This window comes from Duganella sp. S19_KUP01_CR8, from assembly GCF_036688705.1.
Classification (GTDB): Bacteria; Pseudomonadota; Gammaproteobacteria; order Burkholderiales; family Burkholderiaceae_D; genus Rugamonas.
Map to the genome: position 1 here is coordinate 57,672 of NZ_JAQQPR010000012.1, position 55,547 is coordinate 113,218.

At 64.4% G+C, this 55,547-nt stretch carries 60 protein-coding genes (2 of these 60 cut by a window edge); 26 read left to right on the top strand and 34 right to left on the bottom strand.

The window, feature by feature from the left end; genetic code table 11:
* Positions 1–387 carry the 5' portion of a sensor histidine kinase gene (locus tag V6M89_RS13770; RefSeq protein ID WP_332853698.1) on the bottom strand. It extends 891 nt beyond the left edge of the window, so only the first 387 of its 1,278 coding nucleotides appear in the window; its start codon is at positions 385–387; its stop codon lies beyond the left edge, outside the window.
* Between the two features lie 16 nt (positions 388–403).
* Complete coding sequence (locus V6M89_RS13775) at positions 404–1,042, bottom strand: response regulator transcription factor (protein WP_332853699.1); 639 nt, start codon at positions 1,040–1,042, stop codon at positions 404–406.
* Between the two features lie 151 nt (positions 1,043–1,193).
* On the opposite strand from V6M89_RS13775, the gene V6M89_RS13780 reads away from it, so the two are divergent.
* The 3 genes from V6M89_RS13780 (at position 1,194) to V6M89_RS13790 (ending at position 3,495) form a co-directional block, all read left to right on the top strand.
* Entirely contained in the window at positions 1,194–1,826 is a 633-nt protein-coding gene (locus tag V6M89_RS13780) for an energy transducer TonB (RefSeq protein WP_332853700.1), read from the top strand.
* Positions 1,827–1,950: 124 nt separating this feature from the next.
* Positions 1,951–2,508, top strand: coding sequence for an outer membrane beta-barrel protein (locus tag V6M89_RS13785; RefSeq protein ID WP_332853701.1), 558 nt, complete (start codon positions 1,951–1,953; stop codon positions 2,506–2,508).
* Between the two features lie 129 nt (positions 2,509–2,637).
* Positions 2,638–3,495 (top strand): polysaccharide deacetylase family protein, encoded by an 858-nt coding sequence (locus V6M89_RS13790; protein WP_332853702.1) that lies wholly within the window; start codon positions 2,638–2,640, stop codon positions 3,493–3,495.
* Here the strand turns inward: V6M89_RS13790 and V6M89_RS13795 are convergent.
* From V6M89_RS13795 to V6M89_RS13910, 24 genes are all read right to left on the bottom strand, one after another.
* Positions 3,472–4,107 carry a 4'-phosphopantetheinyl transferase family protein gene (locus V6M89_RS13795; protein WP_332853703.1) on the bottom strand — a complete coding sequence of 212 codons (636 nt, stop codon included), beginning with the start codon at positions 4,105–4,107 and terminating at the stop codon, positions 3,472–3,474. The two genes, V6M89_RS13790 and V6M89_RS13795, sit on opposite strands and share 24 nt — an antisense overlap.
* 1 nt (position 4,108) lies before the next feature.
* Entirely contained in the window at positions 4,109–5,341 is a 1,233-nt protein-coding gene (locus tag V6M89_RS13800; protein ID WP_332853704.1) for a beta-ketoacyl-ACP synthase, read from the bottom strand.
* On the bottom strand, positions 5,338–6,075 hold the full coding sequence (gene fabG, locus V6M89_RS13805) for a 3-oxoacyl-ACP reductase FabG (protein ID WP_332853705.1): 738 nt from the start codon (positions 6,073–6,075) through the stop codon (positions 5,338–5,340). Before fabG ends, V6M89_RS13800 begins: the two co-directional genes overlap by 4 nt.
* The gene (locus V6M89_RS13810) at positions 6,072–6,533 is read right to left on the bottom strand and encodes a hotdog family protein (protein WP_332853706.1); all 462 of its coding nucleotides are present in this window, start codon (positions 6,531–6,533) and stop codon (positions 6,072–6,074) included. The genes fabG and V6M89_RS13810 overlap by 4 nt, the downstream gene beginning before the upstream one ends.
* Entirely contained in the window at positions 6,530–7,723 is a 1,194-nt protein-coding gene (locus tag V6M89_RS13815) for a beta-ketoacyl-ACP synthase (protein WP_332853707.1), read from the bottom strand. Before V6M89_RS13815 ends, V6M89_RS13810 begins: the two co-directional genes overlap by 4 nt.
* A 9-nt stretch (positions 7,724–7,732) precedes the next feature.
* Entirely contained in the window at positions 7,733–8,290 is a 558-nt protein-coding gene (locus V6M89_RS13820; RefSeq protein WP_332853708.1) for a DUF3261 domain-containing protein, read from the bottom strand.
* The gene (locus V6M89_RS13825) at positions 8,275–9,513 is read right to left on the bottom strand and encodes an NAD(P)/FAD-dependent oxidoreductase (protein ID WP_442881975.1); all 1,239 of its coding nucleotides are present in this window, start codon (positions 9,511–9,513) and stop codon (positions 8,275–8,277) included. Before V6M89_RS13825 ends, V6M89_RS13820 begins: the two co-directional genes overlap by 16 nt.
* Before the next feature lie 4 nt (positions 9,514–9,517).
* A complete protein-coding gene (locus tag V6M89_RS13830; protein WP_332853710.1) occupies positions 9,518–11,869 on the bottom strand; it encodes an MMPL family transporter in 2,352 nt (783 codons plus the stop codon).
* Positions 11,866–12,465 carry an outer membrane lipoprotein carrier protein LolA gene (locus tag V6M89_RS13835; RefSeq protein ID WP_332853711.1) on the bottom strand — a complete coding sequence of 200 codons (600 nt, stop codon included), beginning with the start codon at positions 12,463–12,465 and terminating at the stop codon, positions 11,866–11,868. Before V6M89_RS13835 ends, V6M89_RS13830 begins: the two co-directional genes overlap by 4 nt.
* A gap of 20 nt (positions 12,466–12,485) precedes the next feature.
* A complete protein-coding gene (locus V6M89_RS13840) occupies positions 12,486–12,920 on the bottom strand; it encodes an acyl-CoA thioesterase (protein ID WP_332853712.1) in 435 nt (144 codons plus the stop codon).
* Positions 12,907–14,478 carry an HAL/PAL/TAL family ammonia-lyase gene (locus tag V6M89_RS13845; RefSeq protein WP_332853713.1) on the bottom strand — a complete coding sequence of 524 codons (1,572 nt, stop codon included), beginning with the start codon at positions 14,476–14,478 and terminating at the stop codon, positions 12,907–12,909. The genes V6M89_RS13840 and V6M89_RS13845 overlap by 14 nt, the downstream gene beginning before the upstream one ends.
* The gene (locus tag V6M89_RS13850; protein ID WP_332853714.1) at positions 14,465–15,406 is read right to left on the bottom strand and encodes an LpxL/LpxP family acyltransferase; all 942 of its coding nucleotides are present in this window, start codon (positions 15,404–15,406) and stop codon (positions 14,465–14,467) included. Before V6M89_RS13850 ends, V6M89_RS13845 begins: the two co-directional genes overlap by 14 nt.
* Positions 15,403–16,152, bottom strand: a complete 750-nt coding sequence (locus V6M89_RS13855; RefSeq protein WP_332853715.1) for a glycosyltransferase family 2 protein — start codon at positions 16,150–16,152, stop codon at positions 15,403–15,405. Before V6M89_RS13855 ends, V6M89_RS13850 begins: the two co-directional genes overlap by 4 nt.
* Complete coding sequence (locus V6M89_RS13860) at positions 16,145–17,905, bottom strand: AMP-binding protein (protein WP_332853716.1); 1,761 nt, start codon at positions 17,903–17,905, stop codon at positions 16,145–16,147. Before V6M89_RS13860 ends, V6M89_RS13855 begins: the two co-directional genes overlap by 8 nt.
* On the bottom strand, positions 17,898–18,443 hold the full coding sequence (locus tag V6M89_RS13865) for a hypothetical protein (RefSeq protein ID WP_332853717.1): 546 nt from the start codon (positions 18,441–18,443) through the stop codon (positions 17,898–17,900). The genes V6M89_RS13860 and V6M89_RS13865 overlap by 8 nt, the downstream gene beginning before the upstream one ends.
* 5 nt (positions 18,444–18,448) lie before the next feature.
* Complete coding sequence (locus V6M89_RS13870) at positions 18,449–18,718, bottom strand: acyl carrier protein (protein ID WP_332853718.1); 270 nt, start codon at positions 18,716–18,718, stop codon at positions 18,449–18,451.
* An 11-nt stretch (positions 18,719–18,729) separates the two neighbouring features.
* Entirely contained in the window at positions 18,730–18,984 is a 255-nt protein-coding gene (locus tag V6M89_RS13875; protein ID WP_332853719.1) for a phosphopantetheine-binding protein, read from the bottom strand.
* Positions 18,977–19,762, bottom strand: coding sequence for a lysophospholipid acyltransferase family protein (locus V6M89_RS13880; protein WP_332853720.1), 786 nt, complete (start codon positions 19,760–19,762; stop codon positions 18,977–18,979). Before V6M89_RS13880 ends, V6M89_RS13875 begins: the two co-directional genes overlap by 8 nt.
* A complete protein-coding gene (locus V6M89_RS13885) occupies positions 19,755–20,486 on the bottom strand; it encodes a beta-ketoacyl synthase chain length factor (RefSeq protein WP_332853721.1) in 732 nt (243 codons plus the stop codon). Before V6M89_RS13885 ends, V6M89_RS13880 begins: the two co-directional genes overlap by 8 nt.
* A gap of 339 nt (positions 20,487–20,825) precedes the next feature.
* Complete coding sequence (locus V6M89_RS13890; RefSeq protein WP_332853722.1) at positions 20,826–21,896, bottom strand: ABC transporter ATP-binding protein; 1,071 nt, start codon at positions 21,894–21,896, stop codon at positions 20,826–20,828.
* A gap of 27 nt (positions 21,897–21,923) precedes the next feature.
* On the bottom strand, positions 21,924–23,699 hold the full coding sequence (locus V6M89_RS13895; RefSeq protein ID WP_332853723.1) for an ABC transporter permease: 1,776 nt from the start codon (positions 23,697–23,699) through the stop codon (positions 21,924–21,926).
* A gap of 118 nt (positions 23,700–23,817) precedes the next feature.
* A complete protein-coding gene (locus V6M89_RS13900; protein ID WP_332853724.1) occupies positions 23,818–24,906 on the bottom strand; it encodes an ABC transporter substrate-binding protein in 1,089 nt (362 codons plus the stop codon).
* A gap of 32 nt (positions 24,907–24,938) precedes the next feature.
* The gene (locus V6M89_RS13905; RefSeq protein ID WP_332853725.1) at positions 24,939–25,910 is read right to left on the bottom strand and encodes a Bug family tripartite tricarboxylate transporter substrate binding protein; all 972 of its coding nucleotides are present in this window, start codon (positions 25,908–25,910) and stop codon (positions 24,939–24,941) included.
* An 87-nt stretch (positions 25,911–25,997) separates the two neighbouring features.
* Entirely contained in the window at positions 25,998–27,065 is a 1,068-nt protein-coding gene (locus V6M89_RS13910; protein WP_332853726.1) for a porin, read from the bottom strand.
* A 219-nt stretch (positions 27,066–27,284) separates the two neighbouring features.
* On the opposite strand from V6M89_RS13910, the gene V6M89_RS13915 reads away from it, so the two are divergent.
* The 3 genes from V6M89_RS13915 (at position 27,285) to V6M89_RS13925 (ending at position 29,941) form a co-directional block, all read left to right on the top strand.
* On the top strand, positions 27,285–28,016 hold the full coding sequence (locus tag V6M89_RS13915; protein ID WP_332853727.1) for a response regulator: 732 nt from the start codon (positions 27,285–27,287) through the stop codon (positions 28,014–28,016).
* Positions 28,017–28,039: 23 nt separating this feature from the next.
* Entirely contained in the window at positions 28,040–29,524 is a 1,485-nt protein-coding gene (locus V6M89_RS13920; protein WP_332853728.1) for a sensor histidine kinase, read from the top strand.
* A 75-nt stretch (positions 29,525–29,599) separates the two neighbouring features.
* Entirely contained in the window at positions 29,600–29,941 is a 342-nt protein-coding gene (locus V6M89_RS13925) for a ribonuclease E inhibitor RraB (RefSeq protein ID WP_332853729.1), read from the top strand.
* Here the strand turns inward: V6M89_RS13925 and V6M89_RS13930 are convergent, their stop codons facing one another.
* Positions 29,942–30,229, bottom strand: coding sequence for a YciI family protein (locus tag V6M89_RS13930; protein WP_332853730.1), 288 nt, complete (start codon positions 30,227–30,229; stop codon positions 29,942–29,944).
* Positions 30,230–30,267: 38 nt separating this feature from the next.
* Positions 30,268–31,521 (bottom strand): alpha/beta fold hydrolase, encoded by a 1,254-nt coding sequence (locus V6M89_RS13935; protein WP_332853731.1) that lies wholly within the window; start codon positions 31,519–31,521, stop codon positions 30,268–30,270.
* 91 nt (positions 31,522–31,612) lie between these two features.
* On the opposite strand from V6M89_RS13935, the gene V6M89_RS13940 reads away from it, so the two are divergent.
* Positions 31,613–32,029, top strand: coding sequence for a DUF6713 family protein (locus V6M89_RS13940; protein ID WP_332853732.1), 417 nt, complete (start codon positions 31,613–31,615; stop codon positions 32,027–32,029).
* A 26-nt stretch (positions 32,030–32,055) separates the two neighbouring features.
* On the opposite strand, the gene V6M89_RS13945 is transcribed toward V6M89_RS13940, so the two are convergent.
* Positions 32,056–32,730, bottom strand: coding sequence for a sigma-70 family RNA polymerase sigma factor (locus V6M89_RS13945; RefSeq protein ID WP_332853733.1), 675 nt, complete (start codon positions 32,728–32,730; stop codon positions 32,056–32,058).
* Between the two features lie 143 nt (positions 32,731–32,873).
* Between V6M89_RS13945 and clpP the strand changes: the two genes are divergently transcribed.
* On the top strand, positions 32,874–33,500 hold the full coding sequence (clpP, locus tag V6M89_RS13950) for an ATP-dependent Clp endopeptidase proteolytic subunit ClpP (protein ID WP_332853734.1): 627 nt from the start codon (positions 32,874–32,876) through the stop codon (positions 33,498–33,500).
* Here the strand turns inward: clpP and V6M89_RS13955 are convergent.
* A complete protein-coding gene (locus V6M89_RS13955) occupies positions 33,497–35,407 on the bottom strand; it encodes a methyl-accepting chemotaxis protein (protein ID WP_332853735.1) in 1,911 nt (636 codons plus the stop codon). The genes clpP and V6M89_RS13955 overlap by 4 nt on opposite strands.
* Positions 35,408–35,585: 178 nt before the next feature.
* On the opposite strand from V6M89_RS13955, the gene V6M89_RS13960 reads away from it, so the two are divergent.
* The 4 genes from V6M89_RS13960 (at position 35,586) to V6M89_RS13975 (ending at position 39,598) form a co-directional block, all read left to right on the top strand.
* On the top strand, positions 35,586–37,010 hold the full coding sequence (locus V6M89_RS13960; protein WP_332853736.1) for a HAMP domain-containing sensor histidine kinase: 1,425 nt from the start codon (positions 35,586–35,588) through the stop codon (positions 37,008–37,010).
* Positions 37,000–37,581, top strand: coding sequence for a hypothetical protein (locus V6M89_RS13965; RefSeq protein WP_332853737.1), 582 nt, complete (start codon positions 37,000–37,002; stop codon positions 37,579–37,581). The genes V6M89_RS13960 and V6M89_RS13965 overlap by 11 nt, the downstream gene beginning before the upstream one ends.
* Complete coding sequence (locus V6M89_RS13970) at positions 37,578–39,038, top strand: sigma 54-interacting transcriptional regulator (RefSeq protein ID WP_332853738.1); 1,461 nt, start codon at positions 37,578–37,580, stop codon at positions 39,036–39,038. Before V6M89_RS13965 ends, V6M89_RS13970 begins: the two co-directional genes overlap by 4 nt.
* A gap of 227 nt (positions 39,039–39,265) precedes the next feature.
* Positions 39,266–39,598, top strand: coding sequence for a BON domain-containing protein (locus tag V6M89_RS13975; protein WP_332853739.1), 333 nt, complete (start codon positions 39,266–39,268; stop codon positions 39,596–39,598).
* A gap of 156 nt (positions 39,599–39,754) precedes the next feature.
* Here V6M89_RS13975 and V6M89_RS13980 read toward each other — a convergent pair whose 3' ends face one another.
* Both V6M89_RS13980 and V6M89_RS13985 read right to left on the bottom strand, forming a co-directional pair.
* On the bottom strand, positions 39,755–41,077 hold the full coding sequence (locus V6M89_RS13980) for a homoserine dehydrogenase (RefSeq protein ID WP_332853740.1): 1,323 nt from the start codon (positions 41,075–41,077) through the stop codon (positions 39,755–39,757).
* Positions 41,078–41,188: 111 nt separating this feature from the next.
* Positions 41,189–42,421 carry a pyridoxal phosphate-dependent aminotransferase gene (locus V6M89_RS13985; protein ID WP_116990124.1) on the bottom strand — a complete coding sequence of 411 codons (1,233 nt, stop codon included), beginning with the start codon at positions 42,419–42,421 and terminating at the stop codon, positions 41,189–41,191.
* A 196-nt stretch (positions 42,422–42,617) separates the two neighbouring features.
* On the opposite strand from V6M89_RS13985, the gene V6M89_RS13990 reads away from it, so the two are divergent.
* The 10 genes from V6M89_RS13990 to V6M89_RS14035 all read left to right on the top strand — a co-directional run bounded on the left by V6M89_RS13990 (position 42,618) and on the right by V6M89_RS14035 (position 52,837).
* Positions 42,618–43,010 (top strand): Mth938-like domain-containing protein, encoded by a 393-nt coding sequence (locus V6M89_RS13990; protein WP_332853741.1) that lies wholly within the window; start codon positions 42,618–42,620, stop codon positions 43,008–43,010.
* Entirely contained in the window at positions 43,010–44,671 is a 1,662-nt protein-coding gene (locus V6M89_RS13995) for a glycosyltransferase family 39 protein (RefSeq protein WP_332853742.1), read from the top strand. Before V6M89_RS13990 ends, V6M89_RS13995 begins: the two co-directional genes overlap by 1 nt.
* 15 nt (positions 44,672–44,686) lie before the next feature.
* Positions 44,687–45,058 carry an SMR family transporter gene (locus V6M89_RS14000; RefSeq protein WP_332853743.1) on the top strand — a complete coding sequence of 124 codons (372 nt, stop codon included), beginning with the start codon at positions 44,687–44,689 and terminating at the stop codon, positions 45,056–45,058.
* A gap of 53 nt (positions 45,059–45,111) precedes the next feature.
* Complete coding sequence (locus tag V6M89_RS14005; RefSeq protein WP_332853744.1) at positions 45,112–46,251, top strand: DegT/DnrJ/EryC1/StrS family aminotransferase; 1,140 nt, start codon at positions 45,112–45,114, stop codon at positions 46,249–46,251.
* A gap of 11 nt (positions 46,252–46,262) precedes the next feature.
* Positions 46,263–47,258, top strand: coding sequence for a glycosyltransferase (locus tag V6M89_RS14010; protein ID WP_332853745.1), 996 nt, complete (start codon positions 46,263–46,265; stop codon positions 47,256–47,258).
* Entirely contained in the window at positions 47,251–48,195 is a 945-nt protein-coding gene (locus tag V6M89_RS14015; RefSeq protein ID WP_332853746.1) for a formyltransferase, read from the top strand. The genes V6M89_RS14010 and V6M89_RS14015 overlap by 8 nt, the downstream gene beginning before the upstream one ends.
* Positions 48,196–48,217: 22 nt before the next feature.
* Positions 48,218–49,270: a bifunctional UDP-4-keto-pentose/UDP-xylose synthase gene (locus tag V6M89_RS14020; RefSeq protein WP_332853747.1), complete on the top strand. Its 1,053-nt coding sequence runs from the start codon at positions 48,218–48,220 to the stop codon at positions 49,268–49,270.
* A 36-nt stretch (positions 49,271–49,306) separates the two neighbouring features.
* Positions 49,307–50,251 (top strand): polysaccharide deacetylase family protein, encoded by a 945-nt coding sequence (locus V6M89_RS14025; protein ID WP_332853807.1) that lies wholly within the window; start codon positions 49,307–49,309, stop codon positions 50,249–50,251.
* Between the two features lie 24 nt (positions 50,252–50,275).
* On the top strand, positions 50,276–50,740 hold the full coding sequence (locus tag V6M89_RS14030) for a peroxiredoxin (RefSeq protein ID WP_332853748.1): 465 nt from the start codon (positions 50,276–50,278) through the stop codon (positions 50,738–50,740).
* 273 nt (positions 50,741–51,013) lie between these two features.
* Positions 51,014–52,837, top strand: a complete 1,824-nt coding sequence (locus V6M89_RS14035; RefSeq protein WP_332853749.1) for a PhoH family protein — start codon at positions 51,014–51,016, stop codon at positions 52,835–52,837.
* A gap of 68 nt (positions 52,838–52,905) precedes the next feature.
* Here the strand turns inward: V6M89_RS14035 and V6M89_RS14040 are convergent, their stop codons facing one another.
* On the bottom strand, positions 52,906–53,538 hold the full coding sequence (locus V6M89_RS14040; RefSeq protein ID WP_332853750.1) for a CCXG family PEP-CTERM protein: 633 nt from the start codon (positions 53,536–53,538) through the stop codon (positions 52,906–52,908).
* A 277-nt stretch (positions 53,539–53,815) separates the two neighbouring features.
* On the opposite strand from V6M89_RS14040, the gene V6M89_RS14045 reads away from it, so the two are divergent.
* The 4 genes from V6M89_RS14045 to V6M89_RS14060 all read left to right on the top strand — a co-directional run bounded on the left by V6M89_RS14045 (position 53,816) and on the right by V6M89_RS14060 (position 55,103).
* Positions 53,816–54,100 carry a type II toxin-antitoxin system HicB family antitoxin gene (locus tag V6M89_RS14045; protein ID WP_332853751.1) on the top strand — a complete coding sequence of 95 codons (285 nt, stop codon included), beginning with the start codon at positions 53,816–53,818 and terminating at the stop codon, positions 54,098–54,100.
* 173 nt (positions 54,101–54,273) lie between these two features.
* On the top strand, positions 54,274–54,537 hold the full coding sequence (locus tag V6M89_RS14050; RefSeq protein WP_332853808.1) for a toxin-antitoxin system TumE family protein: 264 nt from the start codon (positions 54,274–54,276) through the stop codon (positions 54,535–54,537).
* Positions 54,518–54,874, top strand: coding sequence for an HVO_A0114 family putative DNA-binding protein (locus V6M89_RS14055; protein WP_332853752.1), 357 nt, complete (start codon positions 54,518–54,520; stop codon positions 54,872–54,874). Before V6M89_RS14050 ends, V6M89_RS14055 begins: the two co-directional genes overlap by 20 nt.
* Before the next feature lie 28 nt (positions 54,875–54,902).
* Positions 54,903–55,103 (top strand): heavy-metal-associated domain-containing protein, encoded by a 201-nt coding sequence (locus V6M89_RS14060; protein WP_332853753.1) that lies wholly within the window; start codon positions 54,903–54,905, stop codon positions 55,101–55,103.
* Here V6M89_RS14060 and V6M89_RS14065 read toward each other — a convergent pair whose 3' ends face one another.
* Positions 55,104–55,547 carry the 3' portion of a glutathione S-transferase gene (locus V6M89_RS14065; RefSeq protein ID WP_332853754.1) on the bottom strand. Its footprint extends 279 nt past the window's final position, so only the last 444 of its 723 coding nucleotides appear in the window; its start codon lies off the right edge, out of view; its stop codon occupies positions 55,104–55,106.

Sequence of the window (55,547 nt, forward strand, 5' to 3'; positions counted from 1 at the left end):
CATGGTCACAAACATCAGCCGCTTGAGCACCGGCGCCTCGTAGTAGCGGGCGTCCGGCTGGCCCGGCGCGTGCGCGGAGGCCTGCACCAGCTCATGCCGTTGCGCGTCCAGCACTTCGATGCGGTAGATGCTGGCATCCGAGCGCAGCAGGCCGTTGATGGTCAGCCGCAGGTCATCATAGCGGCCCGACAGCAGGCTGAATTCGCTGCTCTCGGCCAGCACCTTGGCCACCAGCGGGCCGCGCTCGGCCATCTCCTCGCGCACTTCGGACAGCCGCGAATGGTAGGCGTACCAGACGAAGGTGCTGAACATATAGGCCAGCGGGATGACGGTAACGCACAGCAGCCGCGCGCGCACGCTCCAGTGGCGCCAGAAATCGAGCCTCATCGCAAGGCGCATCCGCCTACGGCTCGATCAGGCCGTGCTTGACGGCCAGCCGCGTGATGTAGGCCGGCCGGTGCACGCCCAGCTTTTCCTTCACCGCCTGGCTGATGTTGCTGATGGTTTTGGTGGAGACGTCGAGCTTCTCGGCGATCTCCGCGTTGGTCAGGCCTTCGGCCATCAGCGTGAAGATCTCCAGCGCGCGCTCGTCCAGCTGCGACTGCGGCGAAGCGTCGCCGCGCACCGACAGGTTGGCCAGCCGCTCGGCGATCTGCGGCAGGAAGTACAACTCGCCGTCATGCGCGCGCCGCACCGCCGCCGCCAGGTCGGCCGGATCGCAGTCCTTGGTCATGAAGGCGCGGCCGCCGAGACGGTAGGTTTCCTTGATCAGGCTGTCCTGGTCGAACTGGCTGAGGAAGACGATGGCGGCGTCCGGCGCCTGCGCCAGGATCTGCTTGGCCACGTCCAGTCCGGTCAACTGCTCGCCGAAGCGGATATCCAGCACCGCCACATCCGGCTTGAGCTGCCGGTACTGCTCCAGCGCCTCTTCCGGCGTGCGCGCCTGTCCCACCACGTGCAACCCCTGCCCTTCGAGCGACATCGCGAAGCCTGTCATCACGATGGGATGATCGTCCGCCAGCAAGACCTGTATCTTCTTCACTACCACCTCCTGGAATATTTGCTACCCGATGATGGAAGCATACCACACCACGACAACGCAAAATATTCCGCAAATTTCCTTTTATTTTGCTATTACATGGAATAGTATACTTCCAACACATAGCAAAACCCACCACCACCAAGGAGCAACTATGCATCAGAAAAAGAATCTCACCGGTCTCACCGTCGTGGCCCTGTTGCACGTGGCGCTGCTGGCGGCCTTTCTGCACGGCTCCAAGCTGACGGTGTTCAGGGTGAAGGAATCGGTGATCGACCTGACGCCGGCCGCGCCCGTGCCGCCGCCACCGAAAGTGATGCCGCCCGACGTGCCGCTGCCCAAGCTGGCGCCGCCGGACATCTTCGTGCCGCAGGTGGAAACGCCGGTGCTGCCGTCCAACCCGCCGCCGGTGACGGCGCGGCCGCTGACGGACCAGCCGCCGTCCCAGCCGGCCCAGCCGGGGATCGCCGAACCGGGCGCGAAGACGGTGGTGAAAGCGGCGCCGCAGCTGGTGGCGGCGGTGGTGGACGCCAAGGCCTGCGCCAAGCCGGACTATCCCAAGTCCGCGCTGCGCAACGGCGATACCGGCATCGTCACGCTGGCACTGCTGATCGGCACAGACGGCCGGGTGGCCGATTCGAAGGTGGAGAAATCCAGCGGCTTCCGGGAACTGGACCGCGCGGCCCAGACCGGCCTGGGCCTGTGCAAATTCAAGCCCGGCACCGTGGACGGCGTGCCGCAGCAATCCTGGACCAGAATGCAGTACGTGTGGAGCCTGGATGAGTAAGCTGGTTTAAGACAACTTGCTTAAATAAGTATCAAAGCGTATAATATTGCTCCCGCGAAACGGAACATCTGGCAAGGGCCGATGGTTCCGTTTCGCGCTTTTAGTCACTTCAGGAATAAAAACAATGAAACAAATCACCATCTTTGCAATGATCGCAGCGCTGGCCGCTCCACTGGCAGTTCAGGCTGAAGGCTACTACGTCGGCGGCAACATCGGCCGTGCAGAACAAAAAGCAGACGTCGGCTCGGCATCGTTCAAAGAAAGCACGACCGCTTACAAACTGGTTGGCGGCTACAACTACAACAAAAACGTCGGCGCCGAAATCGGCTACGCGGACCTGCGCGAAGTGTCGGTATCCGGCAATGGCGCAAAGGTCAGCTCGAAGCCATCGGCTTTCTACGTCGCCGCCACCGGCACCCTGCCGCTGAACGAGCAGTTCTCGGTATTCGGCAAACTGGGCGTTGCACGCGCCCACGAAAAACTGAGCGCCACCTACACCAAGGTCAGCGAGTCCGCCACCGAAAACCGCACCACCCCATACATCAGCGTTGGCGCAGCGTTCTTGCTGAACCAGCAGGTGAGCTTCGTTGCTGAATACGAAAACTTCGGCAAGATCGCCAAAGACGGTTCGGCCAACATCAAGGCTGACATGTTCTCGGTCGGCGTGCGCTACAGCTTCTAAACCAACGCCCTGTACCAAGCAGAAAAGCCGGCTGATGCCGGCTTTTTTTATTGCCTTCTCCAGAGTGCGACCACCCCGGAAGAACCACGTACAATAACGGTCCCGCTCCACGCGCCATGCCGACTACCCGTGTCCAACCATTTTTCCCGCCTGCTGCTGGTCCTCTGCCTGATGCTGCCGGGTCCTTGCGCCGCGGCCCAGGATGCACCGCCTGCCCCGATACGCTTCCTGCTGACCTTCGACGATGGCCCGGCCGCCGCCGACAGCAACAATCCGACCGTGCATATCCTCGAAACGCTGGCCAGCAACCCGCTGCAGGACAACATCAAGGCGGTCTTCTTCACCCAGACCCGCGCCTGGCATGGCGGTGGCACGGCGGTCGGCCGCACCCTGATACGGCGCGAATACGACGAAGGCCATGTGGTCGCGCTGCACAGCGCCACCACCTTCCATTCGAACCACCGCCTCATGAACCGCGCGGCGCTGGACGAATCGATGCAGCGCGGCGTCGACGACCTGATCGCCACCACCGGCGTCGCGCCCAAGCTGGTGCGGCCGCCGTTCTGGGCCTACGATGCGGGTACGCTGGAGTCCTACCACCAGCACGGCATGCGCATGCTGCTGACCGACCTGAGTGCCAACGACGGCAAGATCTACGGAGTCAACTTCAGCTGGCACAAACGCTCCAATATGCTCACGCATCTGGCCGAAACCCGCAAACGCTGGGCCGCCGGCGCCATGCCCTCGGTCGACGGCAGCACGCCGGTGGTGGTCACCTTCCACGACGTGAACACCTACACCTCGCGCCACATCCAGGAGTATCTGGAGATCCTGCTCGACGTCGCCCGTGAACTCGACGTGCCGCTGGCCGCCAAGCCGTTCTACGACGAGCGCGCGGAGCTGGAACGCGCGGCGCTGGCCCGCACCGTCGACGATGCCGGCACAGATCAACCCCTGCCGGGTCTATGGAATTGGCTGTGGCGATGACGGCAGCGTAACGAGCTCCATCCGTGGCGCCGCCGCCAGCGGCAAGGCGCTGTACAACACCACCGACAATTCATCGTGCGGCACATCGCGGCGATGCCCATGTGCCGTCCCGCCCAGCTTGAAGCGCGCTTCCTTACCGCTCCACAAACTGTAAAAGCCGGCCACGCGCTGCGCCTCGTCCAACGCCTGCAAACGCGCCCACTGCGCCATCTCGTCCGCATCGAAAGCCTGCGCCGCCAATGCCGCCAGATCGCGCCGCGGATCGCGCATTTCGATATCCAGTCCTAGCGCCGTCTGTGCGCTCACGGCGCACGCCACCCAGCGGCCGCTGTGCGCGATGCTGAAGCCGGGCACGCGGCCGCGTACCTTGGGCGCCTTCAGCACCGGCGCCCCGCCGGGAATGTCTTCCAGCTCGATATCGCGCGGCGCCACGCCCAGCAAGGAGCCCAGCGCCATGCGCAACAACACCCGCCCCGCAACGAACTGGCGCTGCCGCTGCGCGCGGACGAAGCGCCGGTAGCGCGCCATCTCGCTCGCCGACAGCCATTCCAGCACATCCCCGTCCGCCATGGCGTCGGCGTCGGTCATCCAGAGGGTGGCCGCGACGCCCATGCTACCTGGCGTACCGCTTGAAAATCAGTGACGTGTTGATGCCGCCGAAAGCGAAGTTATTCGACATCACGTACTCGCATTCCAACCGGCGCCCTTCGCCGGCGATGTAGTCCAGCGGCGCGCACGCCGGATCGATCGCATCCAGGTTGATGGTCGGCGCAAACCAGCCCTCGCGCATCATCTCGATGCTGATCCAGGCTTCCAGCGCGCCGCAGGCGCCCAGCGTGTGGCCCATGTAGCTCTTGAGGGAACTGATAGGCGTGGCGCCGCCGAACACCGCCAGCGTCGCCTGCGACTCGGCGATATCGCCCTGGTGCGTGCCGGTGCCGTGCGCATTGATGTAGCCGATGTCCGACGGCTGCAACCCGGCGTCCTGCAAGGCCAGCTGCATCGCCTTCTGCATGGTGGCCGCATTCGGCTGGGTGACATGGCAGCCATCGCTGTTGGTGCCGAAGCCGACCAGCTCCGCGTGAATCACCGCGCCGCGCGCCTGCGCATGCGCCAGGTCCTCCAGGATCAGGCAGCCGGCACCCTCGCCGATCACCAGCCCATCGCGGCCTCCATCGAACGGCCTTGGCGTGGTGTGGCCGGCGTCGTTGCGGGTGCTGGTGGCGAACAGGGTGTCGAACACCGCCGCCTCGGTGGCGCACAGCTCCTCGGCGCCGCCGGCCACCATCGCCAGCTGCTTGCCGCCGCGGATAGCCTCGTAGGCGTAACCGATGCCCTGGCTGCCGGAGGTACAGGCGCTGGACGTGGTGATCACGCGGCCGGTGATGCCGAAGAAGACGCCGATATTCACCGGCGCCGTATGCGCCATCATCTTGATGTACGTGGTGGCATTGATGCCCTTGGTGGTGCGCTCCTCCATCATGCGGCCGAAGTCGCCGATGGCGCTCGGCGTGCCGGCCGACGAGCCGAAGGACACGCCCATGTCGCCGCTCTTGAGCAGCGGGTGCTCCAGCAGGCCGGCGTCGGCCAGCGCCAGTTCGCTGGCGCGCGTGGCCATCAGGGCGACCCGGCCCATGCTGCGGATCGCCTTGCGGTGATAGCGTTCGTTCAGTTCGAACGGCGCGGCCGGCGCGCCCAGGCGCGTGTTCAGGCCTTCGTAGTCTTCCCAGTCCGCCATGCGCACCACGGCGTTGCGGTACTGGCCCAGACGCTCGCGTATCGTGGCCCAGTCGTTGCCGATCGGAGTAATGCCAGCCATGCCGGTGACGGCGACGCGGCGGCTCATGCCAGGCCGCCGTTGACGGAGATGACCTGGCGCGTGATGTAGCCCGCCTCTTCGCCGATCAGGAAGCTGACGGCAGCGGCCACCTCCTCCGGCTTGCCGACGCGGCGCGCCGGTATCATCTTCAGCGCTTCCTCCATCGGCACCTCGCTGGTCATGTCGGTTTCGATCAAGCCCGGCGCCACGCAGTTGACGGTGATGGCGCGCTTGGCCAGTTCCAGTGCCAGCGCCTTGGTGGCGCCGATGATGCCGGCCTTGGCCGCGCTGTAGTTGACCTGGCCGCGATTGCCGATCAATCCCGATACCGACGCCAGCGTGACGATGCGGCCCGGCTTGCGGCGCTGGACCAGCGGCATCACCAGCGGATTGAGCACGTTGTAGAAGCCGTCCAGGTTTGTCTTCAGCACGATGTCCCAGTCCTCGCCGGACATCGCCGGGAAGGCGTTGTCGCGCGCGACGCCGGCATTGCACACCACGCCGTAGTAGCAGCCATGCTGCCCGATGTCCGCTTCCAATGCGGCGGCGGTGGCGGCGCGGTCGCCGATATCGAACTGCAGCACGCGCACCGCGCGGCCCATTTCGGCGATCTGCTGCGCGACCGCGTCGGCCTCGGCGCGCTGGCTGCGGCAATGCAGCACCAGGTCGTAGCCGTCGCGCGCGAGGCGCAGCGCAATCGCCTTACCGATGCCGCGCGACGATCCCGTCACCAGCACGCTCATGGACTTATTCTGATTCATACTACGTTTCCATCTTCGAGAAATTGTTTGACATTAGCGGGCTGGTACACCGTCACCGTGGCCGTCGCCACGCCACTTGCACCGTCGGCGACATCGATGCGGCAGTCGAACGCACCCAGGCCGTTTTCACCTTGCAGCACCCGGTGCACATGCACCCGCAGCACGCTGCCCGTGGCGAACAGCGGCACGCCGCAGGCATACTTGCGCGATCCGAGCAGCAAACCCACCTTGACCGCCTCGCTGCGCTGCCAGGCCACCCAGCCGGCGTGCGCGGCGATCGCCTGCGCCATGTATTCGATGCCGACCCAGGCGCCGACGCCGCCCTCCCCCGCCAGCGTGCTGCCTGCGTGGATGGTCACCTCGGCGCACAGGTTGTCGCTGTCCGCGCTCAGCACCCGGTCGAGCAGCAGCATCGTGCCGGAATGCGGCACCAGTTCGCGCACGTCCGGCATCGTCATGCGGTCCTCCCCAGCAGCAGCGCCGCATTGGAGCCGCCGAACGCGAATGAGCTGCTCAACACATGACGCAAGGGACGGCCCAGCGCCGCGCCGGGCGCCACCAGGTTCAGCGCCGGCAGCGCCGGATCGGCCGCGCCGTCCCACAGGTGCGGCGGCAAGCGGCCTTGCGGGTTATCGTCCTGCATGGCGAGCCAGCACAAGGCCGCCTCGATCGCGGCCGCCGCGCCCAGCGTGTGGCCGGTGAAGGGCTTGGTGGAACTGACCGCCACCTCGTGGCCGAACAAGGCCGCGATCGCGCCCGACTCCATCGCGTCGTTCTGACGCGTCGCCGTGCCGTGCATGTTGATGTAGTCGATCTGCGCCGCCGCCACGCCGGCCCTTTCCAGCGCCTGCGTCATCGCCAGCCGCGCGCCCACGCCGGCGGGATCGGGGGCCGACATGTGATGGCCGTCCGACGATTCGCCCCAGCCCAGCAAGGCAACCGTGGCCGGCCCGGCGGCATCGCCGCTCATCAGGAACAAGGCAGCGCCCTCGCCGATGTTGATGCCGTCGCGGTTGGCGCTCATCGGATTGCACTGCGCCGCGCTGACCGACTCCAGCGCGGCGAAGCCGGCCACCGTGAAGGCGCACAACGAATCGACACCGCCGGTCACCACCGCGTCGCACAAGCCCATTTTGATCAGGCGCGCGGCACCGGCCATGGCCTTGGCGCTCGACGAGCAGGCGCTGGAATGCACATAGGCCGGACCGGCCAGGCCCAGCTCCCACGCCAGCATCTCGGCGAGCGATCCCATCTCCTGCTGGCCGTAGTCGAAGTCCGACGGCAGCGCGCCGACGGCCGCATGGCCGGCCAAGGCCCGCTCCGCCTCGCCTATGCCGGAGGTGCTGGTGCCGAGCACCACGCCGACACGACCGGCGCCGTAACGCGCGATCGCGGCATCCACTTGGGGACGGATCTGCGCCAACGCCGCCAAAGCCAGCGCGTTGTTGCGGCTGCGCTGGCGCTGCGGCAGATGCGCCATGGACGGCAGTTCCGCCTGCACGCGGCCCAGCGGCAGCTGGCGGCCCGGCGAACAGCTATCGGTGGCCGCCAGCCCGGTTTCGCCCGCGTACAGGCGCGCCTTCACCTGCGCCGGGCTGTCGCCCATTGCGCAGATAATGCCGCAAGCGTTCAGATAAAATTTCAACATACGTCGGTCTCAGTCGGTAGGCGCCGCAAACTGTATTGTCAGCTTATAGTGATATCGTAAATTGTCCAGCACCACGGTGCCGCTCCAGCGCGGCGTGCCGCTGTAGGAGATCTGCATGATGGGTTGATCGTCCAGGAATAGCGTGCGGTGCGCGCCCTGCTCGGCGACGCGCCAGCCCGGCGGCAGCGCGGCGGCGATCGCCTCGGCCGGCCACAGGGTCAGCTGCATGTCCTCCAGCACGTCCTCGGGGCGCACCTGCGACGGCAGCATCACGTGCCGCCACGAGGTCAGCTCCTTGCCGTCGTAATGCAGCGTCAGCACGCGCTGGCTGAAAGCCAGGCCGACGACGTCGATCGCGTCCGGCTCCACCTGCAGCGCGACGTCCAGATCATCGGTGCGGCCGTTGCGCTCGACCTTCAAGTGCTGTTGCACGCTGATCGAAGTACCCAGCGCCGCCGGCGCCAGCTTCAAACCCAGGCGGGCCTGTGGCGGCGGCGTGGTGGCGCAGGCGGCCAGCAGCAGCCCCGCCAGCAACGGCGCGCAACCTCGCATCAACCCTGCGCGCATACCGCCTCCAGTGCCGCCAGGCGGCGCGACGTCTCCTTGACGAACGGATTGCTCAAGTCCCAGGCGTAGCCGGCCAGGATGGCTGAAATCATGCGTTTCACCCCCGGCTGTTGATTCTCATGGAAGATGATGGTCTGGAAGCCGCCGGCATACCATGACTCGACAAAGGCGCGGAACGTATCCACACCCTTGCGCAGCGGCGCGCCGAAGTCTGCCTGCCAGTCGACCTGCTCGCCGGCGAACTGGCGTTCCAGCACCGCGGCGGCCAGGCTGGCCGACTTGAAGGCGATGGTCACGCCCGACGAGAATACCGGGTCGAGGAACTCGCCTGCATTGCCCAGCAAGGCATAGCCCTCGCCCCACAGCTTGTCGACGTTGGCCGAGTAGCCGACGATCTGGCGCGCCGGCGTGTCCCACTTGGCATGGGCCAGCAACGCAGACAGCGACGGCTCCTCCGCCACGATCGCTTGCAGGCGCTCGGTGGCGCTGCCCTGGTAGCGGTCGAGGAAGCTGGTCTCCGCAACCACGCCCAGCGAACAGCGGCCGCCGGCAAACGGAATGGTCCAGAACCAGACGTCGCAATGCTGGGGATGCACGGTGACGCGTATCTTGGTGCGGTCGAAATCGCCGACCTGGATACCGTCTTCAATGTGCGTGAAGATCGCGCCGCGCACCGGGAAGTTGGACGGGGTTTCCAATTTCAGGAGGCGCGGCAGGACGCGGCCAAAACCGCTGGCGTCCAGTATGAAACCGGCGCGAACCTGATACTGCTCGCCATCCGCCCGCTTGACCGTGACCAGGGCGGGGACTCCTTTCGTGCCCAGTTCGATATTCAGCACTTCATGACGATAACGCACCTCGGCGCCGAAACGCTCCGCTTCCCTGGCCAGAATATGATCGAAGTCGGCGCGCTGCACCTGGTAGGTGGTGCCCCATCCGGCCGAATGCTTGTCGCGGAAATCGAAATCGGTATAGCGGCCGTTGCGCATGAACGCCGCGCCGTTCTTGAACTGAAAGCCCGCTTCGACCACGGCCTGCAGCATGCCCGCCTGCTCCAGATAGGCCATGCTTTGCGGTAGCAGGCTCTCACCGATGGAGAACCGCGGGAACTGTTCGCGTTCGAGCACCAACACCTGGCGCCCCTGCTGGCGCAGCAGCGCGGCGGCCACCGCTCCCGCGGGGCCGGCGCCGACAATCAGGATTTCAACGGTTTCGATATTCATTGCGTCAGTCATAGTTGCTTTCGTTGGCGTAGCCAAAACAGGGAACAATCAACCAGACCAGGGCGGTCCCCAGCAGCATCGTCAGGCCGAACGCCTGCAATGCCGGTGTAGAACTCAGTCCCAGCAGACCGAAGGACAAAATCGTATTCGCCGCAGACATGCCGACCGCCAGCCACGGCGTGCGGTCGCTGCGGTCGGGATGCTCTTGCATGAAGATGCCGTAGTCGACGCCAACGCCCAGCAGCAGCATCAGCGCCAGCACGTGGAACAGTTGCAGGTTCTGCGACGCCATGCCGAGCAAGGCCAGCGTGGCGATGCTGGCCAGCGCGGTCGGCGCCAGCACGCGCCAGGTCCGACGGCGGTAGCGCGGGAGCAGCAGAGCAAACACCACCGCGTAGGCGCCCAGCACCACCCAGCTCATATACTCGCGATAGCGGCCCAGCACCGACGAAATCTCGGCCACTTTGTCGACCCACTGCACGCCCTGCAATCCGTCGGCGGCCTGCAGCACCTGCGGCACGGCGGCGCCGGACAGGCCGCGCAAGGCGACGATGCTGGCGTACACGCCCTTGACGTCGCCCAGCCATAGATGGCGCCACGGCTCGCTGGCGGGAGTCTTCAGGAAATCGTCCAGCGTCAGCGGCGCTGCGGCGCTGCGCAAGCCGGCGGTGGTGGCGGCGACCCATTGCGCGTCCTCGCCGGTTTGCGCGGCGATCGCGTGCAGCGGACCGTCCGCCGCCAGCAGTTTGTCTTCGATCAGCTGGCGGCGCGCGGCCTGCGTGCGTGCGGACGGCACCCAGTTGGACATCGCCTGGTAGCCGGAGATGCGGTGCGCCGCCACCATCGGGTCCAGCCGCGCCTTCAGCGCCTCCTCGCGTTGCAGCACCGTCTCGGCGGAATCGCCGCGCACCAGGAAGTACTGCACCGGCGTCGGCGCGTCCAGCAGCTTGCTCAACTTGATCTGGTCGGCGATCAGGTGCTTGGGTGGATTTTGCAGCAGGCGGATGTCGTCGTTGGCGCCCAGTCGGCTGACGCCATAGCCAGCCGCCAGCGCGAACGCCACGGCGGCCAGCAGCGTGGCGCGGTTCATGCGCAGCAGCGGCCAACGCTGCAAGGCCGCGCCGTAGACACGTACCAGCGCCCCGCTCTTCAGCGTGCGGCCGCCGATCAGCGCCGGGAACCAGCACACCACCGTCAGCCAGGCGAACACCAGGCCGAGCGCGGAAAACACCGCCATCTGGCGCAGGCCGGGGAACGGCGTCAGCGCCAGTCCCATGTAGCCGATCACCGCCGCCAGCAAGGTCAGGCCCAGGCCCGGCAGCAGGCGTTTCAACAATGCCGGCGACGCCAGTTTTTCGTCGGCCGCGAGGCGGTTACACAGGAAATAGATGCCGTAGTCCTGCGCCACGCCGATCAGGCTCGCGCCGAACACCAATGTCATCAGGTGGACCCGGCCGAACAGCAGCCAGCACACCGACAGCGCGCCGAGGCAGCCGATGCCGATCGACAGCAGGATCAGCGAAATCGGCTTGAACGAGTGGAAGGCAAACCACATCAGCAGCACGATGCCCAGCAGCGAGCCGATGCCGATGGTCGACACCTCGCCGCTGGCCTGGGCGCTGGCGTTTGCCGCGTGCAGGATCACGCCGGCCTGTATCAGTTCAACTTGCGGCATCGCCTTGCGGGCGGCGTCGCCGGCCTGCTTCAGCAACGGCAGCACGGTTTCCTGCGCCGTCATCGACAACGCCGGCACTTTCAGCGTCAACGGCAGCAGCACGTACTGGCGCTGCCCGTCGGCGACGTACAGGTGGCCATCGCGCGGGCGCACCGGCGTTTCCTGCGCGCGCTCCTGCAGCCAGCCGGAGAACAGGCCGAACGGATCGTCCCGCCACGAACCCAGGTTCGGGCCGCCGAACGGGGCATACAGTTTTGCCAGCGCCGCTTCGAGCCAGAACTGCGACGGCTGCGCGCGCAACTGCGCCTCCTGCTGCGCCGTCATCAGCGTCAATCGATGGCGCTGGAACAGGGACAGCCAGTCGTTCTGCGTCTGTTCGTTGATCGGCGTCGCCTCGAAAATATCCTTGCGGGCGGCCAGCACCGCGCTGTAGGCATCCGCCGCGCGCCGGGCGTCCTGCCAGTCGTCCGCGCCGACCAGCACCACCACCCGCTGCTGCGCCGCATCGACCATATGGCTGAACGATTGCTGCAACACGGGATCGCGCTCCTGCACCGGCAGCAGTGCCATGATGTCGGTATCCGGCGCGATGCGCTGCACCAGCCACAGATAGGCGTTATGCCCCAGCAGCAGGCAGACCACCAGGGCCCACAGCAGCGCAAGTTGGCGGGTACGGCTCAAAACAGCGCCGCCTCTTCCTTGGTCATCGCGGCTTCACCGGCCTGGATCGCCGAGAACACAATGGTCGTACGGTCGCCGGCGGCGTCGCCCATGACGATGGTCTTGACGTAGGCGCCGCCATCGAGCTTGATGGTGCCGATCGCCTTCTCCAACCCTGGCTGGCGCGGCTTGAGCATGACGTTCCAGCTGCTGGCGTCAACCGTGCCGTCCACCTCGAACAGCGTCTCCAGCTGTCCCAGGTCGCCGGACAGCAGCGAGAACAGCACGTTGTTGATCATGCGGACGGTCGGCTCGGTCTTGGCGTCCAGGCGCATCGCCACGCGGTCGCCCTGGTAGTTGACGATTTCGTCGCGCGTCAGGCGCAGCGTGCTGGGGAAAGGCTGCAAGGTGCGCCACAACACGCCCTTGCCGGCGACGACGCAGAAGCGGCCGTTGGCGGCCAGCGGCTTCTTCATGCCGGCCAGTTGCTTGCTCTGGTCGAAGCGGCCGCACATCACCGGCGGCTTGGCAAGCATGGCCTGGATCTTCGCCACCGGCGCAGCGGCGTGGGCCTGGCCCAGGGCAGCCAGCGCGGCCGCCAGCAATATCGATTTCATTATCGGTTTAATCATCGGCTTCATACAGGTTCTATCCCTAATTTTTCAAACAGCACGGGAGGCGACACGTAGCACATCTCCTTGGTGGCGATATCGACGGCGACCATGGTGGTGCTGGCGCGGTTCAAACGCTTGCCGGTGACGGCGTCGGTGATCAGGTAGTCGATCTTCAGGCGGTTTTCCCATTCGACGATATCTGCGCGCAGCTTGAGCGTCTGGCCGAAAGTGGCCGAGCCCACATAGCGCAGCTGCATGTCGATCACCGGCCACGAGTAGCCGGATTCCTTCATCTGCGGATAGTTATAGCCTATCTTGTCCAGCAACGCGCAGCGCACCACTTCCAGGTACTTGACGTAGCGGCCATGCCAGACGATCTCCATCGGATCCAGGTCGAAGAACTGCACCTGCATCTCGACCTCCGCGAACCAGCGGCTTTCCTTGTTAGCTCGGCGCATACAGATCCCATGCCTTGGCGCGGATGCGTTCCAGCAGCAGGCGCAGGTCCGGTTCCAGCCGGCGGTCTTCCTCGACCGGCTTGATGTCGGCGCCCAACGCTTCCTGCATCGCCGCCAGCGCTGCCTGTGGCTGCAGTTCCGGGTTGACCTGGCAACGCAGCCATACGCCTTGGCGCACGGTGATCAGCAGCGCGGCCACGACCTGCTCCGTCAGTTCCAGCACGCGCAGGCAGTCGCGCGCGGCGATGGTGCCCATGCTGACCTTGTCCTGGTTGTGGCACTCGGTCGAACGCGAGAACACCGAAGCCGGCATGGTCAGCTTGAGCGCTTCCGCCGTCCACGCCGACGCGCTGATCTGCAAGGCCTTCAGCCCGTGGTTGATCGGCGCGCGCGCGCCGGTGGCGCCGGACAGGTTGGCCGGCAGGCCGTGGTTGTAGCGGCTGTCGACCAGCAGCGCCATCTGGCGGTCCAGCAGGTCGGCCAGGTTGGCGACCGCGTTCTTCATGCCGTCCATAGCGAAAGCGATATGGCCGCCGTAGAAATGGCCGCCGTGCAGCACGCGCTCGTTGTCGGCGTCGATCAGCGGATTGTCGTTGGCGCTATTGAGTTCGTTCTCGATCGAAGAACGGAAGAACGGCATCGCGTCGGCCAGCACGCCGATCACGTGCGGCGCGCAGCGGATCGAGTAGCGGTCCTGCAGGCGCTTGCCGTTGCGTTCCCACTGGTCGGTCGGCAGGTCGCTGCGCAGCCACGCCGCCACCTGCTGCATGCCGCCGTGCGGCTTGACCGAGAACAGCACCTGGTCGAAGTGGTGGGCGTTGCCGTCCATCGCGAACGAGGCCATCGCCGTGATGCGGGTGCTCAGCCGGACCAGGTATTCGGCGCGGTCGTAGGCCATGCAGGCCAGCGCGGTCATGACGGCGGTGCCGTTCATGATCGCCAGCCCTTCCTTCGGACGCAGGCGCAGCGGCGTGATGCCGGCTTCCTGCAAGGCCTGCGCGGCCGGCACCTGTACGCCGTCGCGCCACACTTCGCGTTCGCCGCACAGCACCGCCGCCAGGTAGGACAGCGGCGTCAGGTCGCCGCTGGCGCCGACCGAGCCCTCGGATGGAATCAGCGGCAGCAAGCCGGCGTCCAGCAGGCGCGTGATTTGCAGCAGCAGCTCGACGCTGACGCCGGAATAGCCCTTGCTCAGCGACGCCAGGCGAGAAGCCAGGATGGCGCGCGTCTGCGCCGGCGTGAAGTACTCGCCCAGGCCGACGCCGTGATAGGTGTACAGGTGATGCGGCAGCTCCGCAATCAGTTCCGGCGGCACCACCACGGTGCAGGAGTCGCCGTAGCCGGTGGTGACGCCGTAGACGGTGCCGTCCTCGCGCAGCAGGCGGTCGAGGAAGTCGGCGCCGCGCGCGATGGCGGCGCGGAAGTCCGGATCGTCCGACAGCGCGGCCACGGCCCGGCCTTGCGCGATGTCGACGATGTCTTCGATCGTCAGGCGATCCCGGTCGAAGCGCACGGTACGCGGCGCGGAGTTGAGTTGGGCTAGGTCAGCGAGGTGCATCGGATTGTTCCAGTTGGGCTAAGTGCCAGAAATCGTAAAAGTTAAACCACTGTAGCGGCGCGCGCAGGCAGTAGTGCTCCAGCCGCCGTGCGTAATCGCCGGCCAGTTGCTGAAATGCGGCGTCGCGGTCCTGGCGCGGAATGCGCACGGCATCGCGGAAGGCTTCAAAATACAGCGCCGAGCGGCGCCCCTGGCGGATCGAAAACAGCAGGAACACCGGGCATTGCAGGAGGTTGGCCAGCACATACGGGCCGACCGGGAACGGCGCCGGCGCGCCCATGAAGTCGGCCAGCGCCACGCGCGGATTGTGCGAGACCGGGATGCGGTCGCCGGCGATCACCACGAACTCGCCGCGCGCCACGCGCTCGGACAACAGCATCGCGGTGGCAGGCGACATCTCCGTCACCTGCAACAAATTCAGCTGGCTCGCCGGGTTCAGGCGGGCCAGCATGCCGTTGAAGGCCTGCGCGTGCTTGGTGTGTACCAGCACCGTCAGTTTGATGTCATGGCGCCGGCGCGACAGCACGCGGCACAGCTCAAGGTTCCCCAGGTGGGCGCAGATCACCAGGCCACCGCGTCCCGCCGCCGCCGCTTCGACAATCAGGTCGCCGCCATGCACATCGACCGTATCGAGTTTGAACAAGCCGCTCCACAGCAGCATCTTGTCGAGGATACTCTCGCCGAAAGCGGCGAAGTGGCGCAGCACGCCCGGCGCGGCGGTTGAGGTGTAGCTGGCCACGCGGCGCAAATACGCCTGCGAAGCGCGGCGCGGCCGCGGCTTGCTCAGTATGTACCAACCGAGCACCGGATACAGCACCACGCGAAACGGCCAGCGGCCGAATACCCGGCAGATCCAGAACATCAGGCGCATGCCCGCCACGAAACTGATCTCGTTGATGGAGGCCCAGTGCGGATTACGCGCGGTCATCGGACCTGCCTTTTTCGCGCCAGCAGGCGGGGAATGCGCGGCAACATGCCGAAAAACAGTTTGGCGTGCATCCACGTGATCAGCACGTTGTCGCGCCACATGCGGAAGTGCGATACGCCGTCCGTCGGATAGCGGACGCGGGTCGGCAGGTTCACCACTTGCAGGCCATCCCAGAACAAGCGCACCAGGATGTCGGTATCGAAGTTCATGCGCGCACCGATGGGGGTGCGCGCCGCCAGCGCATTGACCGCCGCCACCGGATAGACGCGGAAGCCGCACATCGAATCCTTGATGTCGAACGACAGGGTATTGATCCAGACCCAGATGTGGGTGGCGTAGCGGCCGTACAGGCGCACCTTAGGCACCGACTCGTCATAGACCGGATGGCCGGCGACGATGGCGTCTGGGCGGGCGGCGGCTTGCGCAAGGAACTTCGGCACGTCGCCGGTCTCGTGCTGGCCGTCGGCGTCGATTTGCAGTACATGGGTGTAGCCCAGTTCCGCCGCGCGGCGGAAGCCGCTCAGCACAGCGACGCCTTTGCCCTGGTTCCGAGGCAGGCGCACCAGCGTTACGGAGCCGGCATGTTGTTGTGCCAGCGCGTCCAGCACGGCGGCGCAGGCGGCGCCGCTGCCGTCGTCGACCAGGATGCATGGCGCGCCGTGGCGCAGCAGCCCGTCCAGCACTGCGCCGATCGCGTGTTCGTGGTCATAGACCGGCACCACGATGCAGGGTTTGAAATCAGGCATCCGCCTCTCCCAGTATGACGCGGCCGCTGGCATGCTGCCCCGCATCGGATACATAGCGGAATTGCAGGCAGCTCTTGGCTGCGTCGTGCAGCAGCTCCAGCTGCACCGGGGTCTCCGGCTGGATCACCTGCTGGAACTTGAGCGCATTGATGCCCTTGAACTGCGGCGGCAAGTTGAAATAGTGGCGACCGTAATGGATCGCCCAGTCGACCTGCACCACGCCGGGCAGTATGGGCGCAACGTCGAAGTGGCCGTCGAAATACAGCAGGTTGGCCGGCGCGCTTACTTCCAACAGCACGCGCTGCGGTTCGCGTTCCAACTCGCGCAATTGCGGCAGGCGCGGACGACGGCCGATCGCGCCGTCGTCGTCGCCGAGCAACGCCAGCAAGGCGGCCAGCGTGGTCTTGCCCTGGGAGTTGACCGGCATCTGGTCCAGGTAGCGCCAGCGGCGCGGCAGCGCCACCGAATCCACCACAGTAGCCAGCACCGCGCGCAGACGAGCGTTGAGCGCGGCCTTGCCTTCGGCCTCCAGCAGTTCGCGGCCCGCCGGCGTCGGCACGACGAACGCCGCCAACCGCTGGCGTTCACCGGCATCCGGCTCGCACAGGACCACGCGCGCTTCGGCCGCCATGCCGCTGGCCAGCAGCGCCGCCTCCATCGCGCTCAGCGAGATGCGTTTTTCCTCGATCTTGACGATGCGGTCGCTGCGGCCCAGCAGCAGGAAGCGTTGTTCGCCGATGCGCGTGGCGCGGTCGGCCAGCGCCAGCCAGTTGTCGTCGGCCAGATGCGGCGACCGCACTTCCAGCGTGTCGTCCGCCGCGCCAAGGCGCCATGCCACGGTGGGGAAAGGCAGCCAGGCATCGTCGGCCATGCCGCCGCGCTGGCGCCATGCGACGCCGCCGGTCTCCGAGCTGCCATAGACTTCCACCGGCACGCGGCCCAGCAGAGCGCCGGCGGCCAGCGCGGTTTCCGCCGCCAGCGGACCGCCGGACGAAAACACCGCCCGCAGCATGCGCACCGCGCCGCGCCAGTCCAGATGCTCCGGCAAGCGCTTCAGGTGGGCCGGGCTGGCCACCAGCACGCACGGACCGGCGGCCATGCACGCCGCCAGTTGTTCCGGATAGGCGATGCTCAGCGCATGGATCGCGCGGCCGCTACTGAGCGGCCACAGGACCTTGAACAGCAGGCCGTAGATGTGCTGGTGCGAGACGGTCGCCAGCACGGCGGCGTCGCCGGCGGTGGCGCCGAACAGCACGTCCAGGGTTTCGACCTCGCTCGCCAGCTGCGACAATTTTTTAGGAATGGCTTGCGCCGCGCCGGTGCTGCCGGACGTGAACACGACCAGCGCCGGCAGGTCGGGCGACAAGGCGCCGCCCATCTTGGCCATCTGTGTAGCGGAGGACTCGTCGCCCGCTTCGGCGGGCTGCATCGGCCGCAGCTCCGCCGGGAACTGGCCGAGGAAACCGTCCACCGAAGCGCGCAGGGCGGCGCAGCTGGCCTCCAGCGTATCGGCGCTCAGCCAGATGGTTTTGCCGGCATGCCAGGCGCCCAGCAAGGCCGCGCCGAATTCCACGCTATCGTCCAGGTACAGGGCGAAATTGCGGCCCGCCTGGCCGCGCAGCAGCGCATGCCAGGCGCGCGCGCGCGCCAGCAGGCGGCCATTGCCGATGGCGGCGCCATCACGCCATCCGGCCACGCCGTCGACGGGCCGCGCCGCGATCGCCGCGTACAGGTTTTCGATCCGGTCAGACATGATGCAGACGCTTGAAACGCAGGCGCACCAGATACTCGGCGCCGAACAGCAATGCCATCAATCCGTATGAGATCACGCCGGTGTACAGCGACCATGCGGCCTCCGACATCCACAGCGCGGTGGCGAAGGCGATCATGCCGTTGATGACGAAGAAAACGCACCACACCTGCGTCACCTTGCGCATATAGGCTTGCGCCGGCGGCGGAAAGTCCTCGCCGCGCAGGCGCGCCATGCGCTCGACCGCCGACATCGGCGTCGCCAGGCTGTAGCCGAAGCCCGCCAGCAGCGCAGCGTTGACCAGCACCGGATACAGCTTCAACGGCAGCAGCAGATTGCTCCAGATCGCGCACGCCATCAGCACCAGCGCACCCGCCGCCGACCAGCGCGCAACCCCGCTCAGCTTCAGCGCGGGCAGGCGCGTGGCCACGGCCAGCAGCAGCAGGCCGGCCAGCCAACGCGGCTGCACTTGTCCATGTCCGAGCCAGATCGCCAGCGGATACAGCAGCGTCACCGCCACCGTCAGTATGGTCATCGGCATCGTACTTACGCCGCCGGCTCCGTCATGCCGGCCAGCGCATCGACCACGTCGCCGATGGTGCGGATGGTCTTGAACACCTCCGGCTGCAAGCGCTTGCCGGTCAGCTGCTTGAGCTTCACCGCCAGGTCGACCGCGTCGATGCTGTCGATATCCAGATCGGCGTAAAGGTTCGAATCCGCGCTCAGGTTTGCCTTATCGAGTTCAAACATCTCGACCAGCAGATCGATGACGCAGATCTGCAGCTGGTCTTTACTCATCTCGTTCAAAGCTATCATGTCCTGCCCCTTTATTTCTTTCTGTGGCTATCGATCATCGCTGCCAGCGCCTGCACCGAGGCGAAATGGCGACGGGTGTCTTCCGAATCGGCGGACAGCGAAATCCCGTACTTCTTCTGCAAGGCCACGCCCAGTTCCAGCGCGTCGATCGAGTCCAGGCCCAGGCCTTCGACGAACAGCGGCGCCGCACTATCGATATCGGCCGGCGTGATGTCCTCCAGTTGCAGCACATCGATGATCAGTTGTTTCACTTCCAGTTCAAGCATGGCTTTTGCACTTCCCGGTAAAATAATTCTGTAAAAATTCAGTCAACTGACGCGCCGCCATCACGTTGCTGGCGGCTTCCTCGTTAAAGGCGGCGATCGCCAGGTCGTCCTGGACGTCGATCCGTATCAGCACCCGGCGCGAAGGCACGCGCCACCATTTATCACCCTTGCCCAGCGTGGCCGGCTCGCAGCGGATCAGCACCGGCGTCATGTCGCGCGCGCCACGCACCGCGATATTGGCCGCGCCGCGCTTCATGCTGATCACGCCATTACCCGGCGTGCGCGTCCCTTCCGGGAACACGATCAGGTTGTTGCCGCACCGCAGAGAGGCGATGCAATCGTCCACCAGTTCCGCCCCGCCCTGGTTGCTGATATAGCCCGCCGCGCGCAGCGCCCCGCGCGTAAAGGGGTTATGCCACAACTCCCCCTTGACGATGCAATCGGCGTTCTTCACGAATGCCATCAGGAACACGGTGTCGATCAGCGTCGGATGGTTGGCCAGTATCAGCAGGCCGCCCCGGTCCAGCTTCTCCATGCCGCGCATCTGGTAGCGCAACACGCCCAGCGCGCGCATCAAATCCACATAAAAGCGGAACGCCCACCGTATCAGCGTGCGTACCGCCTTCACGCGTCTTTCCGGCTTGCGTACGACCACGCTCAGCGCCGGGAACACCAGCCCGCCCAGCAGCAGCCCCCCTACGCCAAACACCAGGAAACTCAGGCCCGTGGCGACCACCCGCCAGTAGCGCGACAGCGTGGCCGTCAACCCGTCATGCATCGCGGCTCCAGCTCCAGCGCAAGCGTCCATCGCAACGCTCCAGCCGCCGCGCGCCACGCAGCTGGAACCGTGCCACTTCCAGGCCGGCCGGCATGCCGGCCGAAGGCGGCTCGGCGCTCGCGGTCCAGTTCAACGATATCGCATCGTCCGCCGCAGGCGTCAGCAGCCACGCCCAGGCGTACGGCTGTTCTTCACAATCCTGGAACGGCGCGAACAATTCCGGCAGAGGGCTATCGCAGGCCACCAGCAGCACCTGCGGCGCGCCGTCCGCCATCAAGCCGCAAGCCTCGATGACCGCATGCTCGATGCTGGCGGCGCCGGCGGCCAGCGCCAGTTGATTGGCACGGTCGCTGCGGGCGATGCTCAGCAGCCCGGCGATGGCGTTATGCACCGACATGCTGAACGCCGTCGGCGACAAAGGCTCGCCGCGCGCCAGATCGCCCAGCAACTCCAGCGAACGCTCGGCATCGCCGTGGCGCGAGCAGAAGACCGTGGGGATGTCGGTGCGGCCGTCGAGGCATTGATAGGCGACTTCCAGCGCCATCTTACCGAGAAAGCCGGCACGGCGGCGCAGCATCGCAGGCATCGCCTTGACGCCCGGCTCGGCCCCGGCCTGTATCGTAAATGGCGCCTGCGCCCACTGCTCCCAGGCTTCGGGCGCGACCAGTCCCGGCGCCCATTCGGCATGGCGGGAGATAGAAAAACTGACACCGTTCGTACGCATGTTGTTAAATAATCCTGGGCATTGAGATGAAAAAAAGGTGCGACCTCATGCTCACATGCCGCAGAAATGCCAGCCAACGTATTTTTGAAATTATAAACGACTGTTCTTGCCGTCAAGGCAAACAAGTGAACAGTGTGCAACTACTTTCTTATTTATCTGCGCATTTTGCACAGTTAATAGCGCGAATCCTCTCCAAAGGTCGCGTTTTTTGGCAGAAGAGAGCGGGGACGGCAGAATGAAGGAATCTTGCAGGACTGTTGCAGATATGTCTCGCGGGAGGACGCGAAAGCGGGGCAAGGCCCGGACTCGCCTGGGCGGCGGTCCGGGAGGTTGACGGGGTTAGAACACCCAGAGTTTGTCGGCCGGCAGTTGCAGCCAGTATTTGCCGGCTTCCAGCTTGTACTTGGAATAGGCGCGCAAGCTCATTTCCGGTCCGCTCTCGCTCTTGAACAGGCACTCGAAGCGGTCGCCCAGGTACATGCAGGTCAGCAGCGGCAGTTCGATCGCGTTTTCCACCGGGGTCGCGCTGACCTTCACTTCCTCCACGCGGATGATGGTCGACGGCTCGCCGCCGCCGGCGCCGCGCGCGGTGCCCTGCAATGGCTTGCCGCCGATATCGAGCATCACGCGGGCGCCGTCGCGCTGCACCACCTTGGCCGGCAGGCGGTTGTTACTGCCCATGAATTCGGCGGTGAACAGTGTGTCCGGCGTTTCGTACATGCTTTGCGGCGAGCCTTGCTGCTCGATCTTGCCGTTGTTGAGCAAGAGGATGCGGTCCGAGATCGCCATCGCCTCGGCCTGGTCGTGCGTGACCATCAGCGCCGACAGGCCCAGTCGCACGATCAGCTCACGCAGGAAGGCGCGCGCTTCTTCGCGCAGCTTGGCGTCCAGGTTGGACAGCGGCTCGTCCAGCAGGATCACCGGCGGGTTGTACACCAGTGCGCGCGCGATCGCCACACGCTGCTGCTGGCCACCCGACAACTGGTGCGGGAAGCGTTCGGCCAGGTGGCCCAGGCCCAGGTTCTTCAACACGTCGCTGACTTTGTCCTTGATCTCGCTGCTGCCCATCTTGCGCAGTTTGAGGCCGTAGGCGACGTTGTCGAACACCGTCTTGTGCGGCCACAGCGCGTAGGACTGGAACACCAGGCCCAGGTTGCGGTGCTCGGCCGCCATTTCAAAGTTCTTCGCGCCGTCGAACACATTGCGGTCGCCGATGGCGATGGTGCCCTGCTTCGGGCTTTCCAGTCCGGCCACCGCGCGCAGCAGCGTGGTCTTGCCGCTGCCCGAAGGGCCCAGCAGCGCCACCACTTCGCCTTTTTGCAGGTGCATGGACACGCCCTTCAGAATCTGGTTGGCGTGGGCGCCGGTGCCGTAGTCCAGGTGCAGGTCGTTGACGGTCAGTTCGTTCATGATGAGGTCTCGTTTCATAATTTTTTATTAGTTGTGAAGCTTAACGCCAAAGCGCAGGGCCACGCCCAGGCCGATGGCCACCAGCGAAATATTGATGAACGATAGCGCCGCCACCAGGTCGGTGGAGCCGGTGGCCCACAGCGACACCAGCATCGCGCCTATCACCTCGGTGCCCGGCGACAGCAGGTACACACCGGTCGAGTACTCGCGCTCGAAGATCAGGAACACCATCAGCCACGCGCCAAGCAGGCCGTATTTGACCAGCGGGATGGTGACGTCGCGCGTCACCTGGCCGCGCGATGCGCCAACCGCGCGCGCCGCCTCTTCCAGCTCCGGGCCCACTTGTAGCAGCGCGGTGGAAATCAAACGCATGCCGTAGGCCAGCCACACCACCGAATACGCCAGCCACAGGGCGAAGATGGTCGAGCGCACCGATCGCAGCAGCGGTATCGCATGCTCGCTCAGCCACAACGCCACGCCGTTGTCCATGCCCTTCAACATGCCATCGAGCCAGCTAGGCACGAACAGGAACACCCACAGGAAGGACAGGCCGGCCAGCAGGCCAGGCACGGCGCGCGGTACCAGCACGCTGTAGTCCAGGAAGCGGGTGATGCCGTCCGGCTTGCGGTGCATGGCCAGCGCGATGGCGCAGTAGCAGATCACCGCCAGGGCGCCGCCGATCACGCCGATCAGGATGGTGTTGAGGATGCCGCGCATCAGCGCCGGCTGCTCCATGATCTCGCGGAAGTGCTGCAGGGTCAGCACGTCGCGCAGGTTGACGCCCTCGCCCCAGTACTGCACGAAGGAGCGCAACACGATGCCCGACATCGGCATGATGATGGTGAACATAAGCCAGGCGAAGATCAGCGCGAAGGCCAGCCACTTCCATTTACCGAGCGGCATGGACTTCGAGCGCGCGCCCTTGCCCTTGATCGAGACGAACTTGTTGGCCGACTTGAGCAGCCAGCGCTGTATCATCACCAGCGGCATCGTCACCATCACCAGGCAGACGGCGACGGCGGCCATCAGGTGGTAGGACGGCGTGCCCAGTTTGTTGGTCAGCTTGTACAGATAGGTCGCCAGCACCAGGTGGCCTTCCGGATCGCCCAGCACCAGCACCAGGCCGAACACCTCGAAGCCGAGGAAGAACACCAGCACGGCGGCATACGCCAGCGCCGGCGTGATCATCGGCAGCGAGACGTTGAACATCACCTGCAGCGGCGAGGCGCCGGCCACGCGGGCCGCCTCCTCGACATCGGAGCCCAGGCTTTTCAGCGCGGACGAAGCGTACAGGTAGACGTGCGGCACGTGCGTCAGGCCGGCGATCACCACGATGCTGGTGAAGGAGTAGATATTCCACGGGATGAAGCCGAGGATGTCCTTGGCCCACAGCGAGTAGAAGCCCACCGGCCCCATCGACACCACGTAGCCGAAACCCATCACCATCGGCGACACGAAGATCGGCACCAGCAGCATCGGCGCGATGAAGCCGCGACCCGGCAGGTCGGTGCGTATCATCAGGAAGGCCAGCATGCCGCCCAGCGGCACGGCGATGGCGGTCAGGCCGGCGGCCAGCAGGAAGGCGTTCTTGAACGCCACCGAGAAATCGGGATCGTCGAAGATGAAGCGGTAGGCGTCCAGGCCCAACTCCTTGACGGGCATGAAGAAAGGCGCGTTCAGGAAGCTCTGGTAGAAGATCAGCAGCAGCGGCAGGAAAATGGCGATGGCCGCCAGCGTCACCACGACGCCGCGCGTCCAGTTGATGCTGCGCCGGCCGGAGCCTGGGAGAGTGAGAGTTTGCATAGGAATTCCGTTTTCTACGTACGCGTGCGGGCGCCCAACCCGCAGATCAGCGGCAGGGGTCTGACCCCGGCGGGGTCAGACCCCGCGTCGGTTCGGGGTGCGCGGGCGGGTGAGACGTTTACTTCTTGCCTGCGGTTTCTTTCCACTGCTTGAGGAAAGCCATGCGCTTGGCCGGCCCCAGGAACTGCAGCACGATAGGATGGACCGGCACCGGCTTGACGTTGTCCTTGCCGATCATCTTGATCAGGTCCGCCGAGGTGGTTTCACCGGTGACGTCGGCGCGGATCGCGAACAGCTTGGAGTCGTTGGCGATGATGGTCTGGCCGCGGTGCGACAGCATGTAGTCCAGCCACAGCTTGGCGGCGTTGACGTTCTTGGCGGCCTTGTTGATGAACAGTACGCGCGACAGGATCAGCGTGTAATCCTTCGGCAGCACCACGCCGATCGACGGATCGGCCTTGGCGCGCACCAGCGCATAGGAACCCAGCACGTTGTAGCCGATCAGGTTCTCGCCCGACGAGATACGCTCCATCATGGTGCCGGTGGACGACTGCACGCGCACCTTGGCCTCGCCGAAGGCGTTTTCCAGTTCCAGGAACTTCGGATTCTCGCGCGCGTCCTGGGTCATGAACATGAAGCCCACGCCGGATTTCTCGATGTCGTAGGTGGTGACCTTGTCCTTGAACTTGGGCTGCGTTATCAGCTTGGCGAAGTCGGAGTGCGTCTGCGGCACTTCCTTGGCGTCCACCAGGCGCTTGTTGTAGACGATGGCGGCCGGTTCGAACGTGGTGCCGTAGGCCTGGTCGTCCCATACCGCCCAGCCGGGGATCTTGGCCGTTTCGACCGATTTGTATTTGAGCGCGTAGCCGTCGGAGGCCAGGCGCATTTGCAGGTCCATCGCGGACGACCACATCGCATCGGCGGTGTTGCCGCCGGCCGCCACTTCGGAGATGAAGCGGTTATAGACCTCGGTTGAATTCATGTCGTTGTATTCGACGGTGATGCCGGGGAACTGGGCGTTGAAGTCCTTGATCAGCGGCTGGGTGGCCTTGCTGTCGGTGGCGCCGTAGATCACCAGCTTGCCCTCTTTCTTGGCGCCGTCGATGATCTTCTGATAGTCGGCGGGATAGCCGGCCGGCACCTGCGCGAAAGCCGCGCTGGCAAACAGGGTGGCGCAGGCAGCGGCCAAGGTAGTTTTCAACATCATGATAGTCTCCGTCGTTTTATGTGTAGTGGTCATCAGCGCACCAGACCGAGTTCGGCGGCGCGCCTGCCGTAATCATCCACGGCCTTTTTTACGTATGCTGCCAGCGCGTCGCCGGTCAACCCAAACGGGAACAGACCCGACGCCGCGCGCATTTGCGCGAACTGCGGACTGGCCAGCACGCGGTCGAAGTTGGCGACCCAGTGCTGGTAATCCGCATCCGACACCTGTGGCCCCATCCAGACGCCCCGGATGATCGGCCACACCACGTCGATGCCTTGCTCGCGCGCCGTCGGCACATTCGCCAACACGCCCGGCAGGCGGTGCTCGGCCAGAATCGCCAGCACCCTGGTATTGCCGCCGGCCGCATACAGCGTCGCCTCGCTGGCGTCGCCGGATACCGCCTGCACCAGGTTGGCGTGCATGGCGGCGAAGGCTTCGCCGCCACCCTCCAGCGCCACGAAACGCAGCACCTTCGGATCGACGCCGGCGGTCCTGACCACCATCGCCATCTTCAGCCAGTCCTGGCTGCCGATGGTGCCGGACACGCCGATCAGCACCTTCTCGGGATGATCCTTCAGCGCCGCCACCAGCTGGCCCAGTGTCTTGTAGGGCGAATCGGCGCGCACCGCGATCATGCCGTAGTCGGCGCCCAGCGCCGCCACCCAGCGTACATCGGAAGACTTGGCCTTGCCGAACTTGCCCTGCGCCAGATTGAGCAGCGAGCCGCCCGAAAAAGCCACCAGCGTATTCGGCTCCGAGCGCCGCTGCGACACCAGCGAATGCCAGGCCACCGCGCCGATCCCGCCCGGCAGATAGCTGATATGCATATCCGACGGCGGCGGCTTCGGCGTGCCGCTCAAGCCCTGCAAACCCTTTTGCGCCAGTTTGCAAGTGAGGTCCATCGCACCGCCCGGCTTGGACGGCACGATGCACTCCAGGCTTGCGGCCTGCGCTGCCGCGCACAGTGTGAGCGCGGCAATCAAAGCCAGCAAAACTTTAGTCATCTTGGTAGGTATCTTAGAACGGTGAAGCTTTCAAAGCGCTTTCAGACCGCGGTATTTTTCACAAAATACCGCAGTCCATTCTCTGGCTTAGAAGCGGTGCTGCATGCCGACGGTCAGGCCGTGCTGGCTGGTGCCGAAGCCGGCGTCGTCGCGCGACAGGCCGGTCAGCTGGCCGTTCTTGGCCTTGACGTAGGCAGCCGACACATGCACGTCGGTGCGCTTGGACAGTGCGTAGCGATAGCGCGCCACGTACATGGTTGGATCGGCGTCCTTGCCGGCGGCGACGTTCTTGACGTTGAGGTGGTAGATCGCGCCGGTCAGCGTGGTCACGTCATTGGTCTTGTAGGCGATGCCGGCCCAGGTGGTGGTGCCGTCGACGTCGGCGGTGAGCGCCTTGCCGGCGACCAGCTTGTAGTCGCGGATCACGCCCCACAGTTTCAGCGGGCCGTCTTCGTAGTTCACGCCCAGGTGCCAGACGGTGTTCTTGTCGCGCGCGCCGGTGGCTGGAACGGTGTTGCCGTTGTTGCGCTCCCAGGTGGCCATCAGGTTCGCGCCGCCAAGCTTGTAGGCGCCGGTGAAGCCGTATTTGGCGCTGTCCTGCGCGCCGGTGGCCTGCTCGCCCGCGGCGTAGTTGGCGCCGAACTTGAAGTCGCCGGTGGAGCCGGAGTATTTGATCAGGTTGTCGTAGGCGGTGGTGAAGCCGTATTTGCTAGGACCGGTGGCCGGACCCGAGGTCGCCCACGAGTAGTAAGGCGCAAAGCCCATCGGATCGTAGGCGATCACGGTGTCGTACACGCTGCTGAACGAGCGGCCGATGACCACGCGGCCGAAAGCGCCTTCCAGGCCGACGGTAGCCTGGCGCTTGAACAGAACGCCGTCCTGCGCGCCGGTGTCCATCAGGATGCCGCCTTCCAGGTTGAAGACGGCTTTCAGTCCACCGCCGAGGTCTTCGGTGCCACGCAGGCCCCAACGCGAAGTGTTCATGCCGCCCGAGATAACGCTGGTCTGGCTGCCGCCAGTGGCTGACTTGTTGTTGGCGGTTTCAACGCCGACGTCCAGCAAACCATAGACCTGCACGTTAGATTGGGCGTGAGCGGCGCCGCCAGCGGCTGCCGCGAGTGCCATGATAGCGAGGGTCAACGAGGTTTTTTTCATGTAGGTCTCCAGAGGGATATAGTTATTTGTGGCTGCTGATTTTTACAATCAGGCTGTCACTATAGGAGTCACTTCCTTTCAATTACCTTTCACTGCCATTTCAGTATGGATTCCTGTCGTCCATGCACCACAAATCAGGCAAGGGCTTCCCTTTTGGGGCCGCTGAGACCATGATTCTGGCCTTACACTGAACTTATTTCATATGGTTGGCAAGAATTTATGCGTATTCTGTTAGTTGAAGACCACACCGAGTTATCACATTGGCTGTCCAAAGCCCTGCGCGACGCCAACCTGACGGTGGAATGTGCCGACAACGGCGCCGATGCTGACGCCCTGCTGCACACTCAGGACTACGCCCTGCTGATCCTCGACCTGACCTTGCCGCGCATGGACGGCCTGGAAGTGCTCAAGCGCCTGCGCGCGCGCGGCGGACCGCGCGGCCAGACTCCCGTGTTGATACTGACCGCGCGCGGTGGCCTGGAAGACCGCGTGCAGGGCCTGAACCTGGGCGCCGACGATTACCTGGCCAAGCCCTTCGAACTGGCCGAACTGGAGGCGCGCGTGAAGGCGCTGCTGCGCCGCAGCGTCGGCAACGAGGCGCTGGTGCACAGCTGCGGTGCGCTCAGTTTCGACACCGTCACCCGCATGTTCAGCTACGCCGGCGCCCCGCTGGCGCTGACCCCGCGCGAACACGCGGTGCTGGAGACGCTGATCACGCGCTCCGGCCGCGCCGTCTCCAAGGAGAAGCTGTTCGACGAAGTGTTCGCGCTGGCGGACGACGCCAACCTCGATGCGATCGAGCTGTATATCCACCGCGTGCGCAAGAAACTCGACATCGCCGCGCCTGATGCCGCCGTCATCACCACGCTGCGCGGCATCGGCTACCTGCTGCAACCACGGCCCGCCGCCGCTCCCGCCCCTGCGCCGGCCGGCGGCGCCAAGGGCGGCTGACGTTGAACGAGGCGCCGCGCCCCATGCCGCTGCTGGGCCGACTGGCGCGCCGCTTCGGTCCGGGCGCGCAGCTGGGCAGCCTGCGCGGCCAGTTGCTGCGCTGGCTGCTGGGTCCCTTGCTGGTGCTGGTGGCGCTGAACACCCTGTCGGTCTACCACAACGCGCTGGACGCTGCCGACGTGGCCTACGACCGTTCGCTGCTGGCCTCCACGCGCGCGCTGGCGGAACGCGTCTCCATCGTCGACGGCAAGGTGGTGGCGGACGTGCCCTACGTGGCGCTGGACAGCTTCGAGACCGATACGCTGGGCCGCATCTACTACAAGGTCACCGGCATCACCGGCGAGACCGTGTCCGGCTACGCCGACCTGCCGCCGGTGCCGGCCAACGTGCCGCGTTCGGAGGCCTATCCGGCGCTGGTGCGCTTCTATCACGCCAACTACAACGGCCAGCCGGTGCGCATCGCCGCGCTGCTGCAGCCGGTGTACGACGATTCGATGCGCGGCATCGCGCTGATCCAGGTCGGCGAAACGCTGGAGGCGCGGCGCGGCCTGTCCAACCAGATCCTGCTCGACACGCTGATCTGGCAAGCCTTGCTGCTGCTGGCGGTGGCGCTGCTGGTGTGGATCGCGGTGCGGCTGGTGCTGCAACCGCTGATGCGGTTGAAGATCGCGGTGGAGACGCGCAGCCTGAATGATTCGTCCGACGTCGATCCGACGCTGGTGCACAAGGAAGTGCGGCCGCTGGTGGCGGCGATGAACAGTTCGCGTTCACGCTTGCAGATCCTGATCAGCAGCCAGCGCCGCTTCATCGCCGACGCTTCGCACCAGCTGCGCACACCGCTGACGGTGTTGAAGACCCAGGCCGAACTGGCGCTGCGCGAATGCGACCGTCCCGGCGTCGATCCGCAGGCCACGCGGACGGCATTGCGCGAAATCGTCCACAGCATCGCCGCCACCACCGATTCGACGGTCAACCTGGCCAACCGCCTGCTGACGTTGGCGCGCATCGAACATGGCGGCGACGCCGATGGCGCGGCGGCCCAGTCGGAACCTGCCTCGCTGCGCGACATCGCGCGCCAGGTCGGGCTGGAGATGGCGATGGCGGCGGTGGCCAAGCAGATCGACCTGGCGCTGGAGGCGGACAGCGAATGCGTGGTCCAGGGCCAGGCCTTGCTGCTGCACGAGATGATCGCCAACCTGGCCGACAACGCCTTGCGCTACACGCCGCAGGGCGGCACGGTGACGCTGCGGGTGCGGCCCGGTACGGGCGCGGACGGCGTGGTGCTGGAAGTGGAAGACAGCGGCCACGGCATCGCCGCCGCCGAGCGTGAACGGGTATTCGCGCCCTTCTACCGCGCCGCCGCGACGCTGGAGCGCAATCCGGGCGGCGCCGGCCTGGGCCTGGCCATCGTGCGCGACATCGCCACCCTGCACGGCGCCAGCATCACGCTGGACGACGCCAGCAGCGGCCAGGGCCTGAAAGTCACGGTAACCTTCCCCCGCACCTGACCCGGCCCACCGCCGCTGCGGTAAAATACGCTCCTATCGCATCAGCGTCCCAGCACCACACCAAGGAATAAGTACATGATCACCAAAGAAGACATGGTCGAGCTGTTTGCCGACATGAAGCAGAACGCACCGTGGGATATTTCGAAGCCGCTGTTGTGGGGCTATTTTTTTGCCGACGCGACCAAGGCCAAACTGGAAGGCGTCTCGGCGCTGCTGAAGGCCCAGGGCTATCAGATCGTCGGCATCTACGATTCCAAGCCGGAAGCTAGCGTGCCCGCGCTGTGGTGGCTGCACGTTGAAAAAGTCGAGCACCACACCGCCGATACGCTGCACGTCCGCAACCAGGAGTTCTACAAGTTCGCCGAAGAACACCAGCTCGAATCCTACGACGGCATGGACGTCGGTCCCGCCGCCTGATTACAGCAAGGCCGCCAGCGCCGGATGGCGCTTGGTGGCCTCGAACTCCGTCACCTGATAGCTGGCGATCCCGTTCTGCGCGAACGGGTCCTGCGCCAGCAAGCCGTCGAGCTCCGCGCGCGACAGGCGTCCACTCACGATAATCACACCGCCGTCGCGCGGATTTTTGGGACCCGATGCCAGAAACATCTCGCGCGCATACTGCTCGTCGAGGAAGGCGCGATGTGCGGCAAGGTGCACCTCTATTTCCGCCAGCGGTTTCAGATAAGTCAGATTCACGATGTACATGGTCAGGAAGCCTCAATTGGAAACCTGGGCATCATATATCACTGAGCCAGTGCCTGCTCGGCCCTCACCAGGTTTTTCCGGTAGCCCTCCATGGCCTGTGGACTCTTGTCACCGGCCGCGCCCAGCGCGACCGCCTGCTGGAACTGCGCCTTGGCCTGCAAGGGCTGCTTCAGTTCGAGCAGCAGCTCGCCGTAACTGTCATGCGCATTGGCTGATGCCGGGAAGGTGTCGGCGTTGAATTTCATGACCAGCGCCGCGAGCTGCGGCTGCTTGCGCTTGCCCAGCATCATGTAACCGACGCCGTTGATTTCGTTCTCGCCAAAGCGGCTTTCCTTCAGCGCGCCGTCGACCAGCTGCCCCGCTTCGCCGCCGCGCTGCGCCTGCAGCAGGACGAGCGCGCGGTCCAAAGCGTTCAACAGGTTTTCCTGCGCCAGCTTGTGGGCACGGCGCTGTTCCCGCGCCGTGGCGCCGGCCATCACCTGCTGGATGGCGCCGGCCACCAGCGCCGGTTCCTCCAGATGGATGTTGTGCCCGCTATTGGCCGTGACGACATGGCTGCCGGACGAAAACTGCAGGAATAATTGCTCGTGCAGCGAGCGCCACACCGCTACCGCAGGCACCGTGTGCATGAAGAACTCCGGCTGCTCGCGCACCATGGTCGAGGTCAGGACCACGGCCGGCACATCCGGCAAACGCGGCGCGGGCTGCAGGCTGGCGGCGCTGAAGGCATCATCCACCAGCTTGCTCTCCGCCTTCAACGGCGCGGGCGTCAGCGAGTCGAGGTATTGCTGGTCTTGCGCAACCTTGGCAGCGTCGAGCTTCTTGAGCTCGGTGTCGAAACGTTCCATGCTGGGATCGACAAACACCATGCCAGCGACCTGCTCCGGATGGCGCTGGGCGAACAGGCGTATCAAATAGCCGCCATAGGAATGGCCGACCAGGATGTACGGCGGCGACAGGTGCGCGGCCTCGATCACCTGCTCGAACTCGGCGCTGCTGCGTTGCGGCGTGCGCGCTTCGGGGCGCGCATCGGATTTGCCGATGCCGGCACGCGAATAGACAAACACCTTGGCCGACTTGGCGATTTCCGGCGCTACTTTTCTCCACACCGACAGGTCGCTGGCGAAACCCGCTTCGAAGATGACGGTGTAGGGGCCGCTGCCCGCGCTGGCCGCGTCCACGTGATAGCTACCGACATTGACGCCATCCTGGCCGGCGGCCACGGCGGACGCCATCACGCAAGCGGACATCAACGCCACTGCGGCAATTTTCCCGGAAAACAGCTGTTTCAATCGACACTCCTTGTACGCGGTTGGCAAACTTGGTTAATATACAAGTCTACCGTACATTGGTGCACAATCGAAACATATTGAGGAACGTTCCATGCAACTCAGCCAGCGCATGCAAGCCGTGTTTCTGATGAACGCCGCCGTGCTCATCACCCATCAGATCGACGCCGCCTACTGGCACGAGTGGGAACTGTTCCATCTCCCCGGTGGCAACCAGCTCAACCTGTTGCTGAACTTGCCGATCATCGCGTTGGTGCTGTATGCGCAAGGCCAAGTCCGGGCCAATTCCAGTCTCGCGCAACGCTGCTACCAGTTGATGATCTTCCTGGGTTTTCTCACCGTGGCGATCCACTCGGCGTTCTTCGCCTTCGGTGCGGAAGCGTTCATGCAGCCGATGTCGATCGCCTTGCTGGCCGCGACAGCCATCCTGTCGATCGGCCAGCTGCTTCTGCTGCGCGGCGAAGCTACAGAGTGCGCAGCGCCACCGCAGGCGCCAGCCGGCTCGCCCTGAGGCTGCCGCTGTCCGATAACGGACATTTACGCCGCCAGCGCCAGCGCGTATGACGCATCGTTGGCGCATGCCCGCAAGCGGCGCGAGGCCAGCACCGACACCGGCTGTTCATCGCCGAGCAGCATGATCATCGCCGGTACGTCCAGGCCGTTGATCGCGGCCTGGAAGCGGCGCAGCAGTTCGCGGCACAGTTTTTCTCCCGGCGGCACCTCGTCCTCGCGCAAGCGCCTGCGTGCACGCGCCAGATGCTGGCGGGCGCTTACCGTCTTGATACCGAGCCTGGCCGCAATCTCCGCATGCTCGCATTCGAATACATCATGCAGGACCACCGCCAGCCGCTCGGACGGCGACAGGCATGCCAGCAGGCGCTCCAGCGCCTCGCCCAGTTCGGCGCGCCGCAGCAAGCCCTGTTCCGGGGTCTCGGCCGCCACATCGGACGCCAACTCCATGGCGGCATGCGCGGCCGCCGCGTCCCGGGCGCGCTTGCGCAGCCGGTCGATCGATTGGTGCTGCACCACGGTGGTCAGCCAGGCGGCAGGCGTTTCCAGCGCGCCCAGCTCGGCGCCCCGCCATTTCAGAAAACAATCCTGCACGATGTCCTCGGCCTCCGCCTCGCTGCCGACGATGCGGCAGCTGATCGCCTTCAGGCGCGGACGCAAGCGCTCGAACATGGCGCCATCGGTGTCGGAAGTGCTGGGCATGGAAATCTCCTTGTATGAGGCTGGTGCCACTTGACGCTCGGCAGGGCCCAAGTGTGACACGCCGGCGATATATTTTTTTATTGTCACACAGCGCCGGTCCACAGACGTCAAGCGATACCAAACACTATCGCAAAAGGACCATCATGACTTCGCATTCTCCGCAGGCGCTCGGCCTGGTACCCACCGTCATCGAACACACGGCACGCGGCGAGCGCGCGTTCGACATCTATTCACGCCTGCTGAAGGAGCGAGTGATCTTCCTGGTGGGAGAAGTGACCGAGCAATCGGCCAACCTGATCGTCGCACAGCTGCTGTTCCTGGAATCAGACGATCCCGGCAAGGATATTTCGCTGTACATCAATTCGCCGGGAGGCTCGGTGTACGCCGGCATGGCGGTGTACGACACGATGCAGTTCATCAAGCCGGACGTGTCGACGCTGTGCACGGGGTTCGCCGCCAGCATGGGTTCTTTCCTGCTGGCGGCGGGCGCCATCGGCAAGCGCTACGCCTTGCCCAACGCCCGCATCATGATGCACCAGCCACACGGCGGAGCGCAGGGCGTGGCGGCCGACATCGAGATCCAGGCGCGCGAAGTGCTGTATCAGCGCCACCGCCTCAACAGCATCTACGCCGAGCGCACCGGCCAGCCGCTGGCGCGGATCGAAAAGGACTCGGACCGCGACCACTACATGTCGGCCCAGCAGGGCGCGGAATACGGCCTGATCGACCGCGTGCTGACGTTCCGCGATCAGGCCTGGAACTCTACCTAGCGCAGCGCCAGGCGCTTGGCGCCGGCGCGCGGCTCCTCTTCCAGCTTGAACACGCTGACCACTTCCGCCAGATGCGCGGCCTGCTCCTGCAAGGATCCCGCGGCGGCGGCCGCCTGCTCCACCAACGCCGCGTTCTGCTGCGTGGTGCTGTCGATTTCCGTCACCGCCAGGTTGACCTGGGCGATGCCTTCGCTCTGCTCGTGGCTGGCGGCGACGATCTCGCCCATGATGCTGGTCACCTGCTCCACCGACGATACGATCTTGCTCATGGTGACGCCGGCTTCGTCGACCAGCACGCTGCCGGCATCCACCTTCGCCACCGAATCGCCGATCAGTTCCTTGATCTCCTTGGCCGCGCTGGCCGAACGCTGCGCCAGGTTGCGCACCTCGGACGCCACCACCGCGAAGCCACGGCCCTGCTCGCCCGCACGGGCCGCTTCCACCGCCGCGTTCAAGGCCAGGATATTGGTCTGGAAAGCGATGCCGTCGATCACGCCGATGATGTCGACGATCTTGCGCGAGCTGTCCTTGATCGACACCATGGTCTGCACCACGCGCCCCACCACCTCGCCGCCCTCGGTCGCATAGCCGGAGGCCGACTGCACCAGCTGGTTGGCCTGCTTGGCGCTGTCGGCGTTCTGGGTCACGGTCGCGGTCAACTCCTCCATCGCGGACGCCGTCTCCTGCAGGCTGGAGGCCTGCGCCTCGGTGCGCGACGACAAATCCAGGTTGCCGCTGGCGATCTCGCTGGACGCCGTGGCGATGGTCTCCGTACTGTCGCGCACCTTGCGGATGGTGACGTTCAGCGACGACACGAAACGGTTGAAGCCATCGGCCAGCGCGCCGACCTCGTCCTCGCTCTCGACCGTCATGCGGCGGCTCAAGTCGCCGTTGCCGTCGGCGATCTCGCCCAGCATGTGGGCGGCGCGCGCCACCGGCGCGGCGATCGCCCGGCTGACCAGGAACACCACGAACATGCCAAGGCCGCCACCCACCAGGCCGCCCACCAGCGCCGACACCGTCACCGAACGGGTGACCGCGCCCAACACTTCGGACTCCGGCACTTCGGCGATCACGTACATATTCAACTCCGGCACAAACGACGACGCCACCAGGCGCTTGCCGCCCGGCGGCGAATAGCTGGCGCTGGCGTAGGTCTGGCCGCCCAGCAGCTTGGTCGTCAACTCGGTGTTGAAGCCCGGCAGGTCCTTCATGAAGTGCTGGCCGTCCGCCAGCGCGGTATCGCGGTGCACGATCAGCATGCCGTTCGGCCGTACCAGATACACGAAGCCGGAGGCGCCGACCTTGTAGCTGCGGATGTTCTCCGCCAGCTTGTTGACCGACAACCCCAGGCTGGCCACGCCGATCTTGCCGTCGCCGGTGTCGAAGCGGGTATTGATGAAGACGTTGTAAGTGGTGGCGCCCGGCTCCTTGTCCAGGTTCAGCGAATACGGCTTGCCGCTGGCCAGGAAACTGTAGAACCACTGGTCGGCCGCGGCGCCCTTGTCCAGCGTGCGGCTATAGCCCTTTTCGTCGAAATACTTGCCGGTGCTGCCGGACACCCACGACACCGCCGCCGCCTTCGTGGCCTTGCGGATGCTGGCCCCATAAGCGATCCAGGCCGGCAGGCCGCTGTCCGGCAAGCCGGCTTTTTCCCAGTCCAGCAGGAAGGTGTTGGCGCTGACCGACAGCGTGGCCGCCAGCGGCTCGCCGATCTGGCGCAGGATGTCGTTGCGGATTTCACCCACCTCGGCCGGCAGCTCCTGGTTCACCACACGCTCGCGGATGCTGTTGCCCGTCATGACCACGCTGAGCGTGGCGGAGACCACCAGGAACAGCAACAGGCAGGCCGCCATGCTGAGCATCAGTTTTTGCTGAATAGACAAACGGCGCAGTAGACTAGCCATGACACTCCCCAAAGGTTAAATCGGCACACATATATTTGCAAATCAGCGTAATCGAATAGTGTTGCCATGCGCAACCTAAAATTCCGCATCCGTGCCGAACAACAACGTAACCAATCGAACAGGCTGTAGGGCCGCTTTAGTCATATCATTCAGCCAATATAGAGACTATTTAACGACGATGCTTACGAAACTTTCGTTTCGCCAGCTGCTGCTGGGCGTCTTCCTGTTGATCGCCGTGCTGCTGAGCGCCGCTTCGCTGCACGCGTTGTGGACCCTCGACCGGCTCGCCGCCCACAGCCGCGACAGCGGACGCCACGCCCTGGCACTGACCGAAAACACCCAACAACTGGCCGAACGCAGCGTGGCGATGGCGCGCAGCGCGCGCCAATTCCTGGTGCTGGACGATCCCGCCTTCCGCAAGCGCTACGCCGACGCCTGGCGCGAGGCGCGCACGGCGCTGGACGCGGTGGCGGCGGCCCTGCCCTACACCCCGCCCGGCACCTTCGAGCGCTGGCGCCATGCCGGCGAGCAGGCCTGGGACATTTTGCAAGCGCCGGCGCGGCCGCGTTCCGGCGCGCGCCAGCAGGCGCTGGAAAAAGTGCTGGCGCCGCTGCCGTCGGTGAACGCCGAACTGGCCGACGAAGTCAAACAGGAAGTCGAACGCCGCAACAGCGAGCTGCTCAGCGAACTGGACCAGCGGCGCGGCGTGCTGAAGGGGCAAGTGATGGCGTCCATCGTGCTGGCGGCGCTGCTGGCGGGCGGCTTCGGCCTGTGGCTGTCGCGCCCGCTGGCGCAGATCGAATCGGCCATCGACCGGCTGGGCGAGAACCGCTACGACCAGCCGATCGCCGTGCGCGGCCCCGCCGACCTGCAACACGTGGGGCAGCAGCTGAACTGGCTGCGCCAGCGGCTGTCGGACCTGGAGGCGGACAAGGCGCGCTTCCTGCGCCACATCTCGCATGAACTGAAGACGCCGCTGGCGGCGCTGCGCGAAGGCGTGGCCCTGCTGGAGGATGGCGTGGCCGGCGCGCTGTCGCCCAACCAGCGCGAGATCGCCGGCATCCTCAACCAGAACACGGCGGCGCTGCAATCGCAGATCGAGGCGCTGCTGCGCTACAACGCCGCCACCTTCGACGCCCATCACCTGCAACGCGAGCCGACCGACATGGCGGCGCTGCTGGCGCAGTCCATCGCCAGCCAGCGCCTGCAATGGCAGGCGTCCGGGCTGAGCGTCGCCGTCGAGGGCCAGGCCGCGCCCATCGCCGTCGACGCCGACAAGCTGGCGGTCGCCGTCGGCAACCTGCTGTCGAACGCGCTGCGTTTCAGCCCGCCCGGCGGACGGATCGTGTTCCGCCTCGCCGAATCGGACGGCAAGCTGCTGCTCGATTGCATAGACCAGGGGCCGGGCGTGGCGCCGGCCGACGCGGCGCGCATCTTCGAACCGTTTTACCAGGGCGTGCGCCAGCCGGCCGGCGCGCGCCGGGGCAATGGCATCGGCCTGTCCATCGTCTACGAATACATCGCCGCCCACGGCGGCGCCTTGCAACTGCTGCCCTCCGACCTGGGCGCGCACTTCCGGATCGAACTGCCTTATGAAATATGACGTTGCCTCCCCCCTGCTGATGCTGGCGCTCGGCCTGTCGCTGGCCGCCTGCACGCTGACTTCGCCCCGGCCGACACTGCCGACGCCGGCCGAAGTGACGCTGCCACCGCCGCCGGCCATCGTCGAACTGCCGCCGCCACCGCCGCCGGATGAGGTCGGGCCGCTGCTGAGCTACCACCAGCAGCTGCGCAAGATGACGCAGGGCGACATGCTGAAGGAGTTGAGCGGACTGGGCCTGCAACAGCGCAGCCCGCGCGTGGCGGTCCAGATGGGCATGGTGCTGATGCTGACGCGCGGCAGCGGCGACTTGGCGCGCGCGCAGGCGCTGCTCGACAGCGTGGCTACCGCCACCGACACCGAGTCGCAGCCGTTCAAGGCCCTGGCGCAGCTGTTGTCCAGCAATTGCGCGGAGACGCGCCGCCTGGCCGAACATGCCGACAAGCTGGCCGTGCAGCAAAAGGACAGCCTGCGCCGCATCGACCAGCTCAACGAAATGCTGGAAGGCTTGAAGACCATCGAGCGCACCTTGCCGGCCCGTCCGGCGCCGGGGCCGCAGGCGGTGATCAAATGAACGCGCCGGCCGCAACCTTGCGCGAACCCGGCGCGCAGACCCGCGCCGGCGACAACGGCGCACCGCGCAGCGCCGCCGCCGGCCAGGGCGCCCATCTGCTGCTGGTGGACGACGACGCCGACCTGCTGCGCCTGCTCTCCATGCGCCTGAGCGCCAACGGCTACCGCGTGACGGCCGTCGGCAGCGCGGAGGCGGCGCTGGCGCGCATGGCGATCGAGCTGCCGCGCCTGGTCATCAGCGACATCCGCCTGCCGGACCGCGACGGCATGTCGCTGTTCCAGGAAATCCGCAGCGCCTGGCCGGCGCTGCCGGTGATCCTGCTGACCGCGCACGGCACCATCCCCGACGCGGTGGAGGCGACCACGCTGGGCGCCTACGCCTACCTGACCAAGCCGTTCGACGCCAAGACGCTGCTGGAGCGCATCGTGCAGGCGCTGAGCCTGTCCGCGCCCGAAGCCGGCCCCGCCAGCGGCGACCACGCCTGGCGCGCCGGCCTGATCAGCCGCAGCCAGTGCATGGACGAGCTGCTGGCGGAGGCGCGGCTGGTGGCCGCCTCCGACGCCAGCATCCTGATCCGCGGCGAAAGCGGCACCGGCAAGGAGCTGCTGGCCAACGCCATCCACCGCGCCAGCCGGCGCAGCAAGGCGCCGTTCATCGCCGTCAACTGCGGCGCGATACCCGAAGCCTTGCTGGAGTCCGAACTGTTCGGCCACGTCAAGGGCGCCTACACCGGCGCCGTGGCCAGCCGCGAAGGCCTGCTGCAGGCGGCCGACGGCGGCACGCTGTTCCTCGACGAGATCGGCGACATGCCGCTGCTGCTGCAAGTGAAACTGCTGCGCGTGCTGCAAGAGCGCGTGGTGCGCCAGCTGGGCTCGGACGTGGCGCGGCCGGTCGATGTGCGCATCCTGTCGGCCACCCACCGCGACCTCGACGTGGCGATGCAGGAAGGCCAGTTCCGCGAAGACCTGTACTACCGCCTGAATGTCATCACGCTGACCTTGCCGCCGCTGTCGCATCGGCGCGAGGACATCGCGCCGATGGCCAGCCAGTTCCTGCAATCGCTGGCCGCCAAATACGGCAAGACGGTGCGCGGCTACGCGCCCGGCGCGCTGGAGGCGCTGACCACGGCGGCCTGGCCGGGCAATGTGCGGCAGCTGTACAACGTGGTCGAGCACGTGTGCGCGCTGGCGACCGCGCCGCTGGTGCCCTTGTCGCTGGTGCAGCGGGCGCTGCGGGTGCCGTCGCTGGAGGTGCTGAGCTACACCGAAGCCAAGCAGCGCTTCGAGCGCAACTACCTGGTGCAGCTGCTGAAACTCACGGATGGCAACGTGGCCGACGCCGCCCGCCTGGCCGAGCGCAACCGCACGGAGTTCTATCGCCTGCTGCAGAAATACGATCTGGACGCCAGCCTGTTCCGTGGAGACGGCGCCGCTGTCGCCACGGAGCGACAGGAATAAACGCTTACACATCAATCACTTAGCAAATGGCGGCGGAAGCTTGTCGCCATCTCCCGACAAAACCGGGGCAATATGGCCGGAAATGCCACGGCCGATCCGGGCTCGGCAGGAAAACCGCATTTAAGCGTTTGATTTTAAACAGTTTATTAAAGCTGGCACGGGGTTTGCAAAGGAGAGGATAACGTCACTGACGTTTCACCCTCAAACTTGAAAGAAGGAAGCAAATCATGATGACTACCAAACTGATCGCCCGCCTGCTGGTTGCCGCCACCCTGACCGCCGCTGCCGCCACCGGCACCGCATTCGCCGCCGGCCAGACCGAAGCCGCGATGGCAGGCGCCGCCAAGACCGGCGCCGCCACCAATGACGACGCCATCACCAGCAAGATCAAGGCTTCCCTGGCAGATCAAAAACAAATCGGCGTGACCACCACCGACGGCGTGGTAGTGCTGAGCGGCTCGGTAGCGAGCACCGACATCGGCACCAAGGCCATCCAGGTCGCATCGGCCGTGCCGGGCGTGAAAGAAGTGAAAAGCGAACTGACCGTCGCTTCGAAGTAAGCAGTAGCAGCAACCCCGAGTTAATAGGAGCAAGTCTTTACCGGACAGCGTGCGTAGACGCTGCCCGGTTTTTTTTCGTCCGCAAAACCCGCAATGCGGCCACAGGGGTCTGACCCCGTACGGGGTCAGCCCCCACCGCTCCGGTTTGCGGGGTGACTAGCTCAGGTTTTCCAGGCGGATCTTGGTGACGTTGCCGCACACGGTGGCCAGGCCTTCGATCTTGGCGATCGCCGACATGACGTTCTTCTCCTGCGTCTGGTGCGTCAGGAAGATGATGTCGGTACGGGTTTCGCCGTCCGCCGGTTCCTTCTGCATCATGGCGTCGATCGAGATGGTGGCGTCGGCCAGGATGCGGGTCAGGTCGGCCAGCACGCCCGGCTGGTCGCTGACGTTCATGCGCAGATAGTAGCTGGTGGTGATTTCCGACATCGGCAGGATCTCGATATCGGTCATCGCGTTCGGCTGGAAGGCCAGGTGCGGCACGCGGTGCTCGGCATCGGCCGTGGCTAGGCGGGTGATGTCGACCAGGTCGGCGATCACGGCCGACGCGGTCGGCTCGGAACCGGCGCCCTTGCCGTAGTACAGCGTGGCGCCGACGGCGTCGCCATGCACCAGCACGGCGTTCATCGCGCCTTCGACGTTGGCGATCAAACGTTTCGACGGGATCAAGGTCGGGTGCACGCGCAGTTCCACGCCTTCCACGCCGTTGACCTTGGCGCGCTTGGCGATGCCCAGCAGCTTGATGCGGTAGCCCAGTTGCTCGGCGTAGCGGATGTCGATGGCGTTCAGCTTGGAGATGCCCTCGACGTGCGCCTTGTCGAACTGCACCGGTATGCCGAAGGCGATCGCCGACATGATGGTGGCCTTGTGCGCCGCGTCCACGCCTTCGATGTCGAAGGTCGGGTCGGCTTCGGCGTAGCCCAGCTCCTGCGCCTGCTTGAGCACGGTGGCGAAGTCCAGGCCCTTGTCGCGCATCTCGGACAGGATGAAGTTGGTGGTGCCGTTGATGATGCCGGCCAGCCATTCGATGCGGTTGGCGGTCAGGCCTTCGCGCAGCGCCTTGATGATGGGGATGCCGCCGGCCACGGCCGCCTCGAACGCCACCATCACGCCCTTGGCTTGCGCCGCGGCGAAGATCTCGTTGCCGTGCACGGCCAGCAGCGCCTTGTTGGCGGTGACCACGTGCTTGCCGTTGGCGATGGCTTGCAGCACCAGCTCCCTGGCCTGGTCGTAGCCGCCGATCAGCTCGACGACGATGTCGATGTCCGGATCGTTGACGATGTCGAACGGGCTGGCCACCACTTTGACCTTGTCGCCGGTGCGCAGCTTGGCGCGCTCCAGGTTGCGGGCCGAGACGGCGACGATTTCGATGCCGCGGCCGGCGCGGCGGCGGATTTCTTCCTGATTGCGCAACAACACGTCGAACGTGCCGCCACCGACGTTACCGACGCCGAGCAAACCTACTTTGATGGGTTTCATATAAATCGTTTCTATAATTTAAACCCGTCATTCCCGCGCAGGCGGGAATCCATGCTGAGCCGTACAGGACGCGGCCTATGGATTCCCGCCTGCGCGGGAATGACGGCGAAGTTAGAAGCTGGCGCCGTGACGTTTCCGGTAGCCTTCCATGAACTTGGCGATACGGCCGAAGGCTTCGATCATATCGTCCGAATTCGGCAGGAACACGACGCGGAAGTGATCCGGCGCGATCCAGTTGAAGCCGCTGCCCTGGACGATCAGCACTTTGGTTTCGGCCAGCAGCTCGTAGGCGAATTGCTGGTCGTCCGCGATCGGGTAGATCTTCGGATCGAGGCGTGGGAACATGTACAGCGCAGCTTTCGGCTTGACGCAAGTTACGCCTGGAATATCGGTGAGCAGCTTGTAGGCCAGGTCGCGCTGCTTGAGCAGGCGCCCGCCCGGCCCCACCAGGTCGTGGATCGACTGGTAGCCGCCGAGCGCGGTCTGGATCGCAAACTGGCCCGGCGCGTTGGCGCACAGGCGCATCGAGGCCAGCATGTTCAGGCCCTCGATGTAATCTTTCGCATGGTCTTTCTGGCCCGACACCACCATCCAGCCGGCGCGGTAGCCGCAGGCGCGGTAGTTCTTCGACAGGCCGTTGAAGGTGACGAACAGCACGTCATCCGCCAGCGAGGCGATCGAGACGTGCTCGGCGCCGTCGTACAGCACCTTGTCGTAGATTTCGTCGGCGTAGATGATCAGCTGGTGCTGGCGCGCCAGTTCGATGATCTGCAGCAGCAGCTCGACCGGATACAGCGCGCCGGTCGGATTGTTCGGATTGATGACGACGATGGCGCGCGTGTTGGAGTTGATCTTGCGGCGCATGTCCTCGATGTCCGGGAACCAGTCCTGCATCTCGTCGCACACATAGTGCACCGGCGTGCCGCCCGACAGCGACACCGCCGCGGTCCACAGCGGATAGTCGGGCGCCGGCACCAGCACTTCGTCGCCGGTGTTGAGCAGCGCGTTCATCGACATGACGATCAGCTCGGAGGCGCCGTTGCCCAGATAGACATCCTCGATGCTCACACCGGGAATATTCTTGCTCTGGGTGTAATGCACCACGGCCTTGCGCGGCGCGAACATGCCCTTGGAATCGGTGTAGCCCGCAGCATTGTGCAGGTTGATTTTCATGTCCTGGACGATTTCATCCGGCGGATCGAAACCGAACACGGCGAGGTTGCCGATATTCAACTTCGTGATCTTATGGCCTTCTTCCTCCATCTGCCGGGCTTTTTCCGGCACCGGGCCGCGGATCTCGTAGCAGACTTCCGCTAATTTGTTCGATTTTTGAATCGGTCGCAAAATAAAATCCTGTCTTGGTGAGGCAAACCGCTCAGGACTGCCAAAACACCCCGGCGGCCCGTGCTGCAATGCGAAAAGAACCATTCTGCCGAAAGCCTCCCATTTAATCAACCTGTAAGGGGTGGAAAGCGCAGGATCAGCCCGGAAAAACGCTACAATGGCGCTTCTTTTGCCGACTAAACACACGATTTCTGTCATGAAGCTCCACGCCAGCGATACTCAAAAATACCAGACTGTTACCGGTTACGATGAAACCGGCGTCGAAATCAACGCCCAGCGCTACAACTACAGCCTGATCGTGCTGCCGGAAATCCCGCCGCGCGCCTGGGACGCCCCCACCTTCGAATCTATTACCGCAGAGCATTTCGACACCATAGGCGCCGACAGCCCGGACGTGGTCATTCTCGGCACCGGCGCCAAACAGCGCTTCATCCATCCACGCCTGACCGCCGCGCTGACCATGCGCCGCATCGGCGTCGAATGCATGGACAGCCAGGCCGCGTGCCGCACCTACAACATCCTGATGGGCGAAGGCCGCAAGGTCACGCTCGCTCTGATCATAGACCACACCGAGGGCAACCCCGCCTGATGAACGACCTGTACAACTCCAAGAAAATCGTCTGGTCACTGCTGGCCGCGTTCATCATCGTCTGGCTGTATGTGCTGGGCGTGCGCACGCTGGTGCCGCCCGACGAGGGCCGCTACGCCGAAATGGCGCGCGAAATGTTCGCCACCGGCGACTGGATCACCACCCGCCTGAACGGCATCAAGTACTTTGAGAAGCCGCCGCTGCAAACCTGGATGAACGCGGCCTCGTTTGCCGTGTTCGGCCTGGGCGAATGGCAGGCGCGCCTGTGGACCGGCCTGTGCGGCCTGGGCGGCGTGATCCTGACCGGCTACGCGGGCAACCGCGTGTTCGGCGCGCGCGCCGGCTTCTACGCCGCGCTGGCGCTCGGCTCCAGCCTGTTCTGGGTGGCCTCCGGCCAGATCGATTCGCTGGACATGAGCCTGTCGGGCATGATGACCATCGTGCTGTGCGCGGTCATGATCGCCCAGCGCGACGGCGCCGCCGACGGCGAACGTCGCAACTGGATGCTGGTCTGCTGGGCCGGCATGGCGCTGGCGGTGCTGGCCAAGGGCCTGATCGGCCTGGTGCTGCCTGGCGCGGTGCTGGTGCTGTACTCGGCGCTGTCGGGCGACATCGCCATCTGGAAGCGCCTGCACCTGGGCAAGGGCCTGCTGCTGTTCTTCGCCGTCGCCACGCCGTGGTTCGTGCTGGTGGCGCTGCGCAATCCGGAACAGCCCCATTTCTTCTTCGTGCACGAGCACTGGGAACGCTTCTTCCTGAAGACCCACCACCGCGAAGGCGCGTGGTACTACTTCTTCGTGATGCTGATCCCCGGCATCGTGCCGTGGCTGGGCCTGCTGCCGCAGGCGCTGTGGGGCGCCGTGCGGCGCGAACGCAACGGCGCGTTCCAGCCCAAGCTGCTGCTGTTGATCTGGGCCGTGTTCATTTTCTTCTTCTTCAGCTATTCCAGCTCCAAGCTGCCCGGCTACATCCTGCCGATCTTCCCGGCGCTGGCCCTGCTGATCGCCGTCAACCTGGAAAACGCCTCGCGCCGCAGCCGCATGATCGCCGCCGGCCTGCTGGTGCTGATCGGCGTGGCCGGCGTGGCCGCCGTGCCGCAGATGGTCAGCATGGCGGTGCGCCATCCCGAGGAAACCGCGCTGCTGGAAGCCTACCAGCCGTGGGTGCTGATGGCCGGCATCGTCGCCGCCGCCGGCGGCGCGCTGGCGCTGCTGCATGCGCGCCACCTGCGCCGCGACCTGACCGTGCTCACCATGGCCGTGGCCGGCTTCATCGCCACCCAGCTGATCCTGACCGGCTTCGAGCCGTATGGCAAAATGCGCTCCGGCAAGGCTGTGGCGCTGAAGATGCTGCCGGAGCTCAAGCCCGACACCAAGGTCTATTCGGTCAGCACCTACGAACAGTCGATGACCTTCTACCTGCAGCGCACCGTGGTGCTGGTCGACTACTGGGACGAGTTCACCTTCGGCCTGCGCCAGCAGCCGGAGCTGTCCATCCCGACGGTCGATCAGTTCGTGGTGCAATGGAATGAACACATCAAGCAAAACGTCAAGGTGCTGGCCATCCTCAGCCCGGAGAAGTATGCCGAGCTGAAGGACGATGGCCTGGCCATGCGCGTGGTGGCTGAAGATACGCGCCGCGTGGTCGTGGCCAACCTGTAACTTATTAAAAAATACATGAATATCGCAACTTTCGGTTTTATCGTCTTTGGCGTGCTGTTGAACGCCATCGCCCAGCTGCTGCTCAAGGCCGGCGCCAAGAACGTCGGCGAGATCCACCTGACGCTGGACAACCTGTTCTCGGTCGGCCTCAAAGTGGCGATGCAGCTGCCCATCATCGGCGGCCTGACCTGCTACGTGCTGTCGGTGGTGCTGTGGATCATCGCGCTGTCGCGGGTGGACGTGTCGATCGCCTACCCGATGCTGTCGCTGGGCTACGTGGTCACCGCCATCGGCGCCTGGTATCTGTTCGGCGAAGCGCTGACGGTGCAGCGCCTGGTCGCCATCGGCATCATCCTGGTGGGCGTGGCCTTGCTGGCGCGGACCTGACGAACAATTTAGAATGCGGCCATAAGCCAAAAACAACGAGAGCGACCTATCCAATGACCTCCGCCTTACCTTTCTTGCCTTTTTCAAAACCTACGATCGATGAGGCAACCATCGCCGCCGTCAGCGACGTGCTGCGTTCCGGCTGGATCACCAGCGGCCCCAAAGTGGCCGCCTTCGAAGCGCAGATGTCCGAATACTTTGGCGGCCGCCCTGTGCGCACCTTCAATTCCGGCACCTGCACGATGGAGATCGCGCTGCGCATCGCCGGCATCGGCGCCGGCGACGAAGTCATCACCACTTCGATCTCGTGGGTCGCCACGGCCAACGTCATCATTGAAGTGGGCGCCACGCCGGTGTTCGCCGACATCGACCCGGTCACCCGCAATATCGACCTGGACCAGGTCGAAGCCGCGATCACGCCGCGCACCAAGGCCATCATCCCGGTCTACCTGTCCGGCCTGCCCGTCGACATGGACCGCCTGTACGCCATCGCCAAGAAACACAATCTGCGCGTGATCGAAGACGCGGCCCAGGCTTTCGGCTCGGAGTGGAACGGCAAGCGCATCGGTTCGTTCGGCGACTTCGTCTCGTTCAGCTTCCAGGCCAACAAGAACATCACCACCGGCGAAGGCGGCGCGCTGGTGCTCAACAACCTCGAAGAAGCCAAGCTGGCCGAGAAGTACCGCCTGCAGGGCGTGACCCGCAGCGGCGTCGACGGCATCGATGTCGACGTCCTCGGCGGCAAGTACAACATGAGCGACATCATGGCCGCCATCGGCCTGGGCCAGTTCGCCAACATCGACAACATCACCGCGCACCGCCGCAACCTGGCGCGCCATTACTACCAGGCTTTCGGCGCGGATTTCGAAGCCCGGTCCGGCGCCCAGCTGCCGGTCCAGGCCTTCGAGACCAGCAATTACCACCTGTTCCAGATCGTGTTGCCGGACAACGGCCCGACCACCCGCGCCGACTTCATGCGCGCGATGCAGGAGCGGTTCAACGTCGGCACCGGCTACCACTACGCGCCCATCCACCTGTTCACCATGTACCGCGAGCGCGGCTTCAAGGAGGGCATGTTCCCCGTGTCGGAAAAAATCGGCCGCCTGACCGTGACCCTGCCGATGTTCTATGCCATGACCACGGCCGATGTCGACCGTGCCGTCGCCGCCGTGAAAGCGATTTTGATCAAATGAGTGTGTCGTTGATGAAACCAGAAATTACCGTCGTCATTCCAATCTACAACGAGCAGGCTGGCCTGCAGTCCTTGTTCGACCGCCTGTATCCGGCGCTCGACAAGCTCGGCACGACCTACGAGATCGTGTTCGTCAACGACGGCAGCCGCGACAACTCGGTCTCCATCCTGGCCGAGCAGTTCCGTTTGCGTCCCGACGTCACCCGCGTGGTGCTGTTCAACGGTAACTACGGCCAGCACATGGCGATCCTGGCGGGCTTCGAAGCCTCGCGCGGCGACATCATGATCACGCTGGACGCCGACCTGCAAAACCCACCCGAGGAAATCGGCAACCTGGTGGCCAAGATCCGCGAAGGCTACGACTACGTCGGCTCGATCCGCCGCAAGCGCCAGGATTCGGCGTGGCGCACCTACGCGTCCAAGGCCATGAACCAGCTGCGCGAAAAGATCACCAACATCAAGATCACCGACCAGGGCAATATGCTGCGCGCCTACGGCCGCAATGTGATCGACCTGGTCAACCAGTGCGGCGAGGTCAACACCTTCGTGCCGGCGCTGGCCTACCGCTTCTCCCGCAAGCCGACCGAGATCATCGTCGAGCACGAGGAACGCGCGGCCGGCGAATCGAAGTACTCCTTGTACAGCCTGATCCGCCTGAATTTCGACCTGGTCACCGGCTTCTCGCTGGTGCCGCTGCAATTCTTCTCGATGTTCGGCATCCTGCTGTCGCTGGCCTCCGGCCTGCTGGTGTTCGTGCTGCTGGTGCGCCGCCTGTTCCTGGGCGCGGAAGCGGAAGGCCTGTTCACGCTGTTCGCGATCGCCTTCTTCTTCATGGGCACCATCCTGTTCGGCATCGGCCTGCTGGGCGAATACGTGGGCCGCATCTTCCAGCAAGTGCGCGCGCGCCCTCGCTACGTGGTACAAACGATACTGGAACAAAAACCCGGCCAGTCGCTCGACGTGCCGGCCGGTGTGGAAAAACGTACCGTAGGCCGAGGCCATGACTGATTTCAACAAACCGCAACGCGCCGTCGTCTTCGGCTACCACAACGTCGGCGTGCGCTGCCTGAAGGTGCTGCTGGCCGGCGGCGTCGATGTCGCGCTGGTGGTCACGCACGAGGACAGCGCCAGCGAAAACATCTGGTTCGAATCGGTGATTTCGCTGTGCCAGGCCGAGGGCATTCCCTACATCACGCCGGCCGACGCCAAGTCGCCCGAGCTGCTGGAGCAGGTCAAGGAAATCGCCCCGGACCTGATGTTCAGCTTCTACTACCGCAACATGCTGCCGGCCGAGCTGCTGGCGGTGGCGCCCGCGTTCAATATGCACGGCTCGCTGCTGCCGGAATTCCGCGGCCGCGCGCCGGTCAACTGGGCGGTGCTGAACGGCGCCACCGTCACCGGCGCCTCGCTGCACGAGATGACCGTCAAGCCCGACGCCGGCGCCATCGTCTCGCAGATGGAAGTGCCCATCCTGCCGGACGACACCGCGCACGAAGTGTTCGGCAAGGTCACCGTGGCGGCCGAGCAGGCGCTGTGGCGCGTGCTGCCGACGCTGCTGGCCGGCACGGCGCCGCGCACCAAGAACGACCTGACCAAAGGCGGCTACTTCGGCGGCCGCAAGCCCGAGGACGGCCGCATCAACTGGCTGCTGCCGGCGCAGGATGTGTACAACCTGCACCGCGCGGTGGCCCCGCCCTACCCCGGCGCCTTCACCGATATCGGCGGTGTACGATACGTGCTGCAACGGGCCCGATTGTCTGGCAATTTCGGCAATGTTGTATCGCTAAGTTTGCCACCGGGCTTGACAGTAGTGGATAATTGCATCTTTGGCGTGTGCGGCGATGGCCGCATGCTGACGATTTCCGCCTTGACGGCCGACGGGGAACCCGTAACGGCTGAGCAGTTGCAATCCCGCCTGGCGGAGCTGTCCGCTGGCGGACAATGAACATTACCTGGGTAACTATCACATGAAAAAAGTCCTCATCCTCGGCGTCAACGGCTTCATCGGCCATCACCTGTCGAAGCGCATCCTGGAAACGACCGACTGGCATGTCTACGGCATGGACATGAGCACCGACCGCATCACCGACGTGCTGGAGAACGAGGCCTACAAGTCGCGCATGCACTTCTTCGAAGGCGACATCACCATCAACAAGGAATGGGTCGAGTACCACGTCAAGAAGTGCGACGTGATCCTGCCGCTGGTCGCCATCGCGACGCCGTCGACCTATGTGAAAGCGCCGCTGCGCGTGTTCGAACTGGACTTCGAGGCCAACCTGCCTATCGTCCGCTCGGCCGCCAAGTACGGCAAGCACCTGGTGTTCCCGTCGACCTCGGAAGTGTATGGCATGTGCCACGACGACGAGTTCGATCCCGAGAACTCGGAGCTGGTCTGCGGCCCGATCAACAAGCCGCGCTGGATCTACTCCAACGCCAAGCAGCTGATGGACCGCGTGATCTGGGGCTACGGCATGGAAGGCCTGAACTTCACGCTGTTCCGTCCGTTCAACTGGATCGGCGCCGGCCTGGATTCTATCCACACGCCGAAAGAAGGCTCGTCGCGCGTGGTGACGCAGTTCTTCGGCCACATCGTCCGCGGCGAGAACATCTCGCTGGTCGACGGCGGCGCGCAGAAACGCGCGTTCACCGACATCGACGACGGCATCGACGCGCTGATGAAGATCATAGCCAACAAGGACGGCGCCGCATCGGGCAAGATCTACAACATCGGCAACCCGGTCAACAACTACTCGATCCGCGAACTGGCCGGCATGATGTTGAAGCTGGCCGAGCAGTATCCTGAGTACGCCACCGGCGCCAAGCAGGTCAAGATCGTCGAGACCACGTCGGGCGCCTACTACGGCACCGGCTACCAGGACGTGCAGAACCGCGTACCGAAGATCACCAACACCTGCGAAGAGCTGAACTGGAAACCGACCACCACCATGGCTGACGCGCTGAAGAAAATCTTCGACGCCTACCGTGGCCAGGTGGCCGAAGCACAAAAACTGATGGACTAAGACTTGACCGAGACTTTGCAACCGCAAGCGCCGCTGATGGTGTTGAAGATTGATGTCGACACCTACCGCGGCACCCGTGAAGGCACCATGAACCTGGTGTCCATGCTGAAGGCGCACCAGGCCCAGGCTACCTTCCTGTTTTCGCTGGGACCGGATCACACCGGCTGGGCGCTGCGTCGCGCGCTGCGTCCGGGCTTCTTCAGCAAAGTCTCGCGCACTTCCGTGGTCGAGCACTACGGCATCAAGACGCTGATGTACGGCACTCTGCTGCCGGGTCCGGACATCGGCAAGGATTGCGCCGGCGAGATGCGTTCCGTGCGCGACGCCGGCTTCGAATGCGGCATCCACACCTGGGACCACGTACTGTGGCAGGACAACGTCGCCAACCGCGACGGCGCCTGGTCCACCAAGATGATGCGCAAGGCCGCCGCCCGCTTTACGCAGGTGTTCGGCAGCGCGCCGCGCACCCACGGCGCGGCCGGCTGGCAGATGAACAACGCCGCCTTCGCCGAGCACGACACCGCCGGCTACGCCTACGCTTCCGACGGCCGCTGCGTGCTCAACGAGAACGGCACCTTGGCCAATCCGGCCGACGGCCCGCACCGCTTGTCCGACGGCGACCAAGTGCTGTCCCACATCCAGCTGCCGACCACGCTGCCGACCTTGGACGAGCTGCTGGGCCGCGAGATCGACGGCGTCACCATCGGCACCGGCAACATCGCCGCCTTCCTGCTGAAGCTGACCGCCGGCGCCACCCGCGACCACGTATATACTTTGCATTCTGAACTTGAAGGGCAAAAACTCGCCCCCATATTCGAGCAGTTGTTGGCCGGATGGAAGGCGCAAGGTTACCAACTGGCGTCGATGGCCGATTACCATCAGAAGGTCCAGCATCAGACCATGCCGGTTTGCCCGATCACCTGGGGCGAGCTGCCGGGTCGTTCGGGACAGCTGATCGTACAGGGTGCTGCCCGTTCTTAATGCCTACCGTTCAGGAGACTGCCTGTGGCTGATAGCCCAACCGTTGTAACCGATTTCTCCGCCGCCATGACCAGCGGCCAGACCTTCCAGCTGTCGGGCCGCCCGGCGCGCCATACCGTGCTGTTCTTCTACCCCAAGGACAACACCCCGGGCTGCACCACCGAAAACATGGCTTTCCGCGACCTGCACGAGCAATTCCAGGCCGCCGGCGCCGAAATCTACGGCATCAGCCGCGATTCGCTGCGCTCGCACGAAAGCTTCAAGACCAAGCTGGGCCTGCCCTTCGAGCTGATTTCCGACCCCGACGAAGCGGTCTGCCTGCAGTTTGGCGTCATGAAGATGAAGCAAATGTACGGCAAGACGGTGCGCGGCATCGAGCGCAGTACGTTTGTGATTGACGCTCATGGTCAATTGGTGAAAGAATGGAGAGGCGTGAAGGTAGCGGGTCACGTCGATGAAGTGCTGGAATTTGTAGCGCGTCAGGCTTAGTGTCAGGATGCGCGTTGCAGCTTCCAGAGTTGCTCAACCGAACCAAGCCTATCCAGTCATTTTGAGTCATCACTGTCATACACACCACCACCCTACATGGTGGCCAGCCGGCCACCACGCGGTACTTTCTCCGGGCATGATGAGCGCCCGTCGGCAGTCTTTAAACCCTGTTTTCACCCAGCATCCACCCCATACGGTCCCAATGTTTCCCACACCAGGAAGCATGCTGCGCCATGGGCGGATTCCTCCAGATTTTTTTCAAATGAGATCCTGATGCCACTGCCAAAATTACCTAGTAAGCCAGCGACTTTACTTCTGGCGAAAGATTATCCAAAAGCGACAGGGCCGCGCCCAGTTCCCGCTATCGCAGCGGTGGCTGAAGTCGCGCCCGCGCCGAAGAAAGCGGCGCCTGTCAAAGCTGTGCCTGTAGCAAAAACCAAAGTCGAAGCACCGAAAACCAGCAGCAAGTCCAAAGCCGTGGCCGCCGTATTGAAGGCCGCGCCGTCCGTATTGAAGAACGCCGCAGCCGGCATCGCGCCAGCCGCGGCCAAGCCGGCCGCCAAGGCCAAGCCGGTGCCTGCCGCGCGCGGCAAGGTCACGCCGATCACCGCCGAGGCGCCGCACCCGGCCAAGCACAAGCCGCATGAAGTGGCGATCAAGTCGTCGACCAGCCGTCACGCCGACCAGACCGGCACCACCAAGCTGTTCGTGCTCGACACCAACGTGCTGATGCACGATCCATCGTCGCTGTTCCGCTTCGAAGAGCACGACGTCTACCTGCCGATGATGACGCTGGAAGAGCTGGACAACCACAAGAAGGGCATGACCGAGGTGGCGCGCAACGCCCGCCAGGTGTCGCGCACCTTGGATGCGCTGGTCTCCAACACCGACGACGACGCCATCGAGAACGGCATTCCGCTGTCCAAGCTGGGCAACAAGGACGCCAAGGGCCGCCTGTACTTCCAGACGCGCCTGCAAACGGCCGACCTGCCGGTCGGGCTGCCGGTCGGCAAGGCCGACAACCAGATCCTGTCCGTGGTCCGCTCGCTGGAAGCGGAACAGGAAGGCCGCCCTGTGGTGCTGGTGTCGAAAGACATCAACATGCGCATCAAGGCGCGCGCGCTGGGCCTGCCGGCCGAGGATTACTTCAACGACCACGTGCTGGAAGACACCGACCTGCTGTACTCGGGCATCGTCCAGCTGCCGGACGATTTCTGGACCAAGCATGGCAAGGACCTCGAATCCTGGCAGGAAAACAAGAACGGCCAGAGCGCGACGTTCTATCGCGTCACCGGTCCGTTCGTGCCGTCGCTGCTGGTCAACCAGTTCATCTTCCTGGAGCCTAAGAATGGCGAAACGCCGTTCTACGGCCAAGTCAAGCAGATCAACGGCAAGACCGCCGTGCTGCAGACCTTGCGCGACTTCAGCCACAACAAGAACAATGTGTGGGGTGTCACCGCCCGCAACCGCGAGCAGAACTTCGCCTTGAACTTGCTGATGAATCCGGAATGCGACTTCGTCACCCTGCTGGGCCAGGCCGGTACCGGCAAGACCCTGCTGGCCCTGGCCGCAGGCCTGGCGCAAGTGCTGGAAACCAAGCTCTACAACGAAATCATCGTCACCCGCGTGACGGTGCCGGTCGGTGAAGACATCGGTTTCCTGCCGGGTACCGAGGAAGAGAAGATGTCGCCATGGATGGGCGCCTTCGACGACAACCTGGAAGTGCTCAACAAGTCCGATTCGGACGGTGGCGAATGGGGCCGCGCGGCGACGCAGGACCTGATCCGCTCGCGCATCAAGATCAAGTCGCTCAACTTCATGCGCGGCCGCACTTTCGTCAACAAGTTCCTGATCATCGACGAAGCGCAGAACTTGACGCCGAAGCAGGTCAAGACGCTGGTCACGCGTGCCGGTCCGGGCACCAAGATTCTTTGCCTGGGCAATATCGCGCAGATCGACACGCCTTACCTGACCGAAGGGTCGAGCGGCCTGACGTATGTGGTGGATCGCTTCAAGGGATGGTCGCACAGCGGTCACGTGACCCTGGCGCGTGGCGAACGCTCACGCCTGGCTGACCACGCCAGCGACGTTTTGTAAATGTAGTAGAATAAGCCCGTACCTGTTAGCCCCGCCCGCAGCAATGCCGGCGGGGCTTCTTTTTTCTATCAGGCTTTGTTGTTGCGGCGACGGGCGTAGCCGCCCACCAGCGCCAGGCCGCCCAGCAGCATGGCATAGGTTTCAGGTTCCGGCACCGGCGCCAGCGTGTTGGCGCTGAAGCTCTGGAAAGAGCCGTTGGCGGCAGCGTACTGCACTTGCTGGCCGCCATCGCAGCAGCCTTCCAGGCCGTAGATGGTCAGCGTGTGGTTGCCGGCCGACAGGGCCTGGTTGTTGATCTGGAACGAGCCATTGGCGGTGTTGTAGTCGTAGTTCCACCACATGTCGTTGGTGTTCAGCGCGACGGCCTGGCCGTCCAGGAACACGGCGCCGCCGCGGCCGAAGTCGACACCGGCGCGGAACGAATAGGTGCCGGCGGCGCTCAGGCCGAAATCGATGGTGGACTTGAAGGCGATGTTGGTCGTGCCGGCGCCGAAGATCGAATTATTGGACACGTTGTCGTAGCTGCTCAGGACGGTCGAGTGGCCGCCGGCGACTGCGGCATCAACCAAGGTGCTGTAGTCCAGCGCGGTTGCCAGTGGGCCAGCGCCGGAACTGCCGGTCTGGAAAGTGATCACGGCGGCGTTGGAGCTGCCAATGGCGGCCAAAGCGAGTGCAACTACGGCGAACTTGATGGTTTTCATGTTGATCCTGTTGGGAGGTTGAGATGGTCAAATCGAAAAGCAAGCCAGGCGCAAGGATTGGGAGCCGGAAGATAAATTGCATTTAAGCAATTTAAGATGTAATTAAGAATTATTTAAATGGTATCGCAACTGAATTTTGATGTCAATCTTTAATGCATTGCACAATAAAGGCGGCGTCAGCCACGAAAGTGCTTGAAACCGGCAGCAACCTGTATGACACTAGACACTGCAAGTCATTGATTTCGCCAGACTTTCGGACCACAGCCGAGGTAAGACCATGGACATCCCTATCCTGATCCGAAAAAAAGGCAGCACCAAATATGGTGTCACCGTGCCGGACATCCCAGGTTGCGTCACCACCGGCGACACGGTGGACAAGGCCATGAGCAACGCCACCAAGGCCATCTACGGCCACGTCGGCCAGTTGGTCGAACAAGGCAAGGCCTTCGAAATCAAACCCTCCGAAGTGGAATTCCTCTCCCGCGAGCCGGACTATGCCGGCGGCATCTGGGCGCTGGTCAGCCTGGATCTGGCCAAGCTGAACGATCCGCCCGAGGATTGAGTCACGCCCCCCCCAATATCGCTCCCCCTTTGGGCATGCGGTCAGAATAGCTGATCAATGTTCATATGGATTGTCTGCATTCGGCTACTGTTTAGCTCAATTGACAATCCCAATTTGCGGGGGCACGATGGGCGAGAAGAAGGCAACCCTGATTCTAAAAAAAACGCGTCCACCTGTCGTCATCCGCATTCGCGGAACTGGTCATTTGGAGCTTGCCCGGCTCGAGACAATCAAACGCCCTCCACTCCTATAAATACCGACTGGCATATGTGGTAAATGGCAAATGCGTAGTTCGCTTTGACAACGAAGTAGCGAAAGGCGACCACCGCCATTTCGGTTCCACAGAAACGCCGTACAACTTCACTACGCTGGGGCAGTTGAAAAAGGATTTTTACCTGGATATTGCGAGGTGGAACCATGAAAACGGTTATCTTTGAAGTCAGATCGCTGGAGGATTGCCTGGATGATTTTTCTCAAGCATGGGACACGGGTGTGCCGCAAACGTCGGCCAGAATGGCGTTTGTCACGCAGGAATTGATGGACGAAGTCCTGACGCCAGATCGCCGGAGTATCGTCAGGATACTTTGTGGTGCGGGCCGAGTGACCGCCACCGAAACAGCGAGGCGCATGGGGCGTGATGCGGAAAAAGTAGAAGCCGATATCCGTGCGCTTGTACTCGCCGGCGTTCTTGAACCCTGCGGTGAAGGGCGCGTGATCTTTCCCTATGACGAAGTAATCCTTGACCTTCCCACTACGGGAAGGGCTACAGTGTGAGCATCGAAACAGTTTGAGGAGTACGACGATGTATCAGCTGCAAGTGGAGAACATGAGCTGCGGCCATTGCGTGGGCGCGGTGACCAAGGCGGTGCTGGCGGTCGATGCGGCCGCCAAAGTCGAGATCGACCTGGCCGGCAAGACCGTCAGGATAGACAGCGCCACCCTGCTGGCGCCATTGAAATCGGCCATCGCCGATGCGGGCTACCCCGTCACCAGCGCGGCCTGATTATTTGTCCAGCTCCGGATAGTGGCGGAAGATGCAGTCTTCATTGAACGCTATCCGCCGCTTGGACTTGAGGTAGATGGCGATGTTGGGCCGCAGCGCCACCTTGTCGCGCAAGGCGATCAGCGCCGGATACGACGGCTCCAGCCGCGCCATCGCTTTCGGGAACGCATAGCGCAAGCCCTCGATCAACTGGAACAGCGACAGGTCCACATACGTCAGCCGCGAACCGACCGCATAACCGCCCCGCCCCGGATTGCGCGCCACCACACCCTCGAAGTAATCGAGGAACTTCGGTATGCGCTCCTCGCGGAAGCACTTGGCGCGCGCCTTGGCCTCCTTCTTCTGCTCTTCGTAGTATTTGCTGACCGCGATCGGATGATGCGTGTCGTGCACCTCGTTGACGATGTCGGCGATGGTCAGTTGCAGCTGGTTGGCCCACAGCCG

Excerpts from the sequence above, each read along its gene's own strand:
- V6M89_RS13940 (WP_332853732.1), top strand. The coding sequence starts at position 31,613 with ATGCAACTCAGCCAGCGCATGCAAGCCGTGTTTCTGATGAACGCCGCC.
- V6M89_RS14000 (WP_332853743.1), top strand. The coding sequence starts at position 44,687 with ATGAATATCGCAACTTTCGGTTTTATCGTCTTTGGCGTGCTGTTGAAC.
- V6M89_RS13810 (WP_332853706.1), bottom strand. The coding sequence starts at position 6,533 with ATGACGATGCCGGACGTGCGCGAACTGGTGCCGCATTCCGGCACGATG.
- V6M89_RS13855 (WP_332853715.1), bottom strand. The coding sequence starts at position 16,152 with ATGCCTGATTTCAAACCCTGCATCGTGGTGCCGGTCTATGACCACGAA.
- V6M89_RS14045 (WP_332853751.1), top strand. The coding sequence starts at position 53,816 with ATGGACATCCCTATCCTGATCCGAAAAAAAGGCAGCACCAAATATGGT.
- V6M89_RS13910 (WP_332853726.1), bottom strand. The coding sequence starts at position 27,065 with ATGAAAAAAACCTCGTTGACCCTCGCTATCATGGCACTCGCGGCAGCC.
- V6M89_RS13995 (WP_332853742.1), top strand. The coding sequence starts at position 43,010 with ATGAACGACCTGTACAACTCCAAGAAAATCGTCTGGTCACTGCTGGCC.
- V6M89_RS13905 (WP_332853725.1), bottom strand. The coding sequence starts at position 25,910 with ATGACTAAAGTTTTGCTGGCTTTGATTGCCGCGCTCACACTGTGCGCG.
- V6M89_RS13915 (WP_332853727.1), top strand. The coding sequence starts at position 27,285 with ATGCGTATTCTGTTAGTTGAAGACCACACCGAGTTATCACATTGGCTG.
- V6M89_RS13780 (WP_332853700.1), top strand. The coding sequence starts at position 1,194 with ATGCATCAGAAAAAGAATCTCACCGGTCTCACCGTCGTGGCCCTGTTG.
- V6M89_RS14020 (WP_332853747.1), top strand. The coding sequence starts at position 48,218 with ATGAAAAAAGTCCTCATCCTCGGCGTCAACGGCTTCATCGGCCATCAC.
- V6M89_RS14010 (WP_332853745.1), top strand. The coding sequence starts at position 46,263 with ATGAAACCAGAAATTACCGTCGTCATTCCAATCTACAACGAGCAGGCT.
- clpP (WP_332853734.1), top strand. The coding sequence starts at position 32,874 with ATGACTTCGCATTCTCCGCAGGCGCTCGGCCTGGTACCCACCGTCATC.
- V6M89_RS13835 (WP_332853711.1), bottom strand. The coding sequence starts at position 12,465 with ATGAAATCGATATTGCTGGCGGCCGCGCTGGCTGCCCTGGGCCAGGCC.
- V6M89_RS13870 (WP_332853718.1), bottom strand. The coding sequence starts at position 18,718 with ATGATAGCTTTGAACGAGATGAGTAAAGACCAGCTGCAGATCTGCGTC.
- V6M89_RS13875 (WP_332853719.1), bottom strand. The coding sequence starts at position 18,984 with ATGCTTGAACTGGAAGTGAAACAACTGATCATCGATGTGCTGCAACTG.
- V6M89_RS14015 (WP_332853746.1), top strand. The coding sequence starts at position 47,251 with ATGACTGATTTCAACAAACCGCAACGCGCCGTCGTCTTCGGCTACCAC.
- V6M89_RS13795 (WP_332853703.1), bottom strand. The coding sequence starts at position 4,107 with ATGGGCGTCGCGGCCACCCTCTGGATGACCGACGCCGACGCCATGGCG.
- V6M89_RS13800 (WP_332853704.1), bottom strand. The coding sequence starts at position 5,341 with ATGAGCCGCCGCGTCGCCGTCACCGGCATGGCTGGCATTACTCCGATC.
- V6M89_RS13820 (WP_332853708.1), bottom strand. The coding sequence starts at position 8,290 with ATGCGCGCAGGGTTGATGCGAGGTTGCGCGCCGTTGCTGGCGGGGCTG.
- V6M89_RS13900 (WP_332853724.1), bottom strand. The coding sequence starts at position 24,906 with ATGATGTTGAAAACTACCTTGGCCGCTGCCTGCGCCACCCTGTTTGCC.
- V6M89_RS13840 (WP_332853712.1), bottom strand. The coding sequence starts at position 12,920 with ATGCGCCGAGCTAACAAGGAAAGCCGCTGGTTCGCGGAGGTCGAGATG.
- V6M89_RS13880 (WP_332853720.1), bottom strand. The coding sequence starts at position 19,762 with ATGCATGACGGGTTGACGGCCACGCTGTCGCGCTACTGGCGGGTGGTC.
- V6M89_RS13920 (WP_332853728.1), top strand. The coding sequence starts at position 28,040 with ATGCCGCTGCTGGGCCGACTGGCGCGCCGCTTCGGTCCGGGCGCGCAG.
- V6M89_RS13850 (WP_332853714.1), bottom strand. The coding sequence starts at position 15,406 with ATGACCGCGCGTAATCCGCACTGGGCCTCCATCAACGAGATCAGTTTC.
- V6M89_RS14055 (WP_332853752.1), top strand. The coding sequence starts at position 54,518 with ATGAAAACGGTTATCTTTGAAGTCAGATCGCTGGAGGATTGCCTGGAT.
- V6M89_RS13965 (WP_332853737.1), top strand. The coding sequence starts at position 37,000 with ATGAAATATGACGTTGCCTCCCCCCTGCTGATGCTGGCGCTCGGCCTG.
- V6M89_RS13955 (WP_332853735.1), bottom strand. The coding sequence starts at position 35,407 with ATGGCTAGTCTACTGCGCCGTTTGTCTATTCAGCAAAAACTGATGCTC.
- V6M89_RS13865 (WP_332853717.1), bottom strand. The coding sequence starts at position 18,443 with ATGCCGATGACCATACTGACGGTGGCGGTGACGCTGCTGTATCCGCTG.
- V6M89_RS13860 (WP_332853716.1), bottom strand. The coding sequence starts at position 17,905 with ATGTCTGACCGGATCGAAAACCTGTACGCGGCGATCGCGGCGCGGCCC.
- V6M89_RS13885 (WP_332853721.1), bottom strand. The coding sequence starts at position 20,486 with ATGCGTACGAACGGTGTCAGTTTTTCTATCTCCCGCCATGCCGAATGG.
- V6M89_RS13785 (WP_332853701.1), top strand. The coding sequence starts at position 1,951 with ATGAAACAAATCACCATCTTTGCAATGATCGCAGCGCTGGCCGCTCCA.
- V6M89_RS13890 (WP_332853722.1), bottom strand. The coding sequence starts at position 21,896 with ATGAACGAACTGACCGTCAACGACCTGCACCTGGACTACGGCACCGGC.
- V6M89_RS13845 (WP_332853713.1), bottom strand. The coding sequence starts at position 14,478 with ATGCACCTCGCTGACCTAGCCCAACTCAACTCCGCGCCGCGTACCGTG.
- V6M89_RS13960 (WP_332853736.1), top strand. The coding sequence starts at position 35,586 with ATGCTTACGAAACTTTCGTTTCGCCAGCTGCTGCTGGGCGTCTTCCTG.
- V6M89_RS14060 (WP_332853753.1), top strand. The coding sequence starts at position 54,903 with ATGTATCAGCTGCAAGTGGAGAACATGAGCTGCGGCCATTGCGTGGGC.
- V6M89_RS13975 (WP_332853739.1), top strand. The coding sequence starts at position 39,266 with ATGATGACTACCAAACTGATCGCCCGCCTGCTGGTTGCCGCCACCCTG.
- V6M89_RS13970 (WP_332853738.1), top strand. The coding sequence starts at position 37,578 with ATGAACGCGCCGGCCGCAACCTTGCGCGAACCCGGCGCGCAGACCCGC.
- V6M89_RS14005 (WP_332853744.1), top strand. The coding sequence starts at position 45,112 with ATGACCTCCGCCTTACCTTTCTTGCCTTTTTCAAAACCTACGATCGAT.
- V6M89_RS13980 (WP_332853740.1), bottom strand. The coding sequence starts at position 41,077 with ATGAAACCCATCAAAGTAGGTTTGCTCGGCGTCGGTAACGTCGGTGGC.
- V6M89_RS14025 (WP_332853807.1), top strand. The coding sequence starts at position 49,307 with ATGGTGTTGAAGATTGATGTCGACACCTACCGCGGCACCCGTGAAGGC.
- V6M89_RS13895 (WP_332853723.1), bottom strand. The coding sequence starts at position 23,699 with ATGCAAACTCTCACTCTCCCAGGCTCCGGCCGGCGCAGCATCAACTGG.
- V6M89_RS14040 (WP_332853750.1), bottom strand. The coding sequence starts at position 53,538 with ATGAAAACCATCAAGTTCGCCGTAGTTGCACTCGCTTTGGCCGCCATT.
- V6M89_RS13990 (WP_332853741.1), top strand. The coding sequence starts at position 42,618 with ATGAAGCTCCACGCCAGCGATACTCAAAAATACCAGACTGTTACCGGT.
- V6M89_RS13815 (WP_332853707.1), bottom strand. The coding sequence starts at position 7,723 with ATGTTGAAATTTTATCTGAACGCTTGCGGCATTATCTGCGCAATGGGC.
- V6M89_RS13945 (WP_332853733.1), bottom strand. The coding sequence starts at position 32,730 with ATGCCCAGCACTTCCGACACCGATGGCGCCATGTTCGAGCGCTTGCGT.
- V6M89_RS13930 (WP_332853730.1), bottom strand. The coding sequence starts at position 30,229 with ATGTACATCGTGAATCTGACTTATCTGAAACCGCTGGCGGAAATAGAG.
- fabG (WP_332853705.1), bottom strand. The coding sequence starts at position 6,075 with ATGAATCAGAATAAGTCCATGAGCGTGCTGGTGACGGGATCGTCGCGC.
- V6M89_RS13825 (WP_442881975.1), bottom strand. The coding sequence starts at position 9,513 with ATGAATATCGAAACCGTTGAAATCCTGATTGTCGGCGCCGGCCCCGCG.
- V6M89_RS14035 (WP_332853749.1), top strand. The coding sequence starts at position 51,014 with ATGCCACTGCCAAAATTACCTAGTAAGCCAGCGACTTTACTTCTGGCG.
- V6M89_RS13925 (WP_332853729.1), top strand. The coding sequence starts at position 29,600 with ATGATCACCAAAGAAGACATGGTCGAGCTGTTTGCCGACATGAAGCAG.